Genomic DNA, 57,671 nt, shown 5'->3' on the forward strand with positions numbered 1-57,671 from the left:
AGCTCATCTGCATGGGCGTCGTCCGTCTTCTCTGAAACGAACGTGCAGTATTTCCACCCGTACTTAATGATGGCTAAAAAATCCTCCGGATGGGACTTTGGATTTTCCTATGATGGTGCGGCTTTTGCGACATTTCTTTCTGGTTATAATCTCACGTATTTAACGCCAACTCACATCGGCATGTTTGTGCAAAATCGTGTGGGTAACCGCCAGTCCGCCCACACCATGCACTGGATGCGCTTCGAGATTCTGTAGGAGGCATTTATGAAGATTAACGACCAGCAGTTTGGGAGACCGCAGATATTATACAAGGCGACAAAGGTGCAGATTGAGGCTACGCCAAACCCACAGGCCGGCATGATTGCGTTTGCGACAGACACCAATCAGATAGGGATTTACACCAGCGGTGGATGGCAGTGGGGCAGTGGCGGCGATATGCTCAAAGCAGTTTACGACGTGGATAACGATGGCATTGTAGATGCCGCCGAGAGTGTAGATTGGAATGGAGTGCAAAATAAGCCGTCTACCTACCCGCCGTCCAGTCATCAGCACGCTGCTAGCGATGTAACCAGCGGCGTGTTTGACCCTGCCCGCATTCCAAACCTGGACGCAAGCAAAATCACAAGCGGGACGCTGAGCACGGACAGGTTTTCGGCATATAACGATCTGGTTGCCGAAAGTCGAATCGGTCTTGGGACGGATAGGGTTGTAGATGGTGTTTATCTGCGCAGTGCGCTAAATAAAAGCAGCAACATCGTAGAGGATTTTACATCGTCATCTGCGCCATCCGGTTGGCAGTGGGCAGGCAGTCCATTTGTCACGCCACCAGGCGTTACATTCGGCTATTCTGGCACGCTGCTGCGCGCTTATAACATTTCTGGCTCGTTCCGTGCGTTTTTTTACAAAACACCTGTTCCGTCTTTGTATTCTTATTCTGCGCTTTGCGGCTTTGATGTCGGGTCAGGATCGGCGGACATTGGTATTCGACTGGATGACGGAACGGATAACAATTACGCCGAGGTTGTTTGGCGCAACATTTACAGCACAACCGATCCAAACATCCGTGTCCACATCCGAATGCGAACTGGCGGTGGGACGGTTGTTGAGACAGAGGTTACAAATATGCGCCTTGCTTACATTCCTGCGTTTGACCGTCTCACGCTTATTGCTTTTGGCACCAGATGGTCTTCCTGGGATCCGCGTGCCGCCATTGATAATATCAATATACGTTTATCTGGTTCGCAAGTTCCCGGATCAAATGTGTCATGGACGCCGCAGCGGGTCGGAATTGTAATTTCCTGTGCCAACGCGCAAACATGGCACAACTACACTGTGGATGCGGTGGCGTTCTAGTGGAGGCGCTTATGTTGATTTATGAGACCGATACTGAGTACATCCTCGAACACGAAAACATCCGCATCATTGCGGATAAAAAGCAATGCCCTGCGGATTACGTCAGTTATCTGCAATCCGAGCTGGAAAATGCGCTGGCAGGCGCCAAAAGCGCTTCGCAATTAATCGAGGTTGACGGCAAGCTGGTTGCTGTCGAAGAGCCACCCAAGCCGCGCCTGACTGAATGGTCGAAGTGGCAAATCATCCGAGAAAAGCGGAATAGATTACTCGCCGAAAGCGACTGGACGCAAACACCTGACGCACCGCTTGATGATAAAAAGAGAGCCGAGTGGCGCGCATATCGTCAGGCGCTGCGAGAAATACCGCAGCGGTTTGAGCGAGCGGATGACGTGGCATGGCCGGAATGTCCGAAATGACGCATCACAGGCGCAGGTTATCAACCGGTGAAGCGCGGCGGTGGGTTTGCTCAAGGTCAGTGGAGGATAATCGAAGATAAAGCCTGACCATGTCCAGCGAAGCATGGCCGAGTAATTCTTGCAGGGTGAAAATATCGCCGCCATTGCGAAGGTAGAAAATCGCAAAGGTATGCCGGAAACGGTGGGGGTGACAATTTAAAACACCGGCGCGTTTGGCGATGCGCTCGATGATATTGCCAATTGCGTAACGGTCCAGCGGTTTTTCGTCACGGGTAGCAATAAGAGGAGCGTTGTTATTATCTAGGTTGCGACTGGCAATATAAGTCCACAATGCCCGGCGGCTGCTGTTGCCCAGTTTGACAATGCGCGGTCGGGACTTCTTACCGGTACGCCAGGGGCGCACGTGAATTGTGCCGGTTTCAAGATCAACATCCTTGATGGTCAGGCGAGCAGATTCAGAAACCCGCAGGCCGGTATCCAAGAGCAGAAGAATGATCGCTTTGTCGCGGAGTGTTTTACAGGCTTTGGTAAGTTTATGGATTTCCTCAACGCTGAAAGGATAGACGGGGGCAGGAGCAGGCTGAGGCATGGGAATATTGTCCGGCCTTTGCAGATGAAACTCATCTGATGCCCAGTTGAAGTACGAGCGGATAATTTTCCAATATACTTGAATCGTTGACTCAGACCGGTGATTATAGCGGAGATACTCGAAGAAATTTAGAATATCCGCCTGGGTGATCTGATTGACTGGTGGGTTGTTGAGGAAATTAGCAAAAATGACCAGGGATGTAAGGTAGTTATGGATAGTGATGGGGGAATAAGAGCGTGTAATTAGATAGAGTTTGAAACCCGGCAGCGACTGAATGAGTGAGAACATAGGGATGTGGTCTCCTTTCGCTGTAAACGGCCACAATCCCTGCGAAAGTGGGAAGGATGTGCACATTTGTGGGCGGAACAGGACTCGAACCTGCGACCCCATCCTTGTAAGGGATGTGCTCTAACCTACTGAGCTATCCGCCCTTTGGCAAGATTGGAAATATTATACCTTGTTTCTTTGTTCTGTGTTAAACTCTAAGAAGATTACACCATGGTGAGGGTGGTATGAGGTTTGTTCGCTATCAGATTGAATGGGATCAACCCCGCTGGGGGTGGATTTATGAGGATCGGGTTGGACCAATTGACGGGAACATCTTTGGTGATTATCGTCGTTTGCCGGCCGAAATGCCGCTTGATTCAGTGACATTGTTGCCCCCAATACTGCCAAGTAAAATCATTTGTATTGGCAGAAATTATGTAGACCACGCTCGCGAGCATGGAGTTGAGGTTCCCGAAATTCCATTAATTTTTCTGAAACCACCTTCCAGTTTGGTGGGACATTTACAGCCAATTGTCCTTCCTCCTCAATCTAAGCAGGTAGAACACGAGGCTGAATTGGGTGTGGTAATCGGAAAAAGGGGGCGATGGATTACTGCAGATGAGGCTAATCGCTATATCTTCGGTTATACCATTACGAATGATGTAACCGCTCGCGATCTTCAACGTAAAGATGGGCAATGGACACGGGGTAAAGGTTTTGATACATTTTGTCCGGTTGGTCCATGGATTGAAACCGAGATTGACCCCTATGATCTCCTGATCACCTGCAGGGTGAATGGAGATGTTCGCCAGATGGCTTCCACCCGGGACATGGTTTTTTCTATCCCTCAATTAGTAGCCTTTATTTCATCTATTATGACCCTTGAGCCAGGCGACTTGATTTTGACGGGCACGCCGGCCGGAGTTGGAAAACTGGAAGCAGGCGATAAAATCCAAATTAGCATTGAAGGTATCGGAGACCTGATTAACCCGGTAATTAGTGAAATCAATCCGTGAGTTGAACGGTATTTTGTAGTTTAATGATGGTTAGTATTGACAAACCATTTTTTTTTACTATAATGAAATTAACTTCTTATTTCTGAGTAATTAAGTCTCATTTAAAAGTCACCATACTCTTTCTGAGAGGCGGCGTTGATCTGAATGCTGAAACTGGTCGCTTTGCCCGCTATTCAAACGGGGCAGGTATTCAGGGAGCCAATAGCGAAACCGGCCTGGTGCCGGTTTTTGTGTTTCAATATCAGCCAAGGAGGAAAAAAATGGAAACACCAGTTGAAGAAGTTGGGGCGGATCTGGATGAATTCTATGCCAGTGAGCGCCCACGCATCCTGGTCGTTGAGGACGATCAGGATACCGCATTTTTGCTAAAACAAATTCTGCGGCATGCCGGTTTCGATGTTCTCAGTGCTTCAAACGGGAAAGAGGCGTTGAATAAAGTCAACCTCAGTTTTCCTGATTTGATTGTGCTGGACTTAATGATGCCGGAAATGGATGGATGGGAAACTGTCGAGCGTCTGCGAGAAGTCTCCAATATCCCAATTATTGTGGTGACGGCGTTGACGAACAAAGATAATGTGGTCACCTGCCTGCAAAAAGGGGTGGATGACTACATGACAAAGCCATTCTATAAAGCCGAGGTAGTGGCGCGGGTCAATGCGGTTTTGCGCCGGTCCAAATCCAATCGGGAAGGCAATCGCTTTGTATTTCCGCAAATTGGACTGGCTATAGATACCCAAACCCGAGAAGTTCGCCTGCGGAATACCCGAATTCAGCTGACTGGCAAAGAGTTTGGTGTGCTGCTGATGCTTGCCAAACATGCCCCGGAAATTGTCCATTACCAGAAAATTGCTCAAGGGGTTTGGGGAAGGGATTTTCCGCAAGCGCGCCAGCGGATTAAGTATCTGGTCTATCTTCTCCGGCAGAAGTTCGAGGAAGTTGATCCAACATTTGCCGAACGCATTATCAACATTGACCGATTGGGTTATAAACTCAATACGGGTGAGGAGAGTGCGAGTTTTTAACCGATGCCTTTCAACAAAAATCAGAATAGCAGAGCGTCAATCGCGTGATCAATCTCAAGGCAAAATCGTTGATTATCATCGGGGTGATATTGGTTTTGGTCGGCGTTGCCGGTTCGGCGTTGTCTATGGCCGAACTGGTGGGGATTAAGTTTACCAGTTTTGAGGATTGGGAGAACAATCAGGGAGATACCGGTTTCATACCTTTGTCAGTGCCTTTGAATTTTGAAACGGAGTATCCTAAAGGTGGATTACCATCTCTGCCTCCGCTTCCTACCCTCGCCGTTATAACACCCACCCTGAATCACATTGACGGAAATGAAAACCAATCGAGCACTCCTGGTGCGGAAGTCAGCCCAACCCCAGAGGCTACCCGACCGGCAGTAATTCCGACTCGTTTGATCATTCCATCTATTCAATTGGATGCGCCGGTTGTTCCAACCCGATCAAAACAAACCAGGATCGGTGGGGAAATTTATGAGCAGTGGCAGGCCCCAGACAAGTTTGCCGTGGGATGGTACACCGGCTCAGCAGTTTTGGGCCAGGTCGGAAATACGGTTCTGGTTGGACATCATAATGTGGAGGGTAAGGTATTTGAAAATTTACACAAAGTCCAACCTGGCGATGAGATCATATTGGCAGGCGGAACGGTTGCTTTTCGGTATCAGGTGGTCAATGTGATGATTCTGCCGGAACGTAATGTGGATGTGCAGACACGACTGGAAAATGCCCGATGGATATTGCCTTCTGAAGATGAGCGGATAACCCTGGTGACTTGCTGGCCGGCATGGTCAAATACCCACCGACTGATTGTGGTGGCTCAACCGGTGGGTGATCCTTTTTCTATTTCAGAAAATTCTGATAATTAGTGGAGCGAATATACGTTTTCCGGTTCAACCGGGGTAGCGATGATAAAAAGCCGTCCCCAGGAAAGCTCACCGTCTTTTTCAATGCAGGTTTGCAGGACAAGCGTCCCTTTTTGGGTGTAAATCTCATAAAACAAATCAGTTGCGGTGATGACCTTTTTGTCGGGGTCAGCCAGATTGATGAATTTTGAGTAAGGACTGTTGGGTGTTAGCGCTTGATAGCGGCGGATTTCCTCGACACGATATTCCTGATAGGTTTTATCACCGTAAACAATCGTGAGAACATCGCCTTCCTTAACTTTAAAGAACGTCTCTCCGATAAGGTGATTATGAGCCAGCAAAGCGGTAACCCCATACTGACTTGCCATGTTGAATTGGGTTATTTTTTTAGCATCCGTGCTGACAAACGCGGGGTTGTTTTTGGGCTGCTGAATGATTTCTGCCTGCAATAGCACGGGATGATATAGCCCGACCGGATAGGCGCTCATTGGGGTTTTGGCTACCTGAGTGATGAACGCTTCCAGCGGGTCTTGAGTAAGTTGGACAATAAAAGGCGGTTTGCCGTCCAGATAAACTGGAATGCCCGTGATGGGAATGGTTTTTTGTGACGGCAAGAAAACGGTGTTGAACAGGAGTGGAATCATCCAAAAAATTTGTCGAAATTTCGTCATGACTTAATGGTTTAGGAACTGGTTGATTTTGTTTGTGTTTGTGTTTGGTTATAATTTAGTAGTATTGCGGTGATTAATCAATATCGTTTTGGGGGTTGTAAACAGCCTGTAAGTTCAGGGGTGTTTGAGTCTCTTTTCGGGAAAAAACAATTTACCGACAAACGGCATGGTATAATTTAGAAAATTTTGACTGTCTGGCACTTGCTCAGGTTTAAGGAGAACATCATATGTCTGGTCATTCCAAGTGGGCAACCATTAAACGCAAGAAAGGGGCTATGGACGCCAAGCGCGGGCAATTATTTACCCGCCTGACGCGTGAAATTGTCCTTGCGGCACGGGAAGGTGGAGGAGACCCGGCAACCAATTTTCGCCTTCGGCTGGCGGTTGAAAAGGCACGCAGCCAAAATATGCCTAAAGAGAACATCGAACGTGCCATCAAGCGCGGTACGGGAGAATCCAAAGATGGAGCTGCATTTGAGGAAGTATTCTATGAGGGCTATGCACCTCATGGGGTTGCTTTGATGATCGAATGCGTGACTGAGAACCGCAATCGTACGGTGGCTGAAGTGCGTCATGTACTTACCCGAGCCGGCGGCAGCCTGGGTGAGGCGGGATCGGTGGCCTGGCAATTTAAACGGGCAGCCTATTTTGCCGTCCCCGGCGATGAATCGGTCATGGAAAGATTATTTGATGTGGCCGTGGTGGCGGGTGCGGAGGACGTCAATTACGATGATGGCACGATTGAAATTATCGGGCCGGTTGAATCCTTCAAGACCCTGTCCGATGCACTGCGTCAGGCTGGGTTTCAACCCGAAGATGCCGGTTTACGAATGATCCCAACCTCTGAAATGGAGCTTGGAACAGAGGAAACCTTACAGGTCTTGCGGGCAATCGAAAGTCTGGAAGATCTGGATGATGTGCAGAATGTGTATCATAATCTGCGCATCTCTGAGGAGGCGCTGGCAACTTTGGCAGAGGAATAAGCCTCGTGATTGTAGTGGGTATTGATCCGGGGGTGGCTACTACCGGCTACGGTGTAGTTCGGGATACCAGAGATGGTATTGAGTTGGTGGACTACGGCATCATTACCACACCGCCGGACATGGCACTGGCTCAACGTTTATTGGTACTGCACCAGGAACTGCAAAAAATCATTCAACTCCACCGCCCGGAAAGCTCGGCGGTGGAGAAACTGTTTTTTCAAAAAAACGTGACGACTGCCATCGCCGTTGGCCAGGCAAGAGGAGTAGCCTTACTGACCCTTGCGGAGAATCGGATTGAGGTGAGTGAATACACCCCCCTGGAAGTCAAACAGGCGGTTGCGGGTTATGGCTCAGCGGATAAAAAGCAGGTTCAGTACATGGTCAAAGCAATCCTGAACATGGAAAAGATTCCCTCACCGGATGATGCGGCAGACGCATTGGCGATTGCAATCTGTCATTTGCACAGCATCCGTTTTAAAAATCTGGAAAAATGATCACCAGTCCTTCCAATCCGACCATCAAACAAATCCGAAAATTGCGGGAACGAAAAGAGCGCCAGCGGAGTGGATTGTTTTTTGTGGAGGGATTGCGGATTGTTGGCGAAGCCCTGGCTTCAAACTGGTCTATCGAATATCTGATTTATTGTCCATCGTTATTAAACAGCCTGTTCGGTCTGCAACTGGTTGAGAAATTCCAAGCAAATGGTGGAAATATTCTGTCGGTCAGTGAAGAAGTGTTTGTTTCAATTTCCTCAAAAGATGGGCCTCAAGGAATTGCGGCAGTTATTCATCAGCAATGGGTTGATTTGGATAAAACTGTACCGCGTGAGGATGAAATCTGGGTAGCATTGGATTCAATTGCCGATCCGGGCAATCTGGGAACGATCCTGCGTACCAATGACGCAGCCGGGGTCAAAGGTGTTATTCTTTTAGATCAATGCACCGATCCTTATGATCCGGCAAGTATTCGAGCCAGTATGGGGGCAGTGTTCAATCAAGCCCTGATTAGAGCCACTTTTCAACAATTTGCTTTTTGGAAAAGGAACCATTCGATCCCCGTCATCGGTACTTCGGATAGAGCCAATCAAGATTACCATTTTTTCGAATATCCCCAACGGCTGGTATTGCTGATGGGCAGTGAGCGGCAAGGATTGCAAGAAAAACATTTTGCGATTTGTGATGAGAGCGTAGCAATTCCCATGCGAGGTAAAAGCGATTCGCTCAATCTGGCTATTGCCACGGCGCTGTGCGTTTATGAAATCTTCAACCAGAGGCGGGAAAATCCGTACAAACGGGAAGGTGTTGAAAATCCATGATCGTATACCTACAAGGCGAAGTTGTTCGAACCGAGCGAGACAGTTTGGTCATTCAGCTGGGAAGTGTGGGTGTGAAGGTGTTTGTGCCGACCACTACCGCCCGGCAGTCCCGTGCGGGTGATGTGGTTTTTCTGCATACTCATCTGGTGGTGCGTGAAGATGGCTGGTCGATATACGGATTTGAATCCGAAACCGAACGAGATTTTTTCATCTTGCTTTTAGGGGTGAACGGAGTTGGCCCGCGAATGGCGCTTTCTATTCTCTCCACTCTATCAGTGGATAATATTCGTCAGGCTGTTTTCAGCGAACAAGCCGAATTGTTTGCGCGGGTGCCCGGCGTTGGAAAACGAACAGCTCAAAAAATTTTGCTGCATTTACAGGGTAAAGTGGGCGAAGGGGGACCTTTAGAGCGGGCTATTGGCCTTATGGATGTGGACTTGCAGGTTTTGGAAGCACTGACTGGCCTGGGTTACAGTGTTGTGGAAGCCCAAAGCGCAATTCAATCCCTGCCGCGGGATGCCTCGCCAGATGTTGAGGAAAGGTTGCGGCTAGCCCTCCAGTATTTCTCTAAATGAAACCCGCTGAATTTTGTCCACGCTTGTAACTGGACAAAGGTCTTTCTTTCTAGTATGATTTAACCCGTTAATTAGACGAATTATTTCATTATTTGTCAGGAATGCCGTCAAATCTTACTTCTTTTCGGAGGCTCAATGACCGACCTGATCAGACAATTAACCAGTGACCTTCAAGAAAAAATCGAATCTTATCAGCCGCATCTGGAAATCCGGAATGTTGGCACGGTGATTGAAGCCGGTGATGGTATTGCTCAGGTAGAAGGACTGGCCGGTGTGCAATCTCAGGAACTGGTGGAGTTTGAGAATGGGGTGATGGGGATCGCCTTCAATCTCGAAAAAGATCGGGTTGGCGTTACTATCCTGGGAGATTACCTGACGGTTTCAGAAGGAATGCAGGTCCGCTCCACCGGGCGGATTGCCTCGGTGCCAGTTGGAGATGGTCTGATAGGACGGGTAGTTAATGCACTGGGGGAGCCGATTGATGGGAAAGGGCCGATTGTTTTTAACCGTTACCGGCCCCTGGAAAGAATTGCGCCCGGTGTGGTGGAACGACAGGATGTGGATACACCGGTACAAACGGGTATCAAAGCCATTGACGCCATGATTCCGATTGGAAGGGGGCAGCGCGAGTTAATCATTGGTGACCGTCAGACTGGCAAAACTGCCATAGCGATTGATACGATTATCAATCAGAAAGGCAAAAACCTGATTTGCATTTACGTGGCTATTGGGCAGAAAAAGGCTGCTATTGCGCGAACGATTGCCTTGCTGGAACGCTTTGGGGCGATGGGACATACAATTGTGGTCATGGCGTCGGCAGACGAACCGGCAGCCATGCAGTATATTGCTCCGTATGCAGGCTGTGCGATTGGTGAAGAGTTTATGGAAACCGGCCGAGATGCGCTGGTGATTTACGATGACCTTTCCAAACACGCCTGGGCATACCGTCAGATTTCCCTGTTGTTACGGCGTCCGCCAGGACGCGAAGCCTATCCCGGGGATGTGTTTTACCTGCATTCCCGCCTTCTGGAACGAGCAGCCCGACTGGCGACCCACTACGTGATTGTGCCGAAAACTTATGAAGGGGCAAAAGCCAAAGCCACTGATGGTGTGGATGGAAAAGAGTACCGCGGCCCGCTGGCTAAACACGAGGCAGAACAAGCCTTGAAAACCCTTTCAGATGCCGATCAGTACAAAATACTGCCGGTTGAAGGAACGGGTGGCTCTTTGACGGCCTTGCCCATCATTGAAACGCTGTTGGGGGATGTTTCGGCGTATATTCCCACCAATGTCATCTCTATTACGGATGGGCAGATTTATCTCGAGTCAAACCTGTTTAACGCGGGCATTCGACCGGCCATCAATGTGGGTATTTCGGTCTCCCGTGTGGGAGGGGACGCTCAAACCAAAGCCATGAAACAGGTTGCCGGTCGGCTTCGCTTGGACATGGCTGCCTTCCGTGATCTGGCTGCATTCGCACAATTTGGGTCAGATCTGGACAAAGCCACGCAGGCTCAATTAAACCGCGGTTTACGCCTACAAGAAATTCTAAAACAGCCTCAATATGAGCCGATGTCATTGGAAAATCAGGTGATGTCACTCTTTGCGGGGGTCAACGGATTTGTTGATCATGTGCCAGTTGACCGGGTTAAGGCCTGGGAAAGTGCCTTTCTGCGTTACATGGAGTCGTCTCATCCGGATATCGGAAGAGATATTCAGGACAAGAAAATGATCACACCCGAAACAGAAACCCGTTTACGGGAGGCTATTCAGGGTTTTAATGCGGGTTGGGTGTAATAACCCCGGCGAATGAGGGATCAGCATGCCATCTATTCGTGAAATGCGGCTGCGAATTCGCAGCATCAAAAATCTGGCTCAGGTGACGAAGGCGTTGGAAACCGTCAGCGCCAGCAAGGTGAGAAGGGCGATTCAAGCTAACGAACAAACCCGCCCTTATGCCAAAAAAGCCTGGGAAGTGCTGGTACATCTTTCCCGTCAACCGGGACGAAAGAGCCTGCATCCTTTGCTGGCGGACAGGGAGGAAGCCAAAAAAGATTTAGTGGTGCTGGTTACCTCAGACCGTGGGTTAGCGGGAGCTTATAATGTCAATATCGTCCGGCATACGCTGATTGCAATGCGGGAACATGATGTGCCGGCTGTATTTGTTACGGTGGGGAGGAAAGGCCGGGATATGCTGATCCGACGGCGCAGGCCGGTGATTGCTGAGTTCAGTGGATTACCGGTCAATCCGTCCTTCAATGTTTGCGCTCCAATTGGTAAACTGGTGGTGGATGAATACCTGAAAGGCAATGTGGATGAAGTTTTCATTGCTTACACCGAATTCATCAGCATGTTGAAACAGGAACCCGTCATCCGCCGCTTATTACCACTAAAACCGGAAGAGAATCCGACCATCCAGCAAATTCGTTCAGCGTCTATTTCAACCCGGGTGTTTTCTTACGAGCCCGGAGCAGAAGAACTGCTGGATGAAATAATCCCGCGCTTCACCGCTTTGCAGATTTATCAAGCCATTTTATCCGCGCAGGCCAGTGAACATGCTGCTCGCATGGTTGCCATGCGCAATGCAACCGATAGCGCCAAAGAGCTGGTCGGCGCATTGCAAATTGAGTACAACAAGGCCCGACAGGCTTCAATTACAAACGATATTCTGGATATTACCGGAGGCGCGGAAGCGCTTGCTCAGGCAATGGCAGAAAGAGAATAGGGCAATTTCTGAGAAATTGACGGAGGAATTTTTTAAGATATGGAAAAAGCAACCGGTCGTGTGGTTCAAATTCTGGGGGGAGTGGTGGACGTTGAATTTCCGGCGGATGATCTGCCCGAATTGTATGAAGCCGTTGAAGTTGATCGGGACGGCAAAGCGCCGCTTGTTCTGGAGGTTGAGAAACAACTTCCCGATAACTGGGTACGTTGCATTGCAATGGACTCCACGGATGGATTGGTGCGTAATTTACCGGCACGCCGGACCTATGCACCGATCAAAGTGCCGGTGGGCGAGGCCACGCTGGGGCGTATTTTCAATGTGCTGGGCAGGCCGGTTGACAATCTTGGACCGGTTGTTTCGGATGTCTATTACCCCATTCATCGTCCTGCACCAACTTTTGCTGAACAATCCACACGGGTTGAGGTTTTCGAGACCGGCCTGAAGGTCATTGATTTGATTGCACCCTTTACCAAAGGTGGTAAAACAGGCATTTTTGGTGGGGCTGGTACCGGTAAAACAGTGATCATTATGGAGCTGATTCGCTCGATTGCAACGGTTCATCAGGGTAATTCCGTGTTTGCGGGAGTAGGTGAACGCACCCGTGAAGGCACTCAACTTTACCGCGAGATGCTCGAATCGGGCGTGATGAAAGACACGGTTATGGTTTTTGGGCAAATGAACGAACCGGCTGGTGTGCGCCTGCGAGTAGCCTTGACGGCACTTTCAATGGCGGAATACTTCCGCGATCAAGGACGGGATGTATTGTTATTCATTGACAATATCTTCCGTTTCACCATGTCCGGTTCGGAAGTATCGGCGCTGTTGGGGAGAATGCCATCTGCCGTGGGTTACCAGCCCACGCTGGCTACCGAAATGGGCGAATTGCAGGAGCGAATTACTTCAACCCGCAATGGTTCGATTACCTCGATGCAGGCAGTTTATGTGCCCGCTGATGACTACTCCGACCCGGCGCCGGTGGCGACTTTTACTCACCTGGATGCCACCATTGCGCTGGAACGTTCGATTGTGGAAAAGGGCATCTTCCCGGCGGTGGATCCGCTGGCTTCCACTTCGCGGATTTTGGATCCGAATGTTGTCGGGCAGGAACATTATTCCACTGCCCGAGAGGTTCAACGGGTACTGCAACGCTATAAAGATTTGCAAGACATCATCGCAATTTTGGGCATTGATGAATTGAGTGAGGATGATAAATTGATTGTTTCGCGTGCCCGGAAAATTGAGCGGTTTTTCTCCCAGCCGATGTTTGTGGCTGAAAAATTCACCGGCCGTCCTGGCCGCTATGTTCCGCTCAAAGAAACCGTGCGCGGCTTCCGGGAAATTCTTGACGGCAATTGTGATGATTTGCCGGAGCAGGCTTTCTACATGGTTGGCACAATTGACGAAGCCCGCGAAAGAGCCAAAGAACTGGCATAAGTGAGTAATCCCATGCCGATTCATTGTGAAATCATCTCTCAAGACCGAATCGTCTTTCAGGACGATGTGGATATTGTTGTGCTGCCGGGTGAAGAAGGGGTGATGGGGATTTTACCCAATCACGCACCTTTACTGACCACCTTGAAGTACGGGATTATCACGGTTCGCAAAAAAGGCGAAGAGCAATACTTCACGGTTGCCGGCGGTGTGGCGGAGGTGCTCCCGGAAGAAGTGGTCATTTTAGCCGATGCGGCTGAAAATGTCATGGAAATCAATCTGGCGCGTGCCGAGGAAGCCCGCCGCCGGGCAGAGGAATTGCTCAGCAAGATTGGCGATGTGGACACGGACGAATATCTGGCGGCACAGGCAGCATTGCGGCGCAGTACCTTGCGGATCAGCGCTGCACAAAGGTATCGCAGCGGGCAGCCCCGAATAGGCGGCGGTTAAGACATATGGGGTATAATCAAATCAAGGTGCCATAGGTGGGCATCTCATCTTTGTGAATGGAAGGAAATAGAGCGATATGCCTGCATTTTCAAGGGAATTGGGCATTGATTTGGGCACGCTCAATACCGTAATTGCGGAAGGCAACCAGATTTTATTGCAAGAGCCAACCGTGGTTGCGATTGTGGTTGATGAACAAAAGATGGTCGAATGGGGGCAGGCCGCCAGAGATATGATGGGCCGTGTTTCGGAGAGCATTGAGGTGGTGCGGCCTTTACGGCATGGTGTCATTGCCGAATTTGAAATTACCGAGAATTTATTGCAGTATCTTGTTAAGAAAATTTGCGGGCCGATGTTAATTTTTCGCCCCAGAATCATTATCACGGTTCCGTATGGGATTACCAGTGTGGAAACCCGAGCTGTGCATGAGGCGGGGTTGGGTTCAGGCAGCCGAGAAGTATTCTTGATAAAGCAGCCGCTGGCTGCGGCATTGGGAATTGACCTGCCGATCAATACACCTTCCGGCAACATGATCATTTCGCTGGGGGGTGGGACAAATCAGGTGGCCATCCTGGCAATGAATGATATTGTCACCGCGGAAACCTCGCGCACCGGCGGTTTGTATATGGATGAAGCCATTATCAATTACGTCCGAAAGAAGTTTGGGGTGATCATTGGACAGACAACCGCCGAGCTGCTCAAAATTCGGATTGGCGCTGCCATTCCTTTAGAACAACAACTGACAATGGAAGTGCAGGGACAGGATCAAGTGAGCGGTTTACCAAGACCTGTCAGTTTGACGACCGATGATATTGTGGATGCTCTTCAGGAACCGCTGGATGAGATCGTTGCGCTGGTCAAACGGGTTTTGGAAAAGACTCCTCCCGAATTGATCTCCGATATAATTGACCGCGGCGTGGCGCTTTGCGGAGGAGGTGCTTTACTGCGTGGAATGGATAAATTCCTGACCAAGTCGCTGGGTATTCCAGCCTATCTGGTGGATAACCCCCTTACCTGCACAGCCGAGGGAGCCTGCCGTGCCCTGGCCATGCGGGATACGCTGCGGCGGAGTTTGATTAATTTTTAGGTGGCGGGTAGCCCATTAATCCAAGTAGTAAGTCATGTGCTGAAGCTTGATGATCGGGTCAATGTTCTCCACATGAATATCGTCCGGTAAATTGAGACTGATGGGGGCGTAGTTAAGGATGGCGCGAATGCCGGCATCCACCAATTCTTCTGCTACCATTTGAGCAACGGATGCCGGAACGGTCAACATGGCTATCTTAATTCCCAATGAAGGGATTATTCTTTTCATTTCCCGACTGTCTTGAATGATCAGACCGGCAACTTCCTTACCGATTTTTTCAGGATCATTATCAAAAGCCGCTGTAATACGGAAACCGTGTTCAGCGAAGCCTTGATAACGGGCAAGTGCGTTGCCCAAATCACCCATCCCAACCAGGGCAAGGTCCCAAATTCTGGTTAATTTTAAGATGGATTGCAGTTGTTCAACCAGAAAGGCAACCGAGTAACCTGTGCCTTGTTTGCCAAATTCGCCAAATTGAGAGAGGTCTTTGCGAATTTGCGCAGCAGAGATACCAATGGCTTCACCCAGTTCCTGCGAAGAGGTGGTCTTAATCCCTTCGCGGTACATGTGCTCTAGGGCTTGAAGATAGCGGGGTAGCCTCCCAACGACAATATCGGGAACGGTTCTGGTGATCATTTGACCTCGCTGTTGATCAAGATTAGATTCCATTTGTAATGGTTTAATTTTACATTAACTATCCATTTTTTGTGCGTATTTTCACAGAAAAAATTAGCACATGGCTTTTTGCCATGTGCTAATGAAGGTTGAACCGAGGGATTGATTTAGTCCCGATTACGCCCTGTCAGGAGAAATACATAATAAAGGATGGTGGAAATTGCCTGAACGGCAGCCGCCACGTAGGTCAAAGCAGCTGCATCCAGTACGCTATTAACCCCGCGGATCTCCTCGTTGTAAATTGCGCCAGAAGTGGATAACCAGGCTTTGGCGCGCCGGGATGCGTCAAATTCTACGGGCAAGGTTACCAGTGCAAATACTGCTGCCAGGGCAAACAATCCAATACCCAACCAGGCAATTGAAGTGCCAATTGTCGGTGAGAGGAAGAAACCGATAATAAAGATAATCGGCCCGAGCCAGCTCCCAAGTTGAACCCCGGGTACCAGTGCGGTTCGGAGTTGAAGCATGGCATAACCGCTGGCATCCTGAATGGCATGTCCAGCTTCGTGGGCAGCTACACCTGCAGCAGCGACGCTGTTGCTTTGATAAACCTGCGGGCTGAGACGCAGTACTTTGGCGCGCGGGTCGTAGTGGTCGCTTAAGAAACCGTGGGATTGCTCAACCCGCACATTTGACAGGCCAACCGAATCGAGCATTCGGCGCGCAATTTGGGCACCGCTCAAACCGGCATAGGTTCGAACCCTCGAATATTTATTAAATGCACTTTGTACCCTGATTTGAGCCCAAAAACCCAAAATAAGAGCTGGCAGGGAAAAGAGGATGTATAAACCGTATCCTCCAAACATCAGGTCCATGTTCTAATCCTCCATGTTGACATTATTATTTTCTTCTTTGTCCAGGTTACCGAAATCATTTATACCAGACAAGTATTAGTAGAATGTTAACAAAGGATAGATTAAAAATTAGTGCGCCCGCCGAGACTCGAACTCGGGCTCTTACCTCCGGAGGGTAATGTGATATCCACTTCACTACGGGCGCAAAAAAGACTATTTGAATGTGCCTAGATTTTACCACGCTTTCGGATGAGGACAAGATTTTTAAAATTAATTGATCAGGGGGCTTAATTGAGCTAATTCATTACGCAGTTGAGTGATGATTTTCTGATTCCCGCCTTCGTCACCCATCCGCCGAAATTGATGTTTTTTATGGGCAAGTTCAGCACAAAGTTGATAAAAATGGGATATTGTGCGGAAAGTTGGTTTCCCCAGATATTTGAGGAGGGCTTTAATCCGGGCAATATTGGAAAAGGATTCGAGGTACTGTTCCATAGTAATGATTCCCAAATGCACCTCTTCTTTTAACTCGAACTGAATTAACTTTTTCTCTCGGTGAATGACATAGATAATGAAAATACTCAGCCCAATCCAACCGGTCCAGTCAAATATAGTTCCTACCACAATCCCAGCCACGCCTGGGATTAAGGCGGGTATGGTATTGTGGATACTGTGCAGTAAGATGGAAACGATCAGACCTGAGATTGGGTATAAAAATCTTTTCGGCCAATTGGGGGTTAAGCGAGCCAGTGCCAGACCAATTCCGAAGAATGCTGTATAGAATGGGTGCTGCCAGCCAACCAAAACCACCCGAATGAAAACCAAAGTGAATAAGCCCGGATAGCCACTTTCCAAATACCCAAAGTTGTAAATATAGTAGGTGTTTTCGGTAGCCGCAAAGCCCAGGGCGGTGATTCCGGCGTAGACAATTCCGTCCAGCACAGAATCGAACTCTTTGCGGTAAAAATAGAAGACGATTAGAACTGCCATACCCTTTAAAATTTCTTCAATCAGCGGGGCGATGACTGAACCGGTGGTTTGCTGAGCAATAAGTTCCGAACCGGTGAGGAAAAATATGCCTGCTCCCAGCAGCGTATTGATCAAGAAAGCAAAACCAGCAGCAATCACTGCACCCCATACGAAGGCACCACCTAACAGGTGACGGGGTTCCTTTTCAAAGCGGTCCAGCCAGTAGACGAAAAAGGCGAACACCAGCATAGGTAAAAAGCCAAATATGACCGAAAGGATAAAGCCCATTTTTACAAACTCCGCTTTGGGTTAAGTCGTTTCAAAAAGGCGGGCAATTTCATCTCGATTGAATTTATTCAATAACCTTTGACCGTCAGGTGTAATTTGATAGACAAGCGGATCTCCGTGATTTACTTTGCCGAAAATGGTGGCGGTAATTCCATTTTCTTGTAATGCTTTGACAATCGCCTGACTTGAAGAGGAGGAGGCTGCAATGATCAACGCACCAGAAGCGATGCTACCCATCGGATCCAATCCAAAAAAGTCACAAACTTTGCGCGATATGGGTGGAATGAATATTTGGGAAGGTTCAATGATCAGCGTGTTCTGACTGGCGTATGCCAGTTCCCATAATGCAGTTGCCAGACCGCCTTCGGTTGGGTCGTGCATAGCATGGACTTCACCGGCGTTGACTGCAATTTCTGCATCCCGGCTGACGGAAATGCCGGGGTCTATCAAGAAATTTTGGGCCTGGGTGATTTCGTCTGGGTTTAAGGCAGTCGTCAACCGATCGGGAAATTCTTTCGCCAAAAGGGCGGTAGCTTCGATGGGAATGCCTTTTGTCAAAATCAAGGCATCGCCTGGTCTGGCTCCGCGGGGGGTAATTAATTTTTCACGCGTGGTCTCACCGATCAAGGTTGTTACCAAAATTGGCCGGTCTAACCCACTGGTAATTTCCGTATGACCGCCAATCAAAACGATGCCCATTTCCCGGCAGGTCTGGCTCACATCCGCAGTGATTTCGTGAACAAGGGAAGGGGTGGTCTTGTTTTCCGGAAGCAGCATGGTGAGCAGCATCCATTGAGGTTTTGCGCCGGTTGTTGCAATATCATTGGCGGCTATTTGAACAGCATACCAGCCAATTTGACGGGTTGCAAAAGTAATCGGTTCGCTTTTGAATACCAAAGAGCGATCCCCAAAATCCACGACGGCGCAGTCCAAACCTATGCCGGGGCCCAAGATAACCCTTTCTGCGGTTGTGGGCAGGGTGTCAATCAGATGTTGTAAATATTCATGGGGTAATTTACCGAGCGGAAAGGTAAAATTCATTTCTCCTCGTCTTTGATGGCGGCAAAGCGTTGAATGATGGGTTTAATGCGGTCATAATGTGAGCCTTTCCAGTAGATTTGACCGCAATCGGTGCAGCGACTGAATTCGTTGTAGTATAAACGGGTCAATGGCAATAATTGATCGAGGATGGATTGTTTGTCAACCTTTTCCAGTAAGCCGTTGCAACGCGGGCAGCGGCTGAAAGGTTTGAGATATGCCCCGAGTTGAAAATGATTAATGACCTCGGTTAGTTGGGAGAGAGGATCGTCTTGCCGGACACAATAACCCCGCTGGATGATTTTTCTCTTTAACAATCCGCGGTCGCGGGTCAGCACAACTCGATTCTGCTCGACCGCGATGCTGGCAATTTGTTCATCATCAAATTGGTGGTTGTAGCAGGCATCAATGCCCAAAAGGCGCAAATAGGCGGTTAATTTTCCCAAATGATTGTCCAAAATGAATTTTGCAAAACGATCACCAAAATTTATTTGTTCGGTTTGCCATGGGTGGATATGAATATGATCGCCGCAAATGGGATGATAGGCTAAATCAACCTCTTGCTGGTTGACTTTGATTTTTCCAATTTCGGGGTGAGGGACACCAATGGCTTCCACAATGTGTTTCAAAGAGGTTTTTTCGTGCAATTGAAAACGAACTAGGTGCGGATCGGCTTTGGATTTGAAAAAATCGGTCAAAGCCCCGTGAAAAATAACCGTAATCTCTCCACGGTACAGGGATTCAGTAGACAAATTCTCGGATGTCATAGCGGCTGATGTGGGGAGTTCCACTTTTCGACCCGAAAACCAGATTGGCTTCAATGGCTTCGCCTTGTTGAATGCGTTCAGCGGCGCTCAATGGCTGGAGTGATGTTTGATACGCTGTTTGGACATAAGGCAGATTCTCGTTTTCGACCAGCTCGGAAAAGTATATCAGGTCTTCGGCATCCAATGGCATGGCGTTGATAAGTTGGCTCGTATCCTGAACATGGGCATCTGCGTAAGTTTTACCACCTGCGCCGAGCAGCACGATAATGCCAACGGCTACTCCGCCGGCTTTGATATTTCGGACGGCTTGAAGGACATCCTGTGGGGTGCCGGGCTTGTGTAAAAATTTTAGCAAGGGTTCGTGACCCGATTCCATACCGATATAAACCCGCTTTAAACCCATTTCGGCAAGGCTGGCAAAGTCCTGCGCAGTTTTGCGCTCTCCGCTGAAGCCATCCAAAAAGGCGAAGATTCCCCCCAGTCGTTCAACATCGAGTTCCGCGTGAACCACTTCGAGAAGGCTGATCAGGCGGGGCATAGGGATGACCAGAGCGTTCGCATCGCCCAGGAAAATTGTACGCCTGAGGCTGAGGCCTTCCCCCAAGAAAGCCTTTACCGCGCGGATATGCTCGCGGAATTCGTCTACGCGTTTGATACGAAAAGGGCGGTCGCGGTAGAAATCACAAAATGTACAGGTGTTGAATGAGCAGCCTTCTGCTGCCTGCAAAACGACGGAAATATATTGATCTGGCGGAAGAATACCAACCGGTTTGTAAACCTGATGATATTTCTTGGCGTCTGCTACGGCAGATGAATTGTCAAACGCTGCCGCAATTTGCAAATCGTGCCAGCCTTTCTCATCCAAGGGCGGGTTGAATTTAATCTGATTGTTGCGCAGATCTGAAAGCAAGTCATTCAGCAGGATATGACCGCGTTGAATCAAATTGACGGACTCGTCCGGGGAAAGCCAACGGCGATGGCGGTTTTTATCGGGCGTCTGCCACTTGGCCACCACTTTGCCATCTAATCCACGGCGGTAAGATACTTCATTCACCAGCGCAGTCCACAACCGCCCAGCCAGGTCATAACTAAATACCTCTTTGCTGCCAATGCTCACTGTCAGGCAGTTGGTTTTAATGCTGATTGTAACCGATTGATTCTTCCAGTAACCTTGATGAACCATAGACCTAAAAGGGTTGAACGGTATAATATGCAGGTGTTCCTGAGGCTTTGTGAATTATATACCAATTGATCATCTGCTTATAGGATGGTAAAAGGAATCGGTTTTTATGCGCATTCTGTTCATTCGACATGCTCAATCAACCAATAATTTGCTGTGGGATCAGACGGGCAGCAGCGATGGCCGTTCGAGTGACCCAACCCTAACGGAATTAGGGATCAAGCAATCATTGGCACTGTGCGATTACTTTGGGCGCTATCTGGCATTGAATTCTAGAGGTTCATTTCCCGATACGAAAAACATCTATCTTTACAGCAGTCTGATGTGGCGATCTCTTCAAACGGCCCAACCCATTGCGGATGAATACAGTTTGCCGATTTTAGGGTTGCGGGATTTGCATGAGGTTGGCGGGGTGTATCTCAAGGATCCTGAAACCGAGCTGAATGTTGGCTTGCCCGGCAAGAAACCAAGCGATCTCCAAAGGGCATTTCCTCGCCTGCAATTTGTGCAAGAACCGGATGAGCAAGGTTGGTATAACGCTGCTTATGAATCAGACGACCAAGCCCATGCCAGGGCAAAACGGTTGATGGACTGGCTGATAAATCGGCATCGAAATAGCCCTCACGTGGTGGTGTTGGTCAGCCATGGGGCTTTTTTCAATTATTTTATGAACGAACTCCTGGGGATCAACCCACCATACCGCGGATGGTTTGTCATGAACAATACCGGTGTAACACAAATTGAGGTTGAGGAGGAAGAAATCTATGTTCTCTTTGTCAATCGGGTGGATCACTTGCCGGCTGATTGGATAAGTTAGAGCCTGAGTAAAAAATTTATATGGCTTGTGGGGGCTGAGCATGAATGAAGGTCAATTGACGATTACGCCAGAACATCAGGAATCCGATTAATTGCAAAGCCCCACCGACAATCAGGGCAACACCAATCCCGGCAAGGTCGGCAATGGCTGTGCCGATGAGCGGAGAGAGGATAGAAGAAACATATTGCAGACCTTGCGCAATGGAAACAAAGGTTGCGCTGTATTCGGTTGGTACGGTTTTCATCAACTCATCGAAGAAGACCAGATTCAAGCCGGCCTGAAAAATTCCGTTAATCCCTGCAAACAGGGTGATGAGAACGACATTGTGAGTGCTGGCAACCAGAATCGGGTAGATGGCTGCCCCAAAAGTCGTCCAGAGCAGGACATTCCGCGATCCACGCCGGCGCGATTGTTGAGTCCAAAAGAAGTAGCCCACAATCACAATGGCAGTTTGAGCCGTATTGATGGTGGCAATCCAGCTGTTGCTGGCCTGAACCTCGCGAACAAAGTAAAGTGGGAAAAGCGGTAAGGTCAAGGCTGCACCGGAGAGGAAGACAAAGCGTTTGATAACAAATGACTGGAAGGGTTTTTCCCGGCTTATAAGGGTAAGATATTCACCAATAGTTTGCTGAAAAGGTTTTTTCCCGATCTGGCTTGGTTTTTGAAAGTCGGGCAATTGAATATGAGAAGAGAAGTAATAGCTGATCAATCCCCCCACCGAAAGGAAGATAAAGATGACCTGAAAATTAGTTGGGAAGGCAATTCGATCCAAAAATTGACCGATCACGAAGACGGCCACTGCGGTGGTTACTCCCAAGATTGACCAGCGACGGGTCATCAACTCGTAGCGCAGATTGGGGCCGGCTACAGCGTTCATGACCACCGAAAAGGAGATGTTCAACAGCGTTTGAGGGATGGTTGCCAGAGCCCACACAACCAAAATGCCGGTAATTAAAGGCTGACCCTGCAGCAGGAAAGCCAGAGCGCCGGTCAGGGCATAACTCATGATGACACCCAGACGGGCAAGGCTGAACCATGGGATGATCTTTTTTTGATTTTGCAGAAACTGCCCCATTGGAATTGCCAGGATCAAGCCGGCTAAGGCAGGCATGGAGGTCAACAACCCAATTTCGTATGAAGAAGCCCCCAATCGCGTGAGAAATACCGGTAAAAATGGAGCAGCAGCGTTGGCGAGCCCTACGCCAATGGCATCAATTTGAACATTGGTAAAATTTTTGGATTGGACTTTATCTAATTCTGCAGGATTTGAAAAGTATCTTTTTAGGTTCACAATGAAATATCCAGAAAGATCAATTCAAACAAGTTATGATTATACACTCCCCTAATTAAGTTTTTTACAACAGGATGTCATAATCGCCAATTTGAATTGGCTCGGCGTTTTCAATCTGAATGTCAAAGCGAGCCCGCCATTGCAGTATCTGCCGGGCAAATTCCAACCATGGCTCGGTGGCAGGTTGAAGACCGGCGTTAATCCATTGATTGATTTTTTGAAGCCAATCGTGAAGATCGCTTTGAATAGGTTGAAAGAACAGGATCAATGGCTGAAAGTCCCAGATTACCACCCTGCCATCCGCGCTGGAACTGATCAGGGTATTACCATCCGGGATAAACCCCAATCCGCTGGCGGGTTGATTATGCAGTTCGATGGTGAGGAGCGGTTTCAAATCGGCTTCATGGCGGATTTGGATTTTTCCATCCAACCCCATGCCGCAAAGCAGCGGTAAAGTGGGATGGTAGACCAACTGGTTGATTGGAGTAGAAGACGGTGAGGGCAGTGTAAGAGGTTTGAAGGTCGAAAGGCTGAATTGCTGGATCGTGTGATTGCGGATTGCCACAGCAAATTTTTGGCGATTATTAATTGCCATTGTCAGAGGAGCATCCTCTAAGCCAGAGATGGAATGTATGCGGTGATTTCCATGGACAGAGATTATTTGACAGGTGCGGTCAGCGGTGGCACAGAGCAGTAGATGATTGTCAGGCGTAATCAGTAGGGAAAAAATCTCATTCCCGATTTGAACGGGAGGACGTGCCGCCAAACCGCTTGGAAAGTGCCACGATTGAATCGCTCCATCAAAAGCGGCCGTATAGAATATCCTGCCATCGGATCGAAAGACCATCCCCCGGACTTGACCTTTATGCCCATCCAGTGTTTTTAGTAAGGCATGATCCTGGCGGCGAAAAATGCGCAGGCGATGATCTCCACCAGCACAGACCAGATAACGCGCCTGTGGGTCGTAGATGATCAGCCGTGTCGGAGAAACCGGGCTTAGAAGGGGGCTTTGCCATTCAAGCGAGGTCAGATTAAGAAACTGAATAGAGGAGTCGAGGGAGCCAAAACCAATTTCCATTCCGAAGGGTGAAATCGCCATGCTGGTGATACTGCCAGCAGGGGATTGGAGAATCGCTTTCCGGAAGACGGGAAGGGGTTTGGAGAAACAAACTGATGCCAGCCAAGCGACCTGATTGAGTTGAGGGTCATGCTCGAAGTTGATTGCATGTTCGCTGAGGTGATGAAGTAAATAGGCAGACCAGAACAAAGGAGCGCGAGATAAAAGGCGCAGCCAGAGCGGTTCTGATGGATTTAGCAGGATGGCTTGAACAACCCTTTCCCAATCCGCGGGGGTTAATTCCCATAAAACGACAGCAGAACGGCTGTCGGAAAGACGGGAAAGCCATTCGACATGACCGCTTATGCGTGCCTGAGACAGAATTTTTTGCCTTAAAGCCGGACTGGCAGATGAGTATGCCTCTACCAGCCACTGGTGGGTAAAGTCAAATGTTTCGTATTGATCCCATTGGTTTGAGAGAAAATAATAGAGGGCTTTTTCTGTCGGAACCGATGGTGAAAGATTTTTCTGTTGACAAATTTGTCTGGCCGTCGGATCATCAAAATAGACTGCTAGCCTGCATAGAAAATCCACTGCAATGGTGTTCTCCGTTTCAGCCAGCGAGGATAATCGCTTAAGGATGATTTGTTTCTCTGATTGGGAGGTTTGAGGATAGAGAGCCAGCAAGTGGCTTGGTTTGTCAGGTGTATTGAAAAGGAGCAGGCTAAGCAGGTGTGAGAACCGTTGCCGGGCTGGAGATGGGGCAGATTCGATGATTTTCATTTGGGTTGAGGGTTGGGCGTGGTGAAAAAAATACTCGGCGAGAAGTTCGAGATTTTCGCTGGATTGCGCATAGCCACCATCTGGAAGGTATAAAAAGGAAAAAACGGCTTGCAAATGGGGGTTTGGACAGGGCAGGGGATTGAATTTTAAGTGTGTGATTGCTGGTGGATAATCCCTTTCAATTGCAAGCCGGTACAGGCTGAGGATTGCTTCTGGGTTGTTTTGATGGCTTAACTGGATCAGTGCGTCAAGGGCATCTTCCCTGATGATCGGCAGAGGGGCAAAAGCGCAGGCTTCTTCAATGAGAGCAATACTTTCCGGGTTTGGATCAGTCAATAGTATTCGAATGATCCCTCGTTGAATCAAACTCACAAGTTCTTCTTTGGGAAGAGACGGGAATTCGCTTACGGAAAGGAGTGTGCGACGGAATTCTTCGAAAAGACGCTGCTCACTCATGGTCAACGGAAAATCAGCGGATCAATCCCGCTGAAAAGAAGTTCACCGCTTTGTTCGATAATGATTTCACCGGTTGGAACATGCAACAGGTCAGCCATCGAATAACGGGAAGAAAAAAAGTGAATGGTCTTATTGCTGGAGCCAATCCAGAGATTTTCCGAAGGATGAGATTTGTCATAACGACCGGCAATCAGCACATCAATCAACTCCGAAAGCTTATTTGAAGCCGGGAAAGTATTAATCTCTTCAGGGGTAAAGCCAGTAAAAAGGATTACGGAAAGGTGGGTTTTTTGGCGGATTTCTGCCAAAAAACGCAATAATGGCCTCAGCTGTTGCAGCGGCTCGCCGCCGCTGATGGTTATCCCTTCAATAGAAGGGCTGATTCGAAAAATCCGGGACAGTAACCCACTCAATTGGACTGATGCTCCGCCCGTTGGGGAATGTGTTTGTGGATTGAAGCAACCCGGACAATTCAGGGTGCAACCCTGCAACCAGAGGACGGCTCGTTTGCCGGGACCGTTCGAATAACTAAAAGGCTCAAAATGATGAATCCGCAGCGTCTCTGCCACACTCATTTATCCTTTGATTTCCAACGGCGGTATCAAATTTGAATTACCGATAGGGGGTTCCTGGCTCTCAGCGGTCATTTTTCGCTCAAGGATGTGATTTCCCAACGCTTCTTCAAGAGCCTGAGTAATTTCCAGGCAGGTGTTTCCTTTTACTCCGCGGACGCTGATTTCAACCTTTCCGTTGGGGTGGATTGTCAATTCGATTTCCTGGATTTCCATGACAAAGTCCTATGCCATTCGGCGTAACAGTAAGTGAATTTTACCAGCCTCGTCTTTCTCCTCGACAAGATAAAAGCCCTGTTCTTCGAGTTTTTGACGAGCGGCATGATAAGCATACCGCTGGTTGATTCGACGGACAAGGCTGGTCCGTTTGACTCCCATAACGCTGAACCAGTCCGCAACGATTTCGAATTTGCCTTGACGTCGTCGGAATCCAATTTCTGCGCTCAGCGGAGGACGAACTTTGATCTCAACATCGGCTTGCTCACCGCCCAGGGAAGTAATCTTCAGTTCTCCCTGCTCGACCGGATAGCCCAAATCGCGCAGAGCCAGGAGTAAGATTTCCGCATCCACCCATTCCGTCTTGAATTTTGAGATGTGTGACATTCTTTTACCTTGCTACGATAAACGAATAACCGGTTGATTTTCCAATATGATAATCCCAGTTTGCAAATCGCGGGCAGTGATTGTCAATCTTTTTTGAGAATCGATGAAAAAAGAGATTTCAAAGCGAGGAATTGAGGGTTCAGCCGGAGGGTCAGCGATGAGAAATGTTGGGCAATGTTCATTGACAAAAAAATAGGTTCTCTCCTCGATTTGTTGGGAAGGAAGTTGAATGATCCTTGCCGAACCCTGCGGATCAAAAATCAGCTCAAGATTCTCCTGGGAGAAACCGCTTTCGCGTGAATTGCGTATTTCAAATATGGCCAGCCCCAGTTTCTGTTGACCCTCGTATGAGGCTTTGATCGTCAAATGCGAGATGGGCTGGGGGGTTGGATAAGATGTCCCGCTGGAAACAATTTTCTGGAAAGCGTATCGTCGGCTGTGTGGTTCAACATAACGGATGGCATAATCATGGCGCACATAATCAAGGATGTCCATTCCAGATGCAAACAGAGCCGCCCCTCTTGCTACGGCGTCGAGAGGGCGTCTAACCTGGACAGGGGTAGATTCGAAGAAATTTTTTACATGTTGTTGAACGGCCGGTATCAAACTGCTGCCGCCAATCATCAATACTGAGCTGATTTGGTCCTGAGAATATCCTCTCTCATAAGCCTGATTGAGAACATGGCGAAACAAATCGCTCACCTCATGGAAGAGATGGTTGCGTTCGAGGATGTTTTCAAACTCATCGCGGTTGAGGGTCAGGTTGATGAGCTTGTCATCACGAAGGCGGATGTCGCCGGTTGAGGCTTGTGGGTCATGTGAAAGGACTTGTTTGACCCCTTCACAGGCGGATAGGATTTGGGTGCTTGCCTGCCTGACAAGAGGATGATCATCCGTGAGGGAAAACCGCGATAGTACTTCCTGATAGAGCCATTGGTCAATCCGCATGCCTCCAATGTTTTTCCCAGCTTTTCCCAGCACCCGGCAGAGCGGTTTGTTTTTGTCTGTGGGTGATTCTTCCCCGACAATGACCATTGCGGCGTTCATAGTTCCCCCGCCGAAATCAAAAACGAACAAAATTGTCCCGGGCTTAACCTGAATTCCGTAACCAATTGCAGCAGCGACAGGTTCGTCTATCAGGGAAATTTTGGGCAGGTGGTTGGATTCTGCCAGCGTATTCAACCAGTTGGTATAGAATTCAAAGGATTCAACTGGTGCGCTAAAGGCAACCCTGGCGGGTGAAATGGCCTGTTCTTCACGCAGCATCGTAAAAATGGTCGTTAGAAAGTCCTGGGCGGCTTTTGAAGGAGTTGTTTCGCGCTCATCCAACCGGATGCGGATGGGACTACGACTGAGAATATATTGTTTCATCCAGCGCATGGTACGGCGGGAGTCGCCCAGACCTTGTTGGAGAATTTGATTACCGATCCAGAGGTGTCCTTCTGGTGAATAATGGATTAAAGATGGGATGAGAGGAATTTGCTCTCCATTTTGTGAAAACAGACGGCAGTAATCCGGAATTTTGATCAGGGAAACCTGCTGGGAGTTTTCGTCCCAGCCAGCGATCAGGGTATTTGACGTCCCAAAATCAATTCCTAAAGCGGAAATTCCCATCCCGTTTGAGCCTGAACGCTGCTAACCTTCTGAACGGATATCCAGTTGAATCGGAACGAATTGATGTTCTGCTTCTTCGGTCTGTTGAAACGAAGCCGATTGAGCGCGGCCTTCTCGCAGCCAGTTGCGCAGCATGGTGATATTTTCCCGCTGAGAAACCGAAAGGGGTACCTGACGTTTGAGTGAGTAAAGGATGTCCTCGGTTGTAAATTCGCGTAGACCATCATTGAAACCAATATACATCGCATCAATCACCGCCTGTTCGATCTCCGATCCAACATATCCGCTGGAGGCTTCAGCCAGTCGGTCGAGACGATAATCTTCCGGTAATCGGCCGCGTTTACGCAGATGAACAGCAAAAATTTCGCGCCGTTCTTCAAACGTGGGAAGATCCAGGAAAAAAATTTCATCAAATCTGCCTCGCCGGAGCAGTTCCGGCGGAAGGCTGGAAATATCATTGGCGGTGGCAACGACAAAGCAGGGAGCAGTTTTTTCCTGCATCCAGGTCAAGATGGTGCCAAATACGCGGGTACTGGTGCCACTATCCAAACCTCCGTGAGCGAGGGCCTTCTCCATTTCATCAATCCAAACCACACAAGGAGAAACGGTCTCGGCCAGTTTAAGAGCTCGGCGGGTTCTTTCCTCCGATTCGCCTACCAGACTGCCAAAAAGGGAACCAACATCCAGGCGCAGCAAGGGTAAACGCCACAACCCGCCGATCATTTTTGCAGTCAGACTTTTGCCGGTTCCGGGAATTCCGATGAGACCAATCCCTTTAGGAGCAGGCAAACCGTAAGCGCGGGCTTCCTGTGAAAAAGCGCGTTCGCGTAAGCGCAGCCAGTTCTTAAGCACACCCAGTCCGCCAACATCATCGGGGGTTTCGGTTACCGCGAAAAACTCGAGTGCTTCGCTTTCGCGGATGATTTGCTTCTTTTCCTCGGTAACCAGATCAATATCGCGGTCGTCTAATAAGCCGTCTTTGACAATGGATTTCGCGAACACCCGCTGGGCTTGAGAGGCAGTCAGTCCAATCGCCGCCTGAATCAATTTTTCTTTTCCCAATGGAGTCAGGTTGACTTTGACGCCGGGGGTCTGAATGAGCCGGTTGAGGACTTCTTCCAGTTCTGAGAAGGTTGGAAGGGGAAAATCCACCAAAACGGCGTCGTCTTTCAATTCATCCGGAATTTTTGACGAGAGTGAGGTAATCAAGATGGACTTTTTGGAAAACTTCAACCGCTGGCTGACATTTCTTAATTTGCGTTTGATCTGCGGATTGTTCCAAATTTCATGAAAATCTTTGAGAACAAAGAGCGCCGGTATGGCCGGATCAGCCGCTTCGATTTGTTCCAGTGCCGTGAGTGGATCGCGGGCAGTGTTTGGATTACCGCTGCCGACTAGAAGTTGAAATCCATCGGCGGCATCCCAACTCAGAAGCCGGCGCTGGGTCTGTTCGCAAACCCGCTGAATTGTGGTTAACAAGCGTTCCTCTTCTGGGGTGACGAACACCAGTAAAGTGAAACGAGCTCTCAGGTATAAATCGAGTTGATCTTCTACATTCATAAGATTTGATTTCTAATTCGTTCTTTTCAAGTGATTATAACGCATCCTTACTTTTCTTTCGGGTTGTGACATTTATCAACCAGAGCAGTGACAGAGGAATACTGAAAGTGAATTGGCTTTCACTATAATTGAATTGAGGGAAAACGTGAAATCCAATTCTTCCAAAATCTTCCAGATAAGGAGAGGCAGATGATTAAGACCGACGTGGAAAAATTGCGGAGCGCACATAAATTGCTGGCAGAGTTTCGTTATGACCTTCGCCCCGTGGTACGGGGGTATGCTAACCGAACGCTGTATGTCAATATCGGTGAAAACCGCATACAAAGCAAGTCGGTTGACGAGAAAATGAAACGAACCTTCACTGGAGGAAGAGGTTTCTGCTTGTGGCTTTTGTGGAATGCTATCCGTGACGAGACCCGCTGGAACGATCCGGAAAATGAACTGGTCATTGCCGGCGGGCCGATTGGCGGAATTACGGCTTATCCGGGCAGCGGTAAATGTACGGTTGTGACAATTTCACCATTGACCCACACGGTAATTGATAGCAACAGCGGCGGTTACTTTGGACCATACCTCAAGTTTGCTGGATGGGATGCGCTTGAAATTCAGGGGAAAGCCCAGAACGATGTCATCATTTACATAGACGGAGATGAGGGGATTGTTCGAATTGAGGAATCTCCGCTTGAACCAGAGGACACCCATCTGATCAACCGGATGTTGACCGAAATGTATGCCGATGACCCCCGCGGACTGCGTGGAATCTCAGTCATTTCAGCCGGTCAGGCAGCCAATTACAACTCCATTTGCGGTTTGAACGTTAGTTATTATGATCCGCGCCGGGATGAAGTGCGGATCAAGCAAGCTGCCCGGGGAGGTTGTGGACGGGTGCTGCGAGATAAAAAGATCAAGGCGGTTGTGGTGCGGTACAGCCAGGTCGGCGGCGACAGCAATGGGGTTGCCAACATGGACCTCATCCGAAAGGCTGGGCAACGGATCAACCGTGAAATCAGTCTGTTCGATGCTTCACAGAACGATATGCGGGGTACGGGCACCCCCTATCTGGTTGAGATCATGAACAAGTTTAATTTGCTGCCCGTGAAGAACTTCCGTTATGGGCATCATGATGATGCGCACCGGGTTGCGGGAGATGTCTGGAAGCAGAAATTTGACATGCGTGGGCCGGATGGCTGCTGGTACGGCTGTACAATGTCCTGCGCACATGGGGTTTCGCACTACACGCTGCAAACCGGCCCCTATAAAGGAGAGGAGGTCTTCGTTGATGGGCCGGAATATGAGACACTCGGCGGGCTGGCTTCCAATCTGTGTATCTTTGACCCGGCGCAGGTTCTGGAAATGAATTTTTACGCCGATACGTATGGGATTGATAGCATCTCCCTGGGCAATTCGCTGGCATTTGCCATGGAATGTTACGAACTGGGTATCATCAACAAGGAAATCACGGGTGGGTTGGAATTGACATGGGGGAATTTTGATGCGGTTATGGAATTAATCCACCAGATGGCACGCGGAGAGGGTTTTGGCGTTGTTGTCGGTCAAGGTGTGCGTGCGATGAAGCGGCTGTTTACTGAAGATTATGGGGCGGACCCCACACTTCTAAATGACATCGGGATGGAGATTAAAGGGCTGGAAATATCAGAATACCTATCCAAGGAATCGCTTGCCCAGCAGGGTGGTTATGCACTCGCAACGAAGGGACCTCAGCACGACGAAGCATGGCTGATTTTCATGGATATGGTTCACAAACAACTTCCCACATTCGAAGCCAAAGCCGAAGCCCTGCATTATTTTCCAATCTGGAGGACATGGTTCAGTCTGCATGGATTATGTAAATTGCCGTGGAATGACATCATTCCGGAAAGCAACAAGACTGCCAAGGAACCCGCAAAAGTACCGGAACATGTCGAAAATTACTGCTGGTTATACGAAGGAGTTACTGGCGAAAAGATTGACATTGACGGGATCATTGAACAATCGGAAAAGGTCTACAACTTCCAACGGATTTTCAATCTACGAATGGGATTCGGGACCCGCGAGCATGATTATCCGCCATATCGCGCGATGGGACCGGTAACACCGCCTGAGTATGAAGATCGCAGGGATTATTATGATGAGATTCTGACTAAAGAAGTCGGCGTAGATATCAGCGGTATGAGCACCGAACAGAAAATTGCCGAGTTGAGAAAATACCGGGAGAAACGGTATGACCGGCTGGTAGATGCTGTCTATCAGCGACGTGGATGGACAAAGAAGGGTATTCCTACCCTGGAAACCATCCGGCGTTTGGGAATTGATTTTCCGGATGTGCTTGACTTAGTCCAAAAACATACCGGTTGATCAATCGTTTACCTTTCAGGCAGGATTTCAACCGATGTGACCAGCAGGGTGTTGCAGCCAGCATCCGCCCAGCTGCCTCGAAAATCACCCTGCTGGTCATAACGTGCAATATCCAGGATTTCAATTCCCTTGACCCGGACGGTATCTCCTTTGCGGATAACAGATAATTGATGGTAAATCTCTTCTGTTGAAGGAACGGTATGTAATAAATTGATTGTCCCTGCTGGACGATTGGACTGATCGGTGTACCAGAAAAAGCGATGGTTGGAAACAGAGGTGCGCACCAGCGAGGGATCGGCAAATTCACCGCTGGTTACGAGAATATCGTGTGAAAGCAAAGGAAAAGCCCTTTCGTTAATTGGCGAGGCATGTCTGACTAAGCCTTCAAAAACAGCGGTGTTTTTCGATTCGTATCGAATTTTCCAGGTTTCGCCATTGCTGTCCTCCACCGAAGTAAAAGCAGAATCGATTTTCCAGGTGTCAAATTCGGGTACTGTGGTCCATAACAGGGTAATCTCGCCGGTTGAAATGGACCAAAATAAATAGCCAATCAGGAAAATCCCAATAAACAGTAAGGGAGAGCGAATCAGACACCCCAGCGGAATTAGAAGTAGCTGGCTTGTGGAGGGTTTTGGGGGTTCGCCAGTTGAAGGATTTACCGAAGGTTTATATTCCATTGCGATTGAATTATAGCAAAAGGCAGGTATAATCAGGCATTGGAGGTGATAAGCATTACAAATCTGTGAAGAGAAACGGAAAAGACCAGCGCATGGCTTCACATCTCTGAGATCCGCGAGGTGATGAAGTGACGAGGAGGAAGGTTCCCTGCTGCAAAGCAGGGTTAACCGGTGAGAACAGAATAATGCATCTGGTCACCGGGAAAATCGAGGGATCAGCGGAAGCCTTCCGGGCGTTTTGACCGCCCATCTTTTCCTGAAACATGAATTGAGCAGTAAGTGAAAATCTCTTTCCCTGAGCGGGAAAAGAGAATTCTTGAAATGTTGAAAGGAGATATTATGTGTGGCATTGTCGGCTACATTGGGGAACGCAATGCGACTCCGATTGTTCTCAATGGGTTAAAACGCCTGGAGTACCGGGGTTATGATTCAGCGGGGATTGCTGTTTTACAGAACGGCAGCATCGAAATTCGCCGAGATGCGGGAAAATTGAGTAAACTCGCCAGTCTGGTCGAAAGCCAGCCGTTAGAAGGCAACATCGGCATTGGCCATACCCGCTGGGCAACTCACGGAGAACCCAGCGCCCGAAATGCCCACCCTCACATGGGCAACAGTCGCCAGGTTGTGGTGGTGCATAACGGCATTGTTGAAAACTTCCTGGAGCTGAGAGAAGAACTCATGGAAGAGGGGGTGAATTTTAATTCCGATACCGATACTGAGGTGATTGTTCATCTGATCGAGCGTTTTCTAAGCGCTGGCACTTCGTTGGAAGAGGCAACCCGCCAGGCGTTGCGTCATTTGAAGGGTGCCCATGGCGTGGTGGTAATGTCATCCCTGGAACCGGATAAAATCATTGCGGCTCGCATCGGTAACGCCGGTGGTGTGGTCGTCGGTTTTGGCGAGAAAGAAATGTTTGTCGCCTCGGATATTCCGGCTATTTTAGATCATACCCGCCGAATGATTTTCCTGGATTCGCATCAGATGGCTGTTGTGACCCGCGAGAATGTGCGGGTGATGACATTGGATGGTAAACCTGTTCAACCACAAGAACACCTGATCAGCTGGGATCCGGTAGCGGCCGAAAAGGGGGAATACCGCCATTTTATGCAAAAAGAGATTCACGAGCAGGTGCGTTCACTGACCGACACGCTGGCTGGTCGTGTAGATTTTGATGAAGGACAGATCCGTTTGCCCCAATTAAACCTCACGCCCGACCTGGCAAGACGAATCCAGAAAATCATCATCACGGCTTGTGGTACGGCTGCTCATGCGGGCATGGTGGGCAAAGTGTTGATCGAGCGAATTGCTCGCATACCCGTTGAGGTGGATATCGCATCAGAGTTCCGTTACCGTGATCCGATTGTGGATCAAAACACGGTTGTGCTGGCGATCAGTCAATCGGGAGAAACCGCCGACACACTGGCAGCGATGGATGAAGGGCGTAAACGGGGGGCGGTTTTGTGGTCCATTGTCAACGCGATTGGTTCCCAGGCGATGCGGATTGCGGATGGATATATTTCCATGCAAACTGGCCCGGAGATTGGGGTAGCTTCCACCAAAGCGTTTACCGCGCCGCTGGTGGATTTATATATGCTGGCGGTCTTGCTGGCGGACTTGCGCGGCGTGCTGGATTCGACCAGAAGGAAACAACTGGTCAGCGATTTGCGATTGATACCGGATCTGGTTGGGCGATGCCTCGATAGGGAAAATGAGATCATCCCGGTTGCAAGAGAAATGAAGTACATTCGTAACATGCTCTATTTGGGACGGGGAATCAACATGCCGATTGCGTATGAAGGGGCATTGAAACTCAAAGAGATTTCTTACATCCATGCCGAGGCCTATCCGGCTGGGGAAATGAAACACGGTCCAATTGCGCTGGTGGATCGGGATATGCCGGTGCTGGCAATTGCCCCCCAGGATCCGTGGTATGAAAAGATGATCAGCCAGATTGAGCAAGCCAAAACCCGCGGAGGGAGTGTGATTGTGGTGGCAACCGAAGGGGATACACGGGTGCCAGAACTGGCAGATCACGTTTTTTGGGTGCCGCCAACGCCATGGCTGCTTTCCCCCGTGGTAACGGTCATTCCGCTTCAGCTGTTTGCCTATCATATTGCCTCTCTGCGGGGATTGGACGTGGATCAGCCCCGCAATCTGGCAAAAAGTGTAACCGTTGAATAGTTTTTGAAGCGGTAAACGGGCTGAACGGTCTTCCCCGTAAGTGGGAAGACCGTTTTTTTTACATGTTCAGTTCTCCTTAGGGATTTTCGGAAAAAGAAGGCCGGTTAACCCAATTTTCCAGATCTTCGGGAAAACGATGATTTTGTAGTTTGATGAGTAATTGATGAGGGTTTTCTTCAACCACGAATAGTTCACGATGATTGGAGTAAATGAACCCTTCTTTTTGAGCATGTTCAATCAAAGAAATCAGGGGGACGAAATAGTTATTGATATTCAACATTCCCAGTGGTTTGCGATGGATGCCAATTTGAGTCCAGGTAAGGGTTTCGAATAATTCGTCAAAGGTGCCAAAACCACCCGGCAAGGCGATAAATGCGTCTGCCAACCGGCTCATCAAGGCTTTGCGCTGGTGCATGTTCTCCACAATTCTTAATTCACTGAGTTGATTGTGAATTAACTGTGGTTGAAAAAGAGAGCGGGGCACTACTCCAATAACCATTGCGCCGGCGTTTAGAGCCGCATCGGCCAGAGCGCCCATCAAGCCGGTTTTTCCACCCCCACAAATAATCTGGATACGGTTTTTTGCCAGCATGATCCCCAATTCTGCGGCTCCGTTCAGATAAGAGGGGGAGAGGTGGTCGGCAGAGCCGGCGAATACACAGATTGAGTGGATGGTATGGATTGTCATAAGCCTATTTTATAGGAATTTTCGGTAAAAATGAGGGTATTGTTTGTATCACCCCAAAGTACATGACATTCGTCCTAATTTGACTGTAATATCAGAATTCAGACCAATTTAATATTGTATTAAGATAACAGAGTCGGTATAATTTTCTCTAATGAGGTTTTAATCTGATCCAAAGGAGGTGGTTATCTGCAGGAATTTTTATGAGGTATCCTGAGAATTTTTTTACACCCAATTTCCCAAAAAATTTTAGAGAAAGGATGGAGAGCAATATGACAAGAAGACTACTCAAAGGCTTCCTCATGGTCGCCCTGTTTGTAGTAGTTGGAGTTGTTTTAACGGCCTGTCAACAAGCAACTCCAGAGCCAACGCAGCCGCCCGCTCCACCACAACCAACTGCCGTGCCCTGTCCAACATCTGCACCCTGCCCGGCTGCACCAGATTTATCCAGCGAGGTGCCGTATTATGCTTTGTGGATGAATTCGGGACACGCGGATGCAACTGCTGAGGCCTTCCGCCACTGGGATAGCGAAAATCCTGCTGAAGTTCCTCCAACTTGTGCCAAGTGCCACAGCAGCGCCGGTTTCCTGGATTATATCGGGGCGGATGGCAGCCAGGCATTTGCTGTAGATAAGCCGGCACCAACCGACACGGTTATCAACTGCAATACCTGTCATAATCCTTCTACCGAATCCCTCACCACAGTGAAGTTCCCCTCTGGTGTGGAATTGACCGGTTTGGGACGGGAAGCCGTGTGTATGACTTGCCACCAAGGCAATGCTTCAATGGTGCAGGTAGATGAAGCCATCCAAAAAGCCGGCGCGACGGATGAAGATGCGGTTGTCGGAGAACTTGGCTTTATCAATATCCACTACTACGCGGCTGCAGTCAGCCGGTACGGAGCTCAAGTCAAAGGCGGCTATCAATATCCCGGAAAATCTTATGATGTATTGTTTGAACATGTCTCCGGTGTGCAGGCTTGCCAGGATTGCCACAATTCTCACTCCCTGGAGTTGAAGACGGAGAGTTGCGTGAGCTGCCATCCGGGTGCCAACTCGGTTGAAGGGGTGCGGGCAATCCGCATGGCGTCTTCTCTGACCGATTACGATGGAGATGGCGACATCAAAGAAGGATTAGCGGATGAAATCGCCGGTTTAAGGGATATGTTATACACCGCCATACAAGCGTACGCCAAAGAAGTAGCCGGTACGGCAATTGTCTATGACAAAAATGCCTATCCATACTTTTTCATTGACACGAACGAGAATGGCAGTGTTGATGAAGGCGAAGCCATCTTCCCGAACAAATATGCCTCGTGGACGCCCCGTTTGGAAAAGGCTGCCTTCAACTTCCAGGTGGCAATGAAAGATCCCGGCGGTTATGCTCATGGTGGAAAATACATCATCCAACTTCTGTACGACTCGATTGAAAACCTGAACGAAAAACTTGCCACACCGGTAGATTTGAGTATGGCGAATCGGGTGGATGCGGGTCACTTTGATGGTTCGGCTGAAGCCTTCCGGCACTGGGATGCGGAAGGTAAAGTTCCGAATGCCTGTGTCAAGTGTCACACGGCTGACGGCTTACCGCAATTCATTGCAGAAGGTGTCAATATTTCAATGATGCCTTCCAATGGCCTGCGCTGCGAAACCTGCCATAATGATCTGTCCACCTTCTCGTTGTACCAGGTCGAAACGGTCACTTTCCCCAGTGGTGCAAAGTTGGGGTTTGAAAACAGCCCGAATGACAACTTGTGTCTCAACTGTCACCAGGGCCGAGAATCGACCGTGAGTGTCAACCGAGCCATCGCGGGGTTGGAACCGGATACTCCCTCCGATAAATTGACCTTCCGCAATGTTCACTACTTTGCTGCAGGTGCAACGCTATTCGGATCGGAGGCGCAGGGCGTTTATCAGTACGCTGGCAAAGAATATGCTGGCAAGTTTGAACATATTCCCAATTATCAAGCCTGCTCGGATTGCCATGATGCCCACAAACTCACGGTTGAGGAGGGCGCCTGCCGGGCTTGCCATCAGGTAGAGGATGTTACCCAGATTCGTCTCGAAGATCCGAAGGTGGATTATGATGGCGATGGGGATGTAAATGAAGGCATCAAGGGTGAAATTGACACTCTGGCCGAGATCCTCTATCAAGCCATTCGTACTTACGCTAAGGATGTAGCGGGTTCACCGATTGCATACTCGCCAACTGCTTATCCCTACTTCTTTGTGGATACAAACGAAGATGGGGTGGCATCCCCCGATGAGGCGATCTTCCCCAATCGCTATGTATCCTGGACTCCGAGACTTTTGCAGGCGGCATACAATTACCAGTATGTCCAGAAAGATCCGGGCGGGTACGTGCACAACGGCAAATACATCCTGCAAGTGCTGTATGATTCAATTGTGGATTTGAGCAGCAAAGTGCAGGTCAATACGGCTAATCTCAAGCGGCCGTAAGCCAGCCCAAGCAATTCAAAAAAAATCAAACCCTGCAATCAGCAGGGTTTGATTTTTAGTGTCAAGTATCATTGCATAAATAGGATGAATTTCATGGTTTTTCGTGAGTGACAGGAAAGAATTATTTGGAGTTTAATGTATAATTAATTTTGTTTACCAATCTTGTCTTATCGTAAATGTAGTGTTTCCCGGTGATCGAATCCCTTTGGGTAAGGAGCATTCATACTCATGGCTAACCGTTACAGATATTCTTCAAGGCTGCTTGTGGTTGCAATTGCCGTGGTGTTCGTTGCAATTGGCCTGGCAGGAGTCGTTTCTCAAAATAAGCCACAAATAGTGTTGGCCGAAGCGCCTTTGGTAGAGAAAGGGCAATTGCCGAACAATGCGGCTTGTCTTTCCTGTCACATGGTTGAAGGCCAGGTTAAGGAATTTCCAAATGGGGACTTAATTTCGGTGGTAATTGCTCCTGAGACCTACGGTCTTTCGGCTCATGCTACGTTAAGTTGTCAGGTTTGTCACACCAATATCAGCGGATATCCGCACCCTGAAAATTTGGCTCAATCCAGCCGGGATTACACTTTGCAATATCAGAATACCTGCAATCAGTGTCATCCATCTCAGGCAACAGAACTATTAGACAGCGTTCATTCAAAAATAATGGCAGAAGGCAATTTGAATGCGCCCATTTGTGCGGATTGTCATAATCCTCACGAACAACCGAAAATCAAAAAGGACGAGCAGGGCCGTCTGACGGCTGTCGAACATGCGCAATCTGCAATGGTGTGCGGACAGTGTCATAGCACGATTTACGAGGATTATGCCAAGAGCGTACATGGTACTGGTGTGTTGGTGGATAAAAATCCGGACGTGCCCTCTTGCATTGATTGTCATGGCGTTCATAGCGTAAGGGGGCCAATCGGTGGAGCAGCGTTCCGATTATCTTCTCCCAAGATTTGTGCGGACTGCCACACGAACGAAGAAATTATGTCCAAGTATGGGCTTTCGACTCAAGTGCTGCAAACTTATATTGCAGACTTTCATGGAACAACGGTAACCTTGTTTGAAAAACTTGACCCGGATCAACAAATCAATATGCCGGTTTGTTACGATTGCCATGGCGTTCATGACATTCGCCGGGCGGATGATCCGGAAAAGGGATTGCAAGTCAAGCAAAATCTACTGGCTACCTGTCAGAAGTGTCACCCCGACGCTACCGAAAACTTCCCGGATGCCTGGTTGAGTCACTATATACCTGACCGCAATCGTTACCCGCTGGTGTATTGGGTGAATGAATTCTACAAGTATTTCATTCCAACGGTGTTGGGTGGCATGGGATTGTTTGTGGTCAGTGATATTTACCGACGATGGGTTGTAGATCGACGGAAGAAAAATTCCATTCCTGCCGAAACCGTTGTTGAAAGCCAGAAGGAGACACAGGACAGTGACTCCCTTCAAGACCAACAGGAAATTAAATCTGTAGAAGAAGAAAATCAAATCACTGATGAGAAACGGCAGGATGAGGAGAATTCGTGATGAGCGAGAATCAGAAAACCTACACCCGCTTTAGTCTGGCTGAGCGAATTGAGCATATTGTACTGATTGCCTCTTTCACCACCCTGGCAGTTACCGGTTTGGTGCAGAAGTTTGCTCAAAGTTCAATCTCGATTTCGATTATTGCTGCGTTGGGCGGAATTGAAATAACCCGCATCATTCACCGCGCCGCCGCGATTGTGTTCCTGGTACAGGCAATTTACCATCTGGTTGCGATTGGATATAAACTGTATGTTCAACGTAAGGAAGCCAGCATGCTGCCGGGATTTAAGGATTTGCAGGATGCTTTTCAGCATTTCCTTTACAATCTTGGATTGAGGAAAGAACGCCCCAAGATGGATCGGTATAACTTTGTCGAAAAAGCAGAGTATTGGGCGATGGTGTGGGGATTAGTGCTGATGGCCTTGACCGGGTTCATGATGTGGAATCCAATTGCCACAGCCCGCATTCTGCCGGGACAGGCCATCCCGGCAGCAAAAGTCGCTCATGGCGCAGAGGCTATTCTGGCAGTACTGGCTATTTTTATCTGGCATTTTTATCATGTCCACTTGAGAACTTTTAACAAAAGCATGTTCACCGGGAAATTGAGCCGGCATGAAATGGAAGAAGAACATGCGTTGGAATTGGAAAAAATCGAGAAGGGGCTGCTCCCACCGCCTCCCTCGCCGGAAGAATTAAAGCGAAGAAAACGAATTTACTACCCGGTTGCGGCTGTGTTGAGCCTGATTCTCTTGTTTTTTGTTTATCGCTTTGTAACCTATGAGCAAACGGCAATTACGACCATTCCGCCGGTTTCAGCCCAATCAGAGAATGTATTTGTTCCGCAAACTCCCACTCCACTGCCTACTCGGCCACCAACGCCCACGTCGATCCCCACTCCGGCAGGACAATCTTTTGAAGGGCCGCTGAGTTGGAATAACGGCATTGGTCAGATTCTCGTTCAACGCTGCGGCAGTTGTCATGGGGCAATGGGCGGTTTGGCTCTGAATAGTTATGAGACCGCCATGAAAGGTGGAAGGTCGGGTGCGGTGATTGTAGCCGGGGATAGCGAAGCAAGCCGGCTGGTCACCACGGTTCGAGATGGAAATCACCCCGGTAAGTTTGAGCCACAAGAACTCGAACTAATTATCCGCTGGATTCAAGAAGGGGCTCAAGAATAACCACAAATTTAAGTAGTTGAAAGAAAAAGCCGTAAATTGGAAATGATTTACGGCTTTTTCTTTTGCTGAGTGGTAACTGAAAATCGACAGGTGAACGGAGATGAATGGTTGGGATGAATGTGCTGTTCGAGGGTTATTTTTGTTTCCAGATGATTTTGGAGAATCAATCTATCCATTTCGCACAACTGTGGAAATTGAGACAGTAACTGGCGGTAAGGACAATTGGTGAAGATGATGCACGGGCCGTTTGGACGGGCTTCCCAGCGGGCTGCATAACCGGATAGGTTCAGACGATTGACCAGTTGAATGATTTTGGGGGTGAACGAGCCGGGAGGGGTGGGTTTGGGCGGAAAAAGTTGATTGGAGAGCCTTTGCAAGTTATATTCCTGGCTGACGGTTGAATCATTCAAGAGAAGAGAGAGGGCTGCTCCTGCCAATAAAAGAATGTTATTGGGCTTGATATTTGGAGAAATCACGTAGGTTCGCGCTGGCCGGCCGCGTTGACCATTTTTGGTTGTTGAAGAGAGCGTTACCAAATTTTGTTTAAGCAAGCTGGATAGATGATAACGGATATCGGCTGGTGTAACCCGAAGGGCGTGACTGATCTGACGTACTGTGGAATCGGGCTTTTCCGAGAGATATTCAAGGATTTGTTGAGCAGTGTGCGGACCCATGATTAATTACGCAAAAATATTTTATCTTAATTATCAATTGACAGTCAAGCAGGATGCGGTAGAATAATGGTTAACTTCAATCTTTTGCCAAATTTTCCCCACGGTCTGCTCCGAGAAAGGTTTTCCGATGGATGAGTCTCTGAATTCTGCGGGTTATGAAATTCCTCCCGAAATGCAGGGTCAGGTTGCCGTAACCACACTGGATAAGATCTATAATTGGAGCCGGAAAAATTCGCTATGGCCGATGATGTTTGGGCTGGCATGTTGTGCAATTGAAATGATTGGTACGGCGGCCAGCCGCTTTGATTTTTCTCGATTTGGGATGGAAGTCATGCGCCCCAGTCCGCGACAGGCGGATTTGATGATTGTTTCCGGCACAGTGACCAAGAAAATGATTCCTCAGATTGTGCGGTTGTACAATCAAATGCCAGAGCCGCGCTATGTAATCGCTATGGGGGCTTGTGCTTCGGGCGGGGGACCTTTCAAGGAGGGCTATACGGTGGTGGCGGGGGTGGATAAGTTCATCCCGGTGGATGTATACATCCCCGGCTGTCCACCCACTCCGCAGGCTTTGCTGCATGGGTTTATCACCCTGATGAAAAAGATTGAAAAACAATCGTTGCGAAGCGTGCCGTGGTATCAAAAAAAACCAGGCGAACCCATTCCTATCCCCGTCCTTGGTCCGGATTTGATGGACCCGCGGAAATTTGATCTGATCAAGCAGGTTTGCAAGCCGATAGAAGTACAGGCGAATGAACAGCCGGAGGGAGAAACCGGTCATGAATGAACAAATTGAACTCCAAGCATCCAGCCTAACCGATAAATTTCCTGAAATCGTCTCACTGGATACCAGAACGGGCTACACTGGATTTTTGGTAATGCCAGAAAATCTGATTACTGTCGCACAAACCTTACGGGATGAGTTTGGCTACGATTATCTTTCCTCGGTCACCGGCGTGGATTACCTGCCGGAAAATAAGATGGAAGTGGTTTATCATTTTTATAGAACCACCGGAGGTGGAGCGCTGGTACTGAAAACCCAGGTGGATCGCGAAAATCCGGTTGTGCCATCGCTCACACCGCTATATCCGGGGGCTGAGTTTCAGGAACGCGAGGCATGGGATTTGCTGGGTATACGTTTTGCAAATCATCCGGACCTTCGGCGGATTCTGACCTGGGAGGGCTTCTACGGTCACCCTTTGCGAAAGGACTGGAAAGAACCGTTCTTTGAAGAGGAGACCAAACCTTTCAAAAGCCGTTGGCCGGAAGGTCATGTTTATCGAGCGGAGGATAAAAATCCATTCCATGATAATGTTCAATACCCACCAGGATTTGACCCCGAACAATGGTCACCTGAGACCGATGAATTGCTCTACGCCGGTTTAAAAAGGGTGGATAAATCAGATGACTTCTTAACCGAGCAAGTGGTGGTCAATCTTGGACCTCAGCATCCCTCAACGCATGGGGTTTTCCGTATGGTGGTGGTGCTGGATGGAGAAACCGTAGTTGATCTGAAACCCATCATGGGCTATCTCCATCGCAACCATGAGAAAATCGGCGAACGTAATACTTTTTTGCAAAATATGCCATTCACTGACCGGCTGGATTATGTATGCTCGATGAGCAATAATTTTGGTTATGCTTTGGCGGTTGAAAAGTTAATGGGAATTCAGCCACCGGAACGGGCGGAATACATCCGGGTCATGATGGCTGAACTGACCCGCTTTTTGAATCATATTTTTTCAATTGGCTTTCTGTTGAATGATCTGGGAGCGTTTTTTACGCCGATGCTATATGCGCTGGAAGAGCGGGAATTGATTCTGGATGTGTTCGAGGCGGTTTCCGGCTCACGGATGATGTGCAACTATTTTCGTTTTGGGGGTGTGGCGCGGGATATTCCAGATGAGGTCATGGAAAAAATCCGCAAACTTGTGTTGGAGCGCCTGCCCAGAAAACTGGACGAGATGGATTACTTCATCACCAACAATGAAATCGTGCGCGGCCGTTGTGAGGGAGTCGGAGTATTAACCGCCGAACGCGCCATTGCGCTGTCGGCTTCCGGGCCGGTTTTGCGGGCTTCGGGTGTGGCTTACGATGTTCGCCGGGCTGACCCATACAGTATTTATGACCGATTTGAGTTCGATATTCCCGTGCGTTACAATGGGGATATTTATGACCGCTACCTGCTGCGGCTGGACGAAATGCGCCAGAGTTTGCGAATTCTCCAGCAGGTAATGAGGGATATACCCGAAGGACCAATCATGAGCGGTAAACCGCAATATCAAGTCCGAGTACCCGCGGGCGAGTCATATGGAAGGGTTGAAGGCCCGAAAGGCGAGTTGGGTTTTTATGTGGTGTCGAACGGCAAACCCAATCCATGGCGATATCATGTGCGTGCACCAACATTTATCAACCTGACCAGTCTGGCGGAAATGTGCCGCGGTCAAAAAATTGCCGATGTGGTGACCATCCTCGGCTCGATTGATATTGTGTTGGGCGAAGTAGACCGATGAGGCGCAAGGAGAAAAAATGATCACTGGAAGCGGCATCTTAAGAGGATTGTGGACGACCTTCCGGCACTTTATCAAGACCTACCTTGAAGACCTGCGGAGTGGAAAAAAACGCTACTTCACTAAAGAGGGAATTGAACTCAGACGCAGTCCGGATGTAGAAGGCATCTTTACAATCCAATATCCAGAAGAAAAACTACCCGTACCCGAAGAATTTCGCTACATTCCTTTTTTGGTGTATGATGAAGGCGAAAACGGTGAGAAAGAAATTCGCTGTACCTCATGTGGAATCTGCGCGAAGGTGTGTCCGCCGCAATGCATCTGGATTGTGCGAACGAATGACCCGGTAACAGGCAAACCAATCCCACAGCCAAAAGAGTTTTACATTGATGTGGACATCTGTATGAATTGTGGATTCTGTGCCGAATTTTGTCCGTTTGATGCAATCAAGATGGATCACGATTATGAAATCGCCTCGTACGACCGTTTTAAAGAGCATATCTTTGATCTGGAGCGCTTGAGCAAGCCGGCTTCGTACTACGCTCAAATCCGACCGACGAATTTTGCAAGGGAAGAAGCCGCCCGGGCTGAAAAAGAAGCCCAAAAAGCGGCCGCCAGAAAGGTAAACCCTTAATTTCGACTTTCGAGGAAACCCAACCCCATGTATAATAGCGATACGGAAGTGATGTTTCCTCCGCGGGTCATCAGCCATTTGCGCAATTTACGCGGAGTTGAATGGCAAGCATTAATCGATCAGGTTTGCTCTGCCGAAGCAAGTTTGGTAGATCGCGCAGCCTTCACCTTGATGATGGTGCGATTGGGCGGTTGCCAGACCTGCACCATTGATTCGTACCGCGGCATGCGGGGTTGTACCATGTGTGCCAGACAAACCATACGACGTTTTCGTGGAGCAGACCACGAGCTGGTTAAGCAATTTGAACACTGCAAAAGCGAAGTGCAACAATTCGTTAATAAAATCTGAGAATGATAAAGAAACGTGAGGAAGATTAATGAATTCACCTATAATTTCCAAAGAAGCCGTCCTTGCAGCTTTAAGCAAGGTTGAGGAGCCGGAATTGCATCAAGATCTGGTTTCGCTCAATATGGTTCAAAACCTCCAGATTGAGGATGGTAAGGTAAATTTTGATATTGTACTGACAACGCCAGCCTGTCCCTTAAAAGGAAAAATTGAAGCCGAAGCACGTCAAGCGGTCCTTTCGGTTCCGGGAGTGAAGGAAGTCAATATCCGCTTTGATGCGTATGTTCGTAACGATGGACATGCGCGTGGATTGATGGAAATTCCGGTTAAAAATGCGGTGGCGGTTGCATCTGGCAAAGGCGGAGTGGGAAAAACCACTGTGGCGGTGAACCTTGCCGTTGCATTAGCCCAAAGTGGAGCGCGGATTGGGCTTTTGGATGCAGACATTTATGGCCCAAATGTGCCGCGCATGATGGGGGTTGACCGTCTCCCGCCGATTCAGGGAGAAAAGATCAAACCCGCCGAAGCCTATGGGGTAAAGGTCATGTCTATTGGCTTTTTAGTGCCACCTGGTAAAGCGTTGATCTGGCGCGGCCCAATGCTACATTCTGCCATTCGGCAATTTTTGGGAGATGTGGATTGGGGATTGCTGGATTATCTGATTATTGATCTGCCACCGGGAACTGGAGATGCCCAGCTCAGTCTGGCACAATCCATGCCACTTAGCGGAGGGGTCATCGTTACCCTGCCGCAGGCAGTTTCGCTGGAGGATGCCAGTCGTGGGATTCAAATGTTTGAGCAGTTGAATGTCCCGATATTGGGTGTTATTGAAAATATGAGTTATTTACAAATGCCGGATGGGACGGTTGTGGACGTGTTTGGGAGAGGGGGAGGAGAAATACTGGCCAAACAGCATCAGGCGCCTTTCCTGGGGGTGATTCCTTTGGAACCGGCCGTAAGAGTGGGTGGCGATGAAGGAAAACCGATTGTTCTTTCCCAACCAGAATCGGCAGCCGGTAAAGCCTTACGGCAAATAGCAGAACATCTGGCTGCTCAATTGAGCATTGCTGCCTTCAAAAGACAAGGCGGCGTAAAAATTGAAATGGTGGAGTAAATTGAATGGAAACAACTGCTGTTCAGCAGATTGTTGGAGTCCGGTTTTCAAAAGTCGGAAAGATTTATCACTTCCAGGCGACCAATCTGCCTCCCTTACGGGTGGGTGATTCGGTGGTGGTTGAAACGGCCCGCGGCTGGCAAATTGGGGAGGTTGCTCAAATTATTAAAGAACCGATGCAACCGCCCGATGGTGGCTGGAAAGCGGTTGAGCGAGTGGCTACCCCGCGGGATTTGTTGCTGCGTCAGTTGTGGCAGCTAAGGGAGCTGGATGTAGTTGAGGTATGTCGAAAACGGGCTGTCGAATTGCGGCTCCAAAACCTAAAGGTGGTTGCTGCCGAATATAGTTTCGATGGTTCGCGATTGACAATTTTATATTCGACGGAAGGGGAAGAACGAGTTGATTTGAAATCCCTGCGGCAGGATATGCAGCGTCAATACGCGCCCGCGGTGGTTGAGCTGCGTCAAATTGGTCCGCGGGATGTTGCCAAGTTGCTTGGCGGCATGGGTGCCTGTGGTCTTGAAACCCGCTGTTGTTCGCGCTTTTTAACCGAATTCAGTTCAATCTCCATTCGCATGGCGAAGGAACAAGGAATTTCGCTGACGCCGACCGAAATCACCGGAATGTGCGGACGTTTGCGCTGCTGCTTGATTTATGAGTATGATACCTACGTTGAGGCACGCAAAGGTCTGCCGAAGCGCAATAAACGAATTGCCACTCCACTGGGCGAAGGGAAGGTCATTGACGTCTTGCCGCTGGTGGGAAAAGTGCGTGTGGACATACCGGAAGTTGGGGTAAGGGAGTTTACCAGAGAGGAAATCCTGGCGTTCAGCGAACCACCCGTTGAAAGTGGCATTGCTGAGGTTATACCGGAAGAAAATGGGGAAGAGTTCTATTCAGAAGAAGAATTGACCGGGAGGGATGAAATAAATCAGCCCGAATCCCCTTCAGTTCAACCGGATTTATCTTCTAACAGACCCAAGCGACGTTCGGGAGGGAGAGGTGGACGAAGAAAACGTGGACCAAAAAAATCCTGAAAAATGGTCGAGTCCACAGAAAATTCTGGTAATTCTGGCTCATCCGGATGATCCAGAATTTTTTTGTGGCGCGACGGTCGCCCGTTGGACGCGCATGGGTCATACCGTTGAGTATTGTTTACTCACCCGCGGGGATAAAGGTGTGCGAGGCGAAATTGTGGAGCGAGAGACCTTATCGCGTCTGCGCGAAGAGGAACAAAATCGAGCGGCGGAGATTTTGGGAGTAAGCCAGGTTCGGTTTCTAGATTTTGAAGATGGTTATCTTCAACCGGATCTGATAGCCCGTGGTAAAGTTGTGGCAGTGATCCGGGAGGTCAAGCCGGACGTGGTGGTGACCAGCGATCCGACCAATTTCTTTCACCGAGAAGACCGCATCAACCATCCCGATCATCGAATCGCCGGACAGATTGTCTGCGAGGCGGTCTACCCGGCAAGCGGCAATCCGTTATACTACCCGGAATTGTTGGAAAAAGGATTGTCACCTCATGAAATCAAAGAATTGTGGTTGACACTTACGGCGCAACCGAATATGATGATAGATGTAACCGAAACATGGGAATTGAAAATCGCAGCTTTGAGGCAGCACCGCAGCCAAATTGGAGATATGGAAGAGATGGAGCGGATGCAGCGCCAGCGGCGAACTGCTGACAGCAGCGAAGACAAGCCTCGTTATGTGGATTTCTTTCGGAGAATCAAGTTTCGATGAATAATATAATTCGATTTGTCGGAAAAGCAGAATCGTTATTTTCGTATAGCCAAAAATTGCGGCGAGATTTTCACCGATACCCTGAGCTGGGCTTTCGCGAATACCGCACTGCAGAAGTTGTTGCGCGGGAATTACGCTCGTTAGGGCTGGAAGTTACCACCGGGGTTGCGGAGACGGGCGTTACTGCCATCCTTGAAGGCAATCAACCCGGGCGGGTGGTAATGCTGCGGTTCGACATGGATGCGTTACCGATTGATGAGCAAACCGGTGCTGAGTACGCCTCCCAACACCCTGGTGTGATGCATGCCTGTGGTCACGATGGCCACATGGCGATCGGCTTAACTGTGGCGCGCCTGTTGCAGGAAAATCGAGAGGCCATTCACGGAACGATCAAACTGGTCTTTCAGCCGGCAGAAGAAGGACTTGGCGGCGCGGAGCGAATGGTTGCCGAACAGGTATTGGAAAATCCCAAGGTGGATATTTGTTTGGGATTGCATTTATGGAATGAAAAACCCCTCGGTTGGGCAGCGGTCGTACCTGGGGCGTTTATGGCAGGTGCCGATTTTTTCACCGTGCGTATTTTAGGAAAAGGCGGACACGGCGGCCTGCCGGAAACAACAATCGACCCAATCGTGGCGGCGTCTCAGGTTGTTATGGCCTTGCAAACCATTGTTTCGCGCAATATTGCACCACTTGAATCGGCGGTTGTCAGTGTGACTCAGATGGCAGCCGGAAGTGCCTATAATGTGATCCCCAATCAAGCCGAATTGCGGGGTACAATTCGAAACTTTTTACCAGAAGTTCGGGATGTGGTTTTAGCCCGCTTGGAACAAATCGTTCGATCAATTGCCCTGGGGATGAACTGTGAAGCCGAAATTGAGTTACAACGACTGACATGGCCGGTCGTAAATCACCCTCGCGTGACGGAAATTGTTCAGGGAGTGCTCAAAACCCTTTTGCCGGAATATCGAAATGAGAGTAATTACCGGAGTATGGTATCAGAGGATATGGCGGTTTTCCTCAATCAAGTTCCCGGTTGCTTTTTCTTCATTGGCAGCGGCAACCCGGAAAAGGGGTTGAACGCCAGTCACCATCACCCAAAATTTGATTTCGATGAGCAGGTACTGCCGAAAGCAGCGGCGATTCTGGCTGGGGCGGCAGTCGAATTGGGAAAATCCCAGCTGTAATGTTGGAACCATGCCAATATTGAGGGACTTAAGCAGTTTTTCTACTTTTCCTAAGCGGGTGGTTTCTCTTGTGCCCTCCATGACGGAGAGCCTGTTTGATTTAGGAATGGGCGATTTTGTCGTGGGAGTAACGGATTACTGTGTGTTTCCACCCGAGGTTAAAAAATTACCCAGGGTTGGCGGGACAAAAAATATTCAGGTTGATCATGTTGCCCAATTGTCGCCCGAATTGATCATTGCCAATCAAGAGGAAAATTCCCGCGTAATTGTTGAAGAGCTTGCGGATCAGTTCGCTGTTTGGCTAACTTTTCCGAAAACCGTTCGTCAGATGCTGGATGATCTCTGGCAGCTGGTTTACCTTTTTCGACAGGAAAGATCCTTCATTTCGCTGCGAACGCTGGAAACTGCCGTAGAGTATGCTGAAAATCGAGTCTTCGACCTTCAACCGCTTCGAGTGTTTGTGCCGATCTGGCAGGACATTACCACCTCGCAAATTCGCTGGTGGATGACCTTCAATCAGGATACTTACTGTCATGATCTGATTCGACTGCTGGGGGGAACGAATGTGTTTGGAGAACGCCTGCGCAAATATCCTCTGGCTGCCGATTTAGGAGAATCGGAAGAAACTACTGGCGAAGATAGGGACACTCGATATCCGCGTGTGATTGCCGAAGAAATCATCCGAGCCGAACCTGAACTGATTCTCATCCCGGATGAACCATACCCTTTTCGGGAGGAGGACATCGAGGAATTACAGAAAATTCTGGCCTCAACACCGGCCGTAAAACAAAATAGAGTCTATCGGATTGAAGGAAGTTTGCTGACCTGGCATGGAACCCGATTGGGAAAAGCGCTGGCAGAATTGAGTCAGTACTTTAATTCTGACTGATGTATTCTTTTAATCCGTGTTTTTAATTACAAAAATCATTCTTGTTTAAGGGGTGGTGAAGTGATATACTCTTATAAAATAAATCATCTGATTAATCAGTTTTATTGAATAATTCCCCGTGCCAAACCGTTCGTTTCATCTTTCGGAATTTATGCGCTACCTGTCTTGTGGTAAGGTCAAGGTAGGCGAACGTATCCCATCACTTTCCCATTTGAGCCGTGAATTGGGTATCAGTATCGCCGCTTTGCGGGAACAATTAGAGGTTGCGCGTGTGATGGGACTGGTGGAGGTGCGTCCCAAAACCGGAATTCGTCTGCTCCCTTATCAATTTAAACCGGCGGTTGTGCAAAGTCTGTATTTTTCTCTCTCTCAAAATGCCGATACCTTCTTAAAATTTGCCGACTTGCGCACCCACGTTGAAACTTCTTATTGGTATGAGGCTGTTGGCTTACTGAGCAGCGAGGATCACCGGGAATTGAGGTTGCTGGTTCAGCGCGCAAAAGAGAAGTTGGCTTCCAATCCTCCCCAGATCCCTCATGAGGAACACCGATTACTTCATCTCACCATATTCAGAAGGCTGGATAATCCCTTTGTACAGGGAATCCTGGAAGCTTATTGGGAGGTTTACGAGGCGGTCGGGCTGGATGTATATACGGATTTTGCCTACCTGGAACGGGTTTGGCAGTATCACGAAAAGATGGTTGAGGCGATTTGCAGGCAAAACTTCAATGAGGGTTATGACGCGCTGGTCGAACACATGGATTTGATTTACCAACGATCCAAAAGACCGTCTTATCAGACTTTTGAGTAGATCGAAAGTTCAACCACTTTTACAAACCGAAAAGGAGTTCATATGTCTCAATTACAGCCTGCTTCAGTTAGAGATAACGGTACGGTGGGCGAGCGAATTGTCAATGACTTTTGTATCACATTCAGCACGGTTAACGGCTCAGGTTCGGCTACAGCCAATACAATTCTATTGAAATCTCTCTTCCGAATGGGTATTCCGGTCAATGGCAAAAATATCTTCCCGTCCAACATTCAAGGGCTGCCGACATGGTATTCCATTCGACTGAGCAAGAAAGGCTACCTTGCTCGGGTTGAAATGGATCATCTCGTTGTGGCAATGAATCCGGCTACACTGGCTACCGAGATGAAATTCCTTTTGCCCGGCGGGGTGCTTTTCTATCCGGATGATTTCAAACTGGATCTGGAGCGGGATGATATTGTGCTTTATCCCATGCCGGTTAAACGACTGATCAAAGAGGCGGATGCCCCTCAAAACTTGCGCGATTACATGGCGAATATGGTGTATGTGGGGGTTGTGGCGCAAATGTTGGGTATTGATCTGGATGTCATCTATCAGGTGCTGGATGCTCATTTCAAGGGGAAGAAAAAGGCGGTCGATTCAAACTGGCAGGTGATTAAAGCGGCGGCGAATTGGGCAAAAGAAAATTTAGTCAAGCGAGACCCTTATTACGTTGAACCCATGCCGCCACTTGACGGATACATTATCACCGAGGGGAACATTGCTTCCGCTTTGGGGGCGTTATATGGCGGGGTTCAACTAACAGCCTGGTATCCCATAACGCCGGCTTCCAGTCTGGCTGAAGCGGTCATGGAATACCTGCCTTCTCTCCGAACTGACCCGGATACCGGTAAGACCACCGCGGTTGTAATCCAGGCTGAAGATGAAATTGCCGCAATTGGTATGGCGGTGGGAGCTGGTTGGGCTGGTTTACGCGCCATGACTTCAACCTCTGGGCCGGGAATTTCGCTGATGGCGGAGTATTTGGGTCTGGCGTATTTTGCTGAGGTACCGGTTGTTGTTTGGGATGTACAACGGGTTGGACCTTCAACCGGTTTACCCACCCGCACTGCTCAGGGTGATTTGACCTTCGTAAACTTCATCAGTCATGGTGATACTGAATACATTATCCTGTTGCCGGGTAATGTTAAGGAATGCTTTGAATTTGGCTGGAAATCCTTTGATATTGCAGAGCGTCTGCAAACCCCCGTGTTGATCCTGACCGACCTTGACCTTGGAATGAATTACCATATCTCACCTCGTTTTGACTATCCGGATCAACCGATTGATCGCGGGAAGGTGTTGTGGGAAGAGGATTTGCAGAAAATTCTGGAAAGGCTGGATGGTAAATGGGGACGTTATCTGGATGTGGATGGGGATGGGATCCCTTACAGAACAGTGCCCGGTAATCGGCATCCTGCCAGTGCCTACTTTGCACGTGGAACTGGCCATGACGAGATGACCCGTTACAGTGAAGATCCGGATGTGTGGGAACGTGGTTTAAACCGCCTGAAAAGAAAAATTCAGAATAATCGTCACCTTTTGCCTGAACCGGTGATTGAGCGGATGGAGGGTGCAAAATTTGCGATTGTTGGTTTTGGTTCAACCGATCCGGCAATTCAAGAGGCTCGTGACCTGCTGGCGGAGGCAGGTTTCCCGACGGATTATATGCGCATCCGTTCGCTACCTTTCCGGGATGAAGTATGCAGTTTCCTACACCAATACGACCGAACCTATGTAGTTGAATTAAACCGGGACGGTCAAATGAAACAGTTGTTGACAATGAATTTTTCGGAGTGCGGTTCCAGATTAAGGCAGGTTTCTCATATTGACGGTATGCCGATCACCGCAAACTGGATTAAGGAACGTATCTTGTCAATGGAGGGCAAATAATCAATGGCTACTCAGGCTGCTCCAAAAACGCCAGTTAATCTTGCCGGATTGAGCCGGGCAGATTACAAGGGCCACAACAGCACATTATGTGCGGGCTGCGGACATAACTCCATCTCGAATCAAATTATTGCGGCTTTGTATGAGTTAAATGTTGTACCAGAGAATGTCGTCAAGTTTAGCGGGATTGGCTGCTCCAGTAAAAGCCCGACCTACTTCTTGAACCGTTCATTTGGTTTCAACGGCTTACACGGACGGATGCCATCGCTGGCATTAGGGGCATTGTTCGCCGATCATACCCTTAAGGGAATTGGAATTAGTGGTGATGGCGATACTGCCAGTATCGGCATGGGACAGTTCAAACATGTGATGCGCCGCAATCTTCCAATGGTATATGTTGTCGAAAACAATGGCGTTTATGGATTGACCAAAGGGCAGTTTTCGGCAACTGCTGAGGTTGGATTGGAATTAAAACGGCAAGGAGTGAATAAATACTTTCCGGTAGATATCTGCATGGAAGCATTGGTCAGTCGGGCTTCGTTCGTCGCCCGTTCTTTTGCTGGTGATCCAAAACAGGTCAAAGAAATCTTCAAGGCGGCTTTCAGTCACCGAGGAATCGCCGTGATAGATATCATTAGCCCATGTGTCACCTTCCATAACAAGGAAGATTCTTTCCATTCCTACACATGGGGGAAAGAACACGAGATGGCCCTTCATGATATTACCTACGTCCCCGCTCGCGATGAAATTACCATCGAAGATTTCGAAGAGGGCAGCACTCGGGAGGTAACTCTCCATGATGGTGCAACCATCGTATTGAAAAAACTTGAGCGCGACTATGACCCGACCAATATCTTTGAGGCATTGCGAGTGTTGTATGAAGCAGAGCAAAACAACTGGCTGTTGACCGGTATTTTGTACGTCAACCCCGATGCTCCAACCATATTTGATATGTATAACTTGCCGGATACACCCCTCAACCGTTTACCGGCGGAGAAATTGCGCCCCAGTCGCGAGACCTTCGATCAAATTATGGAGCAGATGAAGTTTTAAAGTAGATCAATCAACCCAATTCTACTGGGCGATTGGGGTCACGAATCCATTCGCTCCACGAGCCGGCATACAGTTTTGCGCCTTGTATGCCGGCGTATTCCATCGCTAAAAGATGGTGGCAGGATGTCACCCCTGAACCGCAATATACGATGACCTGACTGGGAGGTGTATCTCCAAGAAGTTCTTCAAATTCTTTTCGTAACAGCTCGGCTGGTTTTAATTTTCCAGCGCGGGCCAGGTTCTTTTCGTGGAAGCGATTGATGCTTCCAGGAATATGACCTGCGACCGGGTCAAGAGGCTCAATTTCTCCGCGGTAGCGTTCGGGTGCACGGGCATCTACCACCTTAAAGTCGGAGTTTCCGATTAGTTCAACCATTTCTAAGGTAGAGACAAATTTACCGAATTGTGGATGGGGAATGAATTTGCCTCGAGGTTTGTTTTCAACACCCTGTGCAATTGAAAAGCCGGCAACTTTCCACGCATTCCATCCACCATTAAGAACTGCAACAGAGTCGTGTCCCATCCATTTCAGCATCCACCATAAGCGTGCGGCGAAAGAACCCCCACTGGTGTCTAAGGCTACTACTTGAGAGTCATTGCTGATCCCTAAGCGTTCTAGAGTAATTGCAAAATCCGATGGTGATGGGAGAGGGTGTCTCCCAGTTTGGGGGGTTGGTGGAGCAGAGAGATCATGATCCAGATGGGCATAGACCGAACCGGGAACATGACCACGTTGATAATCTTCAAAGCCCCATTGGGGATTAGTCAGATCAAACCGGCAATCTACAATGACCCAATGAGGGTCATGGTAGTGGGGAAACAGCTCTTCCACTTCAATCACGGTGGTATAGGGGGTCATTTTTACCCTCAGGTCCATTCACCGACGGTGTAAAGGAGTGCAAAATTGGGCGGGCGCATTGCTCCAACCGGAAATCCGCTGATCACGACGACCTGATCACCAGCGTGAATAGCGGTGGAGGAAACTAAAGCAGCCTCCACGCTGGCAATCATAGCCTCAACCGTTGAAGCAAATGGAACCAAGAAGGGTACTACACCCCAGTACAATCCCATTCGGTTGTAGGTTTGCTCTTCCGGTGTAAAAGCAAACACAGGAACATTGGGGCGGGATTTTGACATCAGCAGAGCGGTTTTCCCGGTTTGGGTGAACACGGCAATTGCAACGACATTGCGGTCATGAGCCAATTCCTTGGCGGCGCGGGTGATGGCCAGTGCGTCATCCTGAGGTGCCTCAGCCGGGCGGGTAGAATAATGGGCATATTCGGCTGCATTGGCTTCGGCTTCGCAAATAATATTGGACATGACCTTAACCGCTTCGAGTGGGTACGCACCGCTGGCGGTTTCTCCGGAGAGCATTACAGCATCGGTGCCGTCAAAGATCGCATTGGCGACATCAGAAGCCTCGGCGCGAGTTGGCCGCGGATTGCGAATCATCGAATCGAGCATTTGAGTGGCGGTGATGACCGGCTTTGCATGCCGATTGGCCATGTCAATAATTCGTTTTTGAATGATTGGCACAGTGGACGGAGAGGTTTCAACGCCCAAATCTCCACGGGCGACCATCACACCATCCGCAGCATGAATGATTTCATGCAGGTTGGCAATTGCTTCGGGTCGCTCCAGCTTGGCAATGATGGGTGTGTTTGCCCGACTGGGGAGAATTTCCCGCATGGCGTTGCGAACTTCCTCGATATCCGCGGCGCGGTGAACAAAACTGATGGCGACCCAATCCACACCATTTTTCAAGCCGAATTCGAGATCCTGACGATCTTTTTCGGTGAAGGGGGGAATACCCAGGGCAGCACCCGGTAGATTGACGCCTTTGTTGGAATACAATGTTCCGCCCAATATCACCCTGGCAACCACTGCGTCTCCCTGAACATCAGTGACCTCAAATTCAAGGTTGCCATCATCAAGCAGAATTCGGTTGCCGGGAACAACGCCACGAGCAAGGTTCGGGACATCCAGTGGAATGAGAATCGTAGATTCGGGCAGGTCTACCAGTGATCCCAGGTTGGACACCTGAGTGAGTACAACCTGATCGCCCGCTTGAAGGGGAATTCCTTCTGCTGGTAATTTGCCAACTCGCAGTTTAGGTCCCTGTAAATCTTGAAGAATGGAAACTGGTTTGTTCAATTCTTCAGAAAGTTTTCGAATCAGGCGGATTTTTTCGAGATGTTCTTCGTGCGTGCCGTGAGAAAAATTTAAACGGGCTACATCAATGCCGGCTTCGATCAAATGACGAAGTGTCTCTTCATTTTCACTTGCCGGTCCAATCGTAGCAACGATTTTTGTCCTGCGAAAATTCATCATTCACCTCGTAGAGGTTGTAGGTTGTCGGTATCTTGATTGTACCAAATGATGGGTGAAAGGAAGCGGTGCGAAAATAATTAAATCAGCACCGGCGTAGCAACGCCGGTGCTGATTTACGGAATTTGGACAATCAATGATCAGGGCATTGTCAGCACATCATAAATATGTGGTATTGCCCAATCAATTTCCTCGCGAGTAATGACCAGCGGTGGCGCAAAACGAATAATGTGCTGATGAGTTTCTTTGGCGAGGATACCCTTTTTTTGTAAGGCTTCACAAAACCGCCGAGCACCGCCCGCCTCTTTTTTGAGCTCCACGCCGATGAGTAAACCGCGCCCACGGACTTCCCGAATATGGGGTGAAGGAATTTCTTCAAGCCGTTCAAGGAAGTATTCACCCATTTGGCGGGCATTTTCAATGAGGTTTTCCTCTACAATCACTTTCAAGGCTTCGCGGGCTACTGCACAGGCAAGCGGATTACCGCCAAAGGTTGAGCCGTGTTCGCCGGGTTGATACAACCCCATTATTGGTTGATCTGCGAGGACCGCCGATACAGGATAAAATCCGCCGGAGAGGGCTTTACCGATGATGACCATGTCAGGACGGACCTCTTCATGATCGCAAGCGAACAACTTGCCAGTTCGACCCAGGCCAGTTTGAATTTCATCGGCAATGAATAAAACCCGGTTTTTGCGGCAAATGTCGGCAACTTCCTTGAGGTATCCTGCTGGCGGGATGATGACCCCACCTTCCCCTTGAATCGGTTCCAGCAACATGGCAGCGGTATTGGGGGTAATTGCTTCGACCAATGCATGCGCGTCTCCGTAGGGAACAGTCACAAAACCGGGGGTGAACGGACCAAAATCGTTTTTATAGAGAGGTTCGGTGGAACCGGAAATAATGGAAATTGTACGACCGTGGAAGTTGCCCTCAGCCACAATGATTTCTGCCTGATAGCGAGGCACCCCTTTGACCTGATAAGCCCATTTACGGGCCAGTTTGAGGGCAGTTTCAACAGCTTCAGCGCCACTGTTCATCGGCAAAGACATCTTGTAGCCGGTTAGCTCGGAGAGTTCTTTGTAGAAAAGCGGCAGTTGATCGTTGCGAAAAGCACGTGAAGTCAAGGTGACTTTTTGAGCCTGCTCAATGAGGGCGCGTAAGATGCGCGGGTGGACATGTCCTTGATTAAGCGCAGAGTAAGCGCTCAGACAATCGAGATAGCGATTGCCCTCAACATCCCACACCCAGACCCCTTCAGCACGGCTGATCACAACATCCAGTGGATGATAGTTGTGGGCTCCAAAAGTTTCTTCGAGTTCGATCAGTTCTTTGGTCAAGTTTTCTCTGGTCACCATAGATTCACCCAATTAGTTTTCCGCCAACAATTCAACCAAAATGGCTTTTTGCGCGTGGAGGCGGTTATGAGCCTGCGGGAACAAGCGGGAATGAGGTCCATCAGCAACCTCATCGGTAATTTCCTGTCCACGATGAGCCGGCAAGCAGTGCATCACAATGACATCTGTCCGGGCTTCCGACACAAGTTGTTGATTGACCTGATAGGGAGGAAAGACGGCTTCTCGTTTCTTGGCTTCGGCTTCCTGCCCCATGCTGGTCCAGGTGTCGGTGTAAATGACATGGGCATCTTTGACTGCCTGATGCGGGTCGCGCAAAAAAGTCAGTCGGCTGCCGCTCTCGGCCGCGAACTGTTTCGCCAGTTCAACCGCTTTGGGGACAATATCGTATCCTTCTGGACTGGCGATGGTGAAATTTGCACCCAGTTTGGCGCAAATGTGCATCAAAGAGACGGCGACATTATTTCCATCTCCAATGAAAGTAACATTCAAGCCTTTGAGAGAGCCAAATTCTTCCTGAATGGTGAGCGCGTCAGCCATTGCCTGACAAGGGTGGTTGTAATCGCTCAAACCGTTGATAACCGGGATGCTCGACCATTTTGCCAGTTCCAGCACATGCTCGTGAGCAAACACTCTGGCCATGATAGCATCCACATAACCAGACATCACCCGAGCCACATCCGCAATGGATTCGCGCTGCCCAAGCCCAATTTCATTGGGTGACAGGTACAAAGCATCACCACCAAGATGGCGCATAGCCATATCGAAGCTTACCCGGGTGCGTAAACTGGGTTTTTGGAAAATCATTCCGAGTACTTTATTCTTGAGCAGGGGTTGGTTTCCGCCAGC

At 49.0% G+C, this 57,671-nt stretch carries 55 protein-coding genes, 2 tRNA genes and 1 pseudogene (2 of these 58 cut by a window edge); 34 read left to right on the forward strand and 24 right to left on the reverse strand.

Annotated elements, in window-relative coordinates; translation table 11 throughout:
- The 3 genes in view from AC812_RS10780 to AC812_RS10790 are tightly spaced (at most 11 nt apart) and all read left to right on the forward strand, a layout consistent with a single transcriptional unit that may run on beyond the window.
- On the forward strand, positions 1–255 hold the end of the coding sequence (locus tag AC812_RS10780; protein WP_061916058.1) for a hypothetical protein. Its footprint begins 1,617 nt before the window's first position; the window shows 255 of its 1,872 coding nt (coding positions 1,618–1,872); the start codon falls outside the window, past its left edge; its stop codon occupies positions 253–255.
- 9 nt (positions 256–264) lie between these two features.
- Positions 265–1,353 carry a hypothetical protein gene (locus AC812_RS17620; RefSeq protein ID WP_061916061.1) on the forward strand — a complete coding sequence of 363 codons (1,089 nt, stop codon included), beginning with the start codon at positions 265–267 and terminating at the stop codon, positions 1,351–1,353.
- An 11-nt stretch (positions 1,354–1,364) separates the two neighbouring features.
- Complete coding sequence (locus AC812_RS10790) at positions 1,365–1,769, forward strand: tail fiber assembly protein (RefSeq protein WP_061916063.1); 405 nt, start codon at positions 1,365–1,367, stop codon at positions 1,767–1,769.
- A 4-nt stretch (positions 1,770–1,773) separates the two neighbouring features.
- Here AC812_RS10790 and AC812_RS10795 read toward each other — a convergent pair whose 3' ends face one another.
- Positions 1,774–2,646: a tyrosine-type recombinase/integrase gene (locus AC812_RS10795; RefSeq protein WP_061916066.1), complete on the reverse strand. Its 873-nt coding sequence runs from the start codon at positions 2,644–2,646 to the stop codon at positions 1,774–1,776.
- 69 nt (positions 2,647–2,715) lie between these two features.
- A tRNA-Val gene (locus AC812_RS10800) sits at positions 2,716–2,789 on the reverse strand.
- Between the two features lie 81 nt (positions 2,790–2,870).
- On the opposite strand from AC812_RS10800, the gene AC812_RS10805 reads away from it, so the two are divergent.
- The 3 genes from AC812_RS10805 (at position 2,871) to AC812_RS10815 (ending at position 5,529) form a co-directional block, all read left to right on the forward strand.
- On the forward strand, positions 2,871–3,641 hold the full coding sequence (locus AC812_RS10805; RefSeq protein ID WP_061916071.1) for a fumarylacetoacetate hydrolase family protein: 771 nt from the start codon (positions 2,871–2,873) through the stop codon (positions 3,639–3,641).
- A gap of 260 nt (positions 3,642–3,901) precedes the next feature.
- Positions 3,902–4,663 (forward strand): response regulator transcription factor, encoded by a 762-nt coding sequence (locus tag AC812_RS10810; RefSeq protein ID WP_061916074.1) that lies wholly within the window; start codon positions 3,902–3,904, stop codon positions 4,661–4,663.
- A 44-nt stretch (positions 4,664–4,707) separates the two neighbouring features.
- Entirely contained in the window at positions 4,708–5,529 is an 822-nt protein-coding gene (locus AC812_RS10815) for a sortase (RefSeq protein ID WP_061916076.1), read from the forward strand.
- Here the strand turns inward: AC812_RS10815 and AC812_RS10820 are convergent.
- Positions 5,526–6,197, reverse strand: coding sequence for a sortase, YLP family (locus AC812_RS10820; RefSeq protein WP_114676098.1), 672 nt, complete (start codon positions 6,195–6,197; stop codon positions 5,526–5,528). The two genes, AC812_RS10815 and AC812_RS10820, sit on opposite strands and share 4 nt — an antisense overlap.
- 227 nt (positions 6,198–6,424) lie before the next feature.
- Between AC812_RS10820 and AC812_RS10825 the strand changes: the two genes are divergently transcribed.
- The 9 genes from AC812_RS10825 to mreB all read left to right on the forward strand — a co-directional run bounded on the left by AC812_RS10825 (position 6,425) and on the right by mreB (position 14,760).
- Positions 6,425–7,180: a YebC/PmpR family DNA-binding transcriptional regulator gene (locus AC812_RS10825; RefSeq protein WP_061916083.1), complete on the forward strand. Its 756-nt coding sequence runs from the start codon at positions 6,425–6,427 to the stop codon at positions 7,178–7,180.
- Between the two features lie 5 nt (positions 7,181–7,185).
- Complete coding sequence (gene ruvC, locus AC812_RS10830) at positions 7,186–7,674, forward strand: crossover junction endodeoxyribonuclease RuvC (RefSeq protein WP_061916085.1); 489 nt, start codon at positions 7,186–7,188, stop codon at positions 7,672–7,674.
- Complete coding sequence (locus AC812_RS10835; protein WP_061916088.1) at positions 7,671–8,495, forward strand: TrmH family RNA methyltransferase; 825 nt, start codon at positions 7,671–7,673, stop codon at positions 8,493–8,495. Before ruvC ends, AC812_RS10835 begins: the two co-directional genes overlap by 4 nt.
- On the forward strand, positions 8,492–9,070 hold the full coding sequence (ruvA, locus tag AC812_RS10840) for a Holliday junction branch migration protein RuvA (RefSeq protein WP_061916091.1): 579 nt from the start codon (positions 8,492–8,494) through the stop codon (positions 9,068–9,070). Before AC812_RS10835 ends, ruvA begins: the two co-directional genes overlap by 4 nt.
- Positions 9,071–9,205: 135 nt before the next feature.
- Entirely contained in the window at positions 9,206–10,867 is a 1,662-nt protein-coding gene (gene atpA, locus AC812_RS10845) for a F0F1 ATP synthase subunit alpha (protein ID WP_061916093.1), read from the forward strand.
- Positions 10,868–10,892: 25 nt separating this feature from the next.
- Positions 10,893–11,795, forward strand: a complete 903-nt coding sequence (atpG, locus tag AC812_RS10850) for an ATP synthase F1 subunit gamma (protein WP_061916096.1) — start codon at positions 10,893–10,895, stop codon at positions 11,793–11,795.
- A gap of 39 nt (positions 11,796–11,834) precedes the next feature.
- Positions 11,835–13,229, forward strand: a complete 1,395-nt coding sequence (gene atpD, locus AC812_RS10855; RefSeq protein ID WP_061916098.1) for a F0F1 ATP synthase subunit beta — start codon at positions 11,835–11,837, stop codon at positions 13,227–13,229.
- Between the two features lie 12 nt (positions 13,230–13,241).
- Positions 13,242–13,676, forward strand: coding sequence for an ATP synthase F1 subunit epsilon (atpC, locus tag AC812_RS10860; protein WP_061916101.1), 435 nt, complete (start codon positions 13,242–13,244; stop codon positions 13,674–13,676).
- Between the two features lie 76 nt (positions 13,677–13,752).
- The gene (gene mreB, locus AC812_RS10865) at positions 13,753–14,760 is read left to right on the forward strand and encodes a rod shape-determining protein (RefSeq protein WP_061916103.1); all 1,008 of its coding nucleotides are present in this window, start codon (positions 13,753–13,755) and stop codon (positions 14,758–14,760) included.
- A 15-nt stretch (positions 14,761–14,775) separates the two neighbouring features.
- Here the strand turns inward: mreB and AC812_RS10870 are convergent, their stop codons facing one another.
- The 7 genes from AC812_RS10870 to AC812_RS10900 form a co-directional block, all read right to left on the reverse strand.
- Positions 14,776–15,429 (reverse strand): redox-sensing transcriptional repressor Rex, encoded by a 654-nt coding sequence (locus tag AC812_RS10870; protein ID WP_082149055.1) that lies wholly within the window; start codon positions 15,427–15,429, stop codon positions 14,776–14,778.
- A gap of 113 nt (positions 15,430–15,542) precedes the next feature.
- Positions 15,543–16,241 carry a zinc metallopeptidase gene (locus tag AC812_RS10875; RefSeq protein ID WP_061916257.1) on the reverse strand — a complete coding sequence of 233 codons (699 nt, stop codon included), beginning with the start codon at positions 16,239–16,241 and terminating at the stop codon, positions 15,543–15,545.
- Between the two features lie 121 nt (positions 16,242–16,362).
- A tRNA-Arg gene (locus tag AC812_RS10880) sits at positions 16,363–16,434 on the reverse strand.
- Positions 16,435–16,499: 65 nt separating this feature from the next.
- A complete protein-coding gene (locus AC812_RS10885; protein WP_061916106.1) occupies positions 16,500–17,486 on the reverse strand; it encodes a PrsW family intramembrane metalloprotease in 987 nt (328 codons plus the stop codon).
- A gap of 21 nt (positions 17,487–17,507) precedes the next feature.
- Complete coding sequence (locus AC812_RS10890) at positions 17,508–18,527, reverse strand: AIR synthase family protein (RefSeq protein ID WP_061916108.1); 1,020 nt, start codon at positions 18,525–18,527, stop codon at positions 17,508–17,510.
- The gene (locus AC812_RS10895; protein WP_169787296.1) at positions 18,524–19,276 is read right to left on the reverse strand and encodes a Mut7-C RNAse domain-containing protein; all 753 of its coding nucleotides are present in this window, start codon (positions 19,274–19,276) and stop codon (positions 18,524–18,526) included. Before AC812_RS10895 ends, AC812_RS10890 begins: the two co-directional genes overlap by 4 nt.
- Positions 19,266–20,474: a radical SAM protein gene (locus AC812_RS10900; protein ID WP_061916113.1), complete on the reverse strand. Its 1,209-nt coding sequence runs from the start codon at positions 20,472–20,474 to the stop codon at positions 19,266–19,268. The genes AC812_RS10895 and AC812_RS10900 overlap by 11 nt, the downstream gene beginning before the upstream one ends.
- A 106-nt stretch (positions 20,475–20,580) precedes the next feature.
- Here AC812_RS10900 and AC812_RS10905 point away from each other — a divergent pair, with 106 nt between their 5' ends.
- Positions 20,581–21,288 (forward strand): histidine phosphatase family protein, encoded by a 708-nt coding sequence (locus AC812_RS10905; RefSeq protein WP_061916116.1) that lies wholly within the window; start codon positions 20,581–20,583, stop codon positions 21,286–21,288.
- Positions 21,289–21,304: 16 nt separating this feature from the next.
- On the opposite strand, the gene AC812_RS10910 is transcribed toward AC812_RS10905, so the two are convergent.
- The 7 genes from AC812_RS10910 to AC812_RS10940 all read right to left on the reverse strand — a co-directional run bounded on the left by AC812_RS10910 (position 21,305) and on the right by AC812_RS10940 (position 29,224).
- Positions 21,305–22,579 carry an MFS transporter gene (locus AC812_RS10910; RefSeq protein WP_061916118.1) on the reverse strand — a complete coding sequence of 425 codons (1,275 nt, stop codon included), beginning with the start codon at positions 22,577–22,579 and terminating at the stop codon, positions 21,305–21,307.
- A gap of 64 nt (positions 22,580–22,643) precedes the next feature.
- Positions 22,644–24,875 carry a WD40 repeat domain-containing protein gene (locus AC812_RS10915; protein ID WP_061916121.1) on the reverse strand — a complete coding sequence of 744 codons (2,232 nt, stop codon included), beginning with the start codon at positions 24,873–24,875 and terminating at the stop codon, positions 22,644–22,646.
- 2 nt (positions 24,876–24,877) lie between these two features.
- Positions 24,878–25,450, reverse strand: coding sequence for a 4Fe-4S single cluster domain-containing protein (locus tag AC812_RS10920; RefSeq protein WP_061916126.1), 573 nt, complete (start codon positions 25,448–25,450; stop codon positions 24,878–24,880).
- Entirely contained in the window at positions 25,451–25,663 is a 213-nt protein-coding gene (locus AC812_RS10925) for a DUF2997 domain-containing protein (protein WP_061916131.1), read from the reverse strand. It abuts the gene before it with no gap.
- 9 nt (positions 25,664–25,672) lie between these two features.
- The gene (locus tag AC812_RS10930; RefSeq protein ID WP_061916134.1) at positions 25,673–26,050 is read right to left on the reverse strand and encodes a DUF1257 domain-containing protein; all 378 of its coding nucleotides are present in this window, start codon (positions 26,048–26,050) and stop codon (positions 25,673–25,675) included.
- A 12-nt stretch (positions 26,051–26,062) separates the two neighbouring features.
- Positions 26,063–27,664 (reverse strand): Hsp70 family protein, encoded by a 1,602-nt coding sequence (locus AC812_RS10935; RefSeq protein WP_061916137.1) that lies wholly within the window; start codon positions 27,662–27,664, stop codon positions 26,063–26,065.
- Between the two features lie 21 nt (positions 27,665–27,685).
- Positions 27,686–29,224, reverse strand: coding sequence for an AAA family ATPase (locus AC812_RS10940; RefSeq protein ID WP_061916140.1), 1,539 nt, complete (start codon positions 29,222–29,224; stop codon positions 27,686–27,688).
- 189 nt (positions 29,225–29,413) lie between these two features.
- Between AC812_RS10940 and AC812_RS10945 the strand changes: the two genes are divergently transcribed.
- A complete protein-coding gene (locus AC812_RS10945; protein ID WP_061916142.1) occupies positions 29,414–31,579 on the forward strand; it encodes an aldehyde ferredoxin oxidoreductase family protein in 2,166 nt (721 codons plus the stop codon).
- 8 nt (positions 31,580–31,587) lie between these two features.
- Here the strand turns inward: AC812_RS10945 and AC812_RS10950 are convergent, their stop codons facing one another.
- On the reverse strand, positions 31,588–32,256 hold the full coding sequence (locus AC812_RS10950) for a hypothetical protein (RefSeq protein ID WP_061916145.1): 669 nt from the start codon (positions 32,254–32,256) through the stop codon (positions 31,588–31,590).
- 339 nt (positions 32,257–32,595) lie between these two features.
- On the opposite strand from AC812_RS10950, the gene glmS reads away from it, so the two are divergent.
- Positions 32,596–34,437, forward strand: a complete 1,842-nt coding sequence (gene glmS, locus AC812_RS10960) for a glutamine--fructose-6-phosphate transaminase (isomerizing) (protein ID WP_061916151.1) — start codon at positions 32,596–32,598, stop codon at positions 34,435–34,437.
- Positions 34,438–34,513: 76 nt separating this feature from the next.
- Here glmS and AC812_RS10965 read toward each other — a convergent pair whose 3' ends face one another.
- Positions 34,514–35,125 (reverse strand): LOG family protein, encoded by a 612-nt coding sequence (locus AC812_RS10965; RefSeq protein WP_061916154.1) that lies wholly within the window; start codon positions 35,123–35,125, stop codon positions 34,514–34,516.
- Between the two features lie 269 nt (positions 35,126–35,394).
- On the opposite strand from AC812_RS10965, the gene AC812_RS10970 reads away from it, so the two are divergent.
- From AC812_RS10970 to AC812_RS10980, 3 genes are all read left to right on the forward strand, one after another.
- Positions 35,395–37,581: a cytochrome c3 family protein gene (locus AC812_RS10970; RefSeq protein WP_145962551.1), complete on the forward strand. Its 2,187-nt coding sequence runs from the start codon at positions 35,395–35,397 to the stop codon at positions 37,579–37,581.
- Between the two features lie 228 nt (positions 37,582–37,809).
- The gene (locus tag AC812_RS10975; protein ID WP_061916160.1) at positions 37,810–39,114 is read left to right on the forward strand and encodes a hypothetical protein; all 1,305 of its coding nucleotides are present in this window, start codon (positions 37,810–37,812) and stop codon (positions 39,112–39,114) included.
- Positions 39,114–40,292 carry a cytochrome b/b6 domain-containing protein gene (locus AC812_RS10980; protein ID WP_061916162.1) on the forward strand — a complete coding sequence of 393 codons (1,179 nt, stop codon included), beginning with the start codon at positions 39,114–39,116 and terminating at the stop codon, positions 40,290–40,292. Before AC812_RS10975 ends, AC812_RS10980 begins: the two co-directional genes overlap by 1 nt.
- Before the next feature lie 47 nt (positions 40,293–40,339).
- On the opposite strand, the gene AC812_RS10985 is transcribed toward AC812_RS10980, so the two are convergent.
- Positions 40,340–40,966 carry a helix-turn-helix transcriptional regulator gene (locus AC812_RS10985; protein ID WP_061916165.1) on the reverse strand — a complete coding sequence of 209 codons (627 nt, stop codon included), beginning with the start codon at positions 40,964–40,966 and terminating at the stop codon, positions 40,340–40,342.
- 127 nt (positions 40,967–41,093) lie between these two features.
- Here AC812_RS10985 and AC812_RS10990 point away from each other — a divergent pair, with 127 nt between their 5' ends.
- The 13 genes and pseudogenes from AC812_RS10990 (at position 41,094) to AC812_RS11045 (ending at position 53,139) form a co-directional block, all read left to right on the forward strand.
- Positions 41,094–41,753: an NADH-quinone oxidoreductase subunit B gene (locus AC812_RS10990; RefSeq protein ID WP_061916167.1), complete on the forward strand. Its 660-nt coding sequence runs from the start codon at positions 41,094–41,096 to the stop codon at positions 41,751–41,753.
- A gap of 91 nt (positions 41,754–41,844) precedes the next feature.
- Positions 41,845–42,171, forward strand: a pseudogene (locus tag AC812_RS18370) (NADH-quinone oxidoreductase subunit C); the annotation flags it as partial.
- 186 nt (positions 42,172–42,357) lie between these two features.
- Positions 42,358–43,479 (forward strand): NADH-quinone oxidoreductase subunit D, encoded by a 1,122-nt coding sequence (locus tag AC812_RS18375; RefSeq protein WP_061916260.1) that lies wholly within the window; start codon positions 42,358–42,360, stop codon positions 43,477–43,479.
- 16 nt (positions 43,480–43,495) lie between these two features.
- Positions 43,496–44,110 (forward strand): 4Fe-4S binding protein, encoded by a 615-nt coding sequence (locus AC812_RS11000; RefSeq protein WP_061916169.1) that lies wholly within the window; start codon positions 43,496–43,498, stop codon positions 44,108–44,110.
- A 27-nt stretch (positions 44,111–44,137) separates the two neighbouring features.
- Positions 44,138–44,458 (forward strand): hypothetical protein, encoded by a 321-nt coding sequence (locus AC812_RS11005; RefSeq protein ID WP_061916172.1) that lies wholly within the window; start codon positions 44,138–44,140, stop codon positions 44,456–44,458.
- A gap of 28 nt (positions 44,459–44,486) precedes the next feature.
- Positions 44,487–45,569 carry an Mrp/NBP35 family ATP-binding protein gene (locus tag AC812_RS11010; RefSeq protein WP_201797709.1) on the forward strand — a complete coding sequence of 361 codons (1,083 nt, stop codon included), beginning with the start codon at positions 44,487–44,489 and terminating at the stop codon, positions 45,567–45,569.
- Positions 45,570–45,574: 5 nt separating this feature from the next.
- Positions 45,575–46,606 carry a PSP1 domain-containing protein gene (locus AC812_RS11015; protein WP_061916175.1) on the forward strand — a complete coding sequence of 344 codons (1,032 nt, stop codon included), beginning with the start codon at positions 45,575–45,577 and terminating at the stop codon, positions 46,604–46,606.
- Positions 46,572–47,312 (forward strand): PIG-L deacetylase family protein, encoded by a 741-nt coding sequence (locus AC812_RS11020; protein ID WP_061916177.1) that lies wholly within the window; start codon positions 46,572–46,574, stop codon positions 47,310–47,312. The genes AC812_RS11015 and AC812_RS11020 overlap by 35 nt, the downstream gene beginning before the upstream one ends.
- A complete protein-coding gene (locus AC812_RS11025; protein WP_061916179.1) occupies positions 47,309–48,499 on the forward strand; it encodes a M20 metallopeptidase family protein in 1,191 nt (396 codons plus the stop codon). The genes AC812_RS11020 and AC812_RS11025 overlap by 4 nt, the downstream gene beginning before the upstream one ends.
- A gap of 10 nt (positions 48,500–48,509) precedes the next feature.
- On the forward strand, positions 48,510–49,388 hold the full coding sequence (locus AC812_RS11030; RefSeq protein WP_236839249.1) for a helical backbone metal receptor: 879 nt from the start codon (positions 48,510–48,512) through the stop codon (positions 49,386–49,388).
- 118 nt (positions 49,389–49,506) lie between these two features.
- On the forward strand, positions 49,507–50,199 hold the full coding sequence (locus tag AC812_RS11035; RefSeq protein ID WP_145962552.1) for a FadR/GntR family transcriptional regulator: 693 nt from the start codon (positions 49,507–49,509) through the stop codon (positions 50,197–50,199).
- Positions 50,200–50,241: 42 nt separating this feature from the next.
- Positions 50,242–52,089 (forward strand): 2-oxoacid:acceptor oxidoreductase subunit alpha, encoded by a 1,848-nt coding sequence (locus AC812_RS11040; protein WP_061916187.1) that lies wholly within the window; start codon positions 50,242–50,244, stop codon positions 52,087–52,089.
- 3 nt (positions 52,090–52,092) lie between these two features.
- A complete protein-coding gene (locus AC812_RS11045) occupies positions 52,093–53,139 on the forward strand; it encodes a 2-oxoacid:ferredoxin oxidoreductase subunit beta (protein WP_061916190.1) in 1,047 nt (348 codons plus the stop codon).
- 10 nt (positions 53,140–53,149) lie between these two features.
- Here the strand turns inward: AC812_RS11045 and AC812_RS11050 are convergent, their stop codons facing one another.
- From AC812_RS11050 to argF, 4 genes are all read right to left on the reverse strand, one after another.
- The gene (locus AC812_RS11050; RefSeq protein ID WP_061916193.1) at positions 53,150–53,998 is read right to left on the reverse strand and encodes a sulfurtransferase; all 849 of its coding nucleotides are present in this window, start codon (positions 53,996–53,998) and stop codon (positions 53,150–53,152) included.
- A gap of 8 nt (positions 53,999–54,006) precedes the next feature.
- The gene (gene pyk, locus AC812_RS11055) at positions 54,007–55,467 is read right to left on the reverse strand and encodes a pyruvate kinase (RefSeq protein ID WP_061916196.1); all 1,461 of its coding nucleotides are present in this window, start codon (positions 55,465–55,467) and stop codon (positions 54,007–54,009) included.
- A gap of 140 nt (positions 55,468–55,607) precedes the next feature.
- A complete protein-coding gene (gene rocD / locus AC812_RS11060; protein ID WP_061916199.1) occupies positions 55,608–56,825 on the reverse strand; it encodes an ornithine--oxo-acid transaminase in 1,218 nt (405 codons plus the stop codon).
- Positions 56,826–56,837: 12 nt separating this feature from the next.
- Positions 56,838–57,671 carry the 3' portion of an ornithine carbamoyltransferase gene (gene argF / locus AC812_RS11065; protein ID WP_061916201.1) on the reverse strand. 93 nt of this gene lie beyond the right edge of the window, so 834 of the gene's 927 nt are visible here — the last part of the coding sequence; the start codon falls outside the window, past its right edge; the stop codon is at positions 56,838–56,840.

The organism is Bellilinea caldifistulae, assembly GCF_001306055.1.
GTDB lineage: Bacteria > Chloroflexota > Anaerolineae > Anaerolineales > Anaerolineaceae > Bellilinea > Bellilinea caldifistulae.

What these genes read in the sequence shown, in the direction of transcription:
- AC812_RS17620 (WP_061916061.1), top strand. Translation starts at nt 265, where the DNA reads ATGAAGATTAACGACCAGCAGTTTGGGAGACCGCAGATATTATACAAG.
- AC812_RS10790 (WP_061916063.1), top strand. Translation starts at nt 1,365, where the DNA reads ATGTTGATTTATGAGACCGATACTGAGTACATCCTCGAACACGAAAAC.
- AC812_RS10795 (WP_061916066.1), bottom strand. Translation starts at nt 2,646, where the DNA reads ATGTTCTCACTCATTCAGTCGCTGCCGGGTTTCAAACTCTATCTAATT.
- AC812_RS10805 (WP_061916071.1), top strand. Translation starts at nt 2,871, where the DNA reads ATGAGGTTTGTTCGCTATCAGATTGAATGGGATCAACCCCGCTGGGGG.
- AC812_RS10810 (WP_061916074.1), top strand. Translation starts at nt 3,902, where the DNA reads ATGGAAACACCAGTTGAAGAAGTTGGGGCGGATCTGGATGAATTCTAT.
- AC812_RS10820 (WP_114676098.1), bottom strand. Translation starts at nt 6,197, where the DNA reads ATGACGAAATTTCGACAAATTTTTTGGATGATTCCACTCCTGTTCAAC.
- AC812_RS10825 (WP_061916083.1), top strand. Translation starts at nt 6,425, where the DNA reads ATGTCTGGTCATTCCAAGTGGGCAACCATTAAACGCAAGAAAGGGGCT.
- AC812_RS10835 (WP_061916088.1), top strand. Translation starts at nt 7,671, where the DNA reads ATGATCACCAGTCCTTCCAATCCGACCATCAAACAAATCCGAAAATTG.
- ruvA (WP_061916091.1), top strand. Translation starts at nt 8,492, where the DNA reads ATGATCGTATACCTACAAGGCGAAGTTGTTCGAACCGAGCGAGACAGT.
- atpA (WP_061916093.1), top strand. Translation starts at nt 9,206, where the DNA reads ATGACCGACCTGATCAGACAATTAACCAGTGACCTTCAAGAAAAAATC.
- atpG (WP_061916096.1), top strand. Translation starts at nt 10,893, where the DNA reads ATGCCATCTATTCGTGAAATGCGGCTGCGAATTCGCAGCATCAAAAAT.
- atpD (WP_061916098.1), top strand. Translation starts at nt 11,835, where the DNA reads ATGGAAAAAGCAACCGGTCGTGTGGTTCAAATTCTGGGGGGAGTGGTG.
- atpC (WP_061916101.1), top strand. Translation starts at nt 13,242, where the DNA reads ATGCCGATTCATTGTGAAATCATCTCTCAAGACCGAATCGTCTTTCAG.
- mreB (WP_061916103.1), top strand. Translation starts at nt 13,753, where the DNA reads ATGCCTGCATTTTCAAGGGAATTGGGCATTGATTTGGGCACGCTCAAT.
- AC812_RS10870 (WP_082149055.1), bottom strand. Translation starts at nt 15,429, where the DNA reads ATGGAATCTAATCTTGATCAACAGCGAGGTCAAATGATCACCAGAACC.
- AC812_RS10875 (WP_061916257.1), bottom strand. Translation starts at nt 16,241, where the DNA reads ATGTTTGGAGGATACGGTTTATACATCCTCTTTTCCCTGCCAGCTCTT.
- AC812_RS10885 (WP_061916106.1), bottom strand. Translation starts at nt 17,486, where the DNA reads ATGGGCTTTATCCTTTCGGTCATATTTGGCTTTTTACCTATGCTGGTG.
- AC812_RS10890 (WP_061916108.1), bottom strand. Translation starts at nt 18,527, where the DNA reads ATGAATTTTACCTTTCCGCTCGGTAAATTACCCCATGAATATTTACAA.
- AC812_RS10900 (WP_061916113.1), bottom strand. Translation starts at nt 20,474, where the DNA reads ATGGTTCATCAAGGTTACTGGAAGAATCAATCGGTTACAATCAGCATT.
- AC812_RS10905 (WP_061916116.1), top strand. Translation starts at nt 20,581, where the DNA reads ATGCGCATTCTGTTCATTCGACATGCTCAATCAACCAATAATTTGCTG.
- AC812_RS10915 (WP_061916121.1), bottom strand. Translation starts at nt 24,875, where the DNA reads ATGAGTGAGCAGCGTCTTTTCGAAGAATTCCGTCGCACACTCCTTTCC.
- AC812_RS10920 (WP_061916126.1), bottom strand. Translation starts at nt 25,450, where the DNA reads ATGAGTGTGGCAGAGACGCTGCGGATTCATCATTTTGAGCCTTTTAGT.
- AC812_RS10925 (WP_061916131.1), bottom strand. Translation starts at nt 25,663, where the DNA reads ATGGAAATCCAGGAAATCGAATTGACAATCCACCCCAACGGAAAGGTT.
- AC812_RS10930 (WP_061916134.1), bottom strand. Translation starts at nt 26,050, where the DNA reads ATGTCACACATCTCAAAATTCAAGACGGAATGGGTGGATGCGGAAATC.
- AC812_RS10935 (WP_061916137.1), bottom strand. Translation starts at nt 27,664, where the DNA reads ATGGGAATTTCCGCTTTAGGAATTGATTTTGGGACGTCAAATACCCTG.
- AC812_RS10940 (WP_061916140.1), bottom strand. Translation starts at nt 29,224, where the DNA reads ATGAATGTAGAAGATCAACTCGATTTATACCTGAGAGCTCGTTTCACT.
- AC812_RS10945 (WP_061916142.1), top strand. Translation starts at nt 29,414, where the DNA reads ATGATTAAGACCGACGTGGAAAAATTGCGGAGCGCACATAAATTGCTG.
- AC812_RS10950 (WP_061916145.1), bottom strand. Translation starts at nt 32,256, where the DNA reads ATGGAATATAAACCTTCGGTAAATCCTTCAACTGGCGAACCCCCAAAA.
- glmS (WP_061916151.1), top strand. Translation starts at nt 32,596, where the DNA reads ATGTGTGGCATTGTCGGCTACATTGGGGAACGCAATGCGACTCCGATT.
- AC812_RS10965 (WP_061916154.1), bottom strand. Translation starts at nt 35,125, where the DNA reads ATGACAATCCATACCATCCACTCAATCTGTGTATTCGCCGGCTCTGCC.
- AC812_RS10970 (WP_145962551.1), top strand. Translation starts at nt 35,395, where the DNA reads ATGACAAGAAGACTACTCAAAGGCTTCCTCATGGTCGCCCTGTTTGTA.
- AC812_RS10975 (WP_061916160.1), top strand. Translation starts at nt 37,810, where the DNA reads ATGGCTAACCGTTACAGATATTCTTCAAGGCTGCTTGTGGTTGCAATT.
- AC812_RS10980 (WP_061916162.1), top strand. Translation starts at nt 39,114, where the DNA reads ATGAGCGAGAATCAGAAAACCTACACCCGCTTTAGTCTGGCTGAGCGA.
- AC812_RS10985 (WP_061916165.1), bottom strand. Translation starts at nt 40,966, where the DNA reads ATGGGTCCGCACACTGCTCAACAAATCCTTGAATATCTCTCGGAAAAG.
- AC812_RS10990 (WP_061916167.1), top strand. Translation starts at nt 41,094, where the DNA reads ATGGATGAGTCTCTGAATTCTGCGGGTTATGAAATTCCTCCCGAAATG.
- AC812_RS11000 (WP_061916169.1), top strand. Translation starts at nt 43,496, where the DNA reads ATGATCACTGGAAGCGGCATCTTAAGAGGATTGTGGACGACCTTCCGG.
- AC812_RS11005 (WP_061916172.1), top strand. Translation starts at nt 44,138, where the DNA reads ATGTATAATAGCGATACGGAAGTGATGTTTCCTCCGCGGGTCATCAGC.
- AC812_RS11010 (WP_201797709.1), top strand. Translation starts at nt 44,487, where the DNA reads ATGAATTCACCTATAATTTCCAAAGAAGCCGTCCTTGCAGCTTTAAGC.
- AC812_RS11015 (WP_061916175.1), top strand. Translation starts at nt 45,575, where the DNA reads ATGGAAACAACTGCTGTTCAGCAGATTGTTGGAGTCCGGTTTTCAAAA.
- AC812_RS11025 (WP_061916179.1), top strand. Translation starts at nt 47,309, where the DNA reads ATGAATAATATAATTCGATTTGTCGGAAAAGCAGAATCGTTATTTTCG.
- AC812_RS11030 (WP_236839249.1), top strand. Translation starts at nt 48,510, where the DNA reads ATGCCAATATTGAGGGACTTAAGCAGTTTTTCTACTTTTCCTAAGCGG.
- AC812_RS11040 (WP_061916187.1), top strand. Translation starts at nt 50,242, where the DNA reads ATGTCTCAATTACAGCCTGCTTCAGTTAGAGATAACGGTACGGTGGGC.
- AC812_RS11045 (WP_061916190.1), top strand. Translation starts at nt 52,093, where the DNA reads ATGGCTACTCAGGCTGCTCCAAAAACGCCAGTTAATCTTGCCGGATTG.
- AC812_RS11050 (WP_061916193.1), bottom strand. Translation starts at nt 53,998, where the DNA reads ATGACCCCCTATACCACCGTGATTGAAGTGGAAGAGCTGTTTCCCCAC.
- pyk (WP_061916196.1), bottom strand. Translation starts at nt 55,467, where the DNA reads ATGAATTTTCGCAGGACAAAAATCGTTGCTACGATTGGACCGGCAAGT.
- rocD (WP_061916199.1), bottom strand. Translation starts at nt 56,825, where the DNA reads ATGGTGACCAGAGAAAACTTGACCAAAGAACTGATCGAACTCGAAGAA.